This window comes from Flavobacterium cheongpyeongense (genome assembly GCF_003202435.1).
Classification (GTDB): Bacteria; Bacteroidota; Bacteroidia; order Flavobacteriales; family Flavobacteriaceae; genus Flavobacterium; species Flavobacterium cheongpyeongense.
Window position 1 is genome coordinate 1 of sequence record NZ_QJHK01000025.1, and the last position, 57,671, is coordinate 57,671.

Annotated in this window: 46 protein-coding genes (1 of these 46 running past the window's edge); 30 read left to right on the forward strand and 16 right to left on the reverse strand. The window is 33.3% G+C overall.

Annotation, left to right across the window (positions count from 1 at the left end; genetic code table 11):
* Positions 1–566 precede the first annotated feature (566 nt).
* From DMB65_RS19445 to DMB65_RS19495, 11 genes are all read right to left on the reverse strand, one after another.
* Positions 567–1,151, reverse strand: a complete 585-nt coding sequence (locus DMB65_RS19445; protein WP_110308300.1) for an NUDIX domain-containing protein — start codon at positions 1,149–1,151, stop codon at positions 567–569.
* Between the two features lie 53 nt (positions 1,152–1,204).
* Positions 1,205–2,476 carry an adenylosuccinate synthase gene (locus DMB65_RS19450; RefSeq protein WP_110308301.1) on the reverse strand — a complete coding sequence of 424 codons (1,272 nt, stop codon included), beginning with the start codon at positions 2,474–2,476 and terminating at the stop codon, positions 1,205–1,207.
* 97 nt (positions 2,477–2,573) lie between these two features.
* On the reverse strand, positions 2,574–3,032 hold the full coding sequence (locus DMB65_RS19455; RefSeq protein WP_031453777.1) for a Fur family transcriptional regulator: 459 nt from the start codon (positions 3,030–3,032) through the stop codon (positions 2,574–2,576).
* An 88-nt stretch (positions 3,033–3,120) separates the two neighbouring features.
* A complete protein-coding gene (locus DMB65_RS19460) occupies positions 3,121–5,340 on the reverse strand; it encodes a RelA/SpoT family protein (protein WP_110308302.1) in 2,220 nt (739 codons plus the stop codon).
* A gap of 312 nt (positions 5,341–5,652) precedes the next feature.
* On the reverse strand, positions 5,653–6,441 hold the full coding sequence (locus DMB65_RS19465; RefSeq protein WP_110308303.1) for a TrmH family RNA methyltransferase: 789 nt from the start codon (positions 6,439–6,441) through the stop codon (positions 5,653–5,655).
* Positions 6,442–6,520: 79 nt separating this feature from the next.
* Entirely contained in the window at positions 6,521–7,021 is a 501-nt protein-coding gene (locus tag DMB65_RS19470) for a hypothetical protein (protein WP_110308304.1), read from the reverse strand.
* 45 nt (positions 7,022–7,066) lie between these two features.
* Positions 7,067–8,398, reverse strand: coding sequence for a DUF58 domain-containing protein (locus tag DMB65_RS19475; protein WP_196239583.1), 1,332 nt, complete (start codon positions 8,396–8,398; stop codon positions 7,067–7,069).
* A 169-nt stretch (positions 8,399–8,567) separates the two neighbouring features.
* The gene (locus DMB65_RS19480) at positions 8,568–9,581 is read right to left on the reverse strand and encodes an AAA family ATPase (RefSeq protein ID WP_110308305.1); all 1,014 of its coding nucleotides are present in this window, start codon (positions 9,579–9,581) and stop codon (positions 8,568–8,570) included.
* Positions 9,582–9,625: 44 nt separating this feature from the next.
* Positions 9,626–10,834, reverse strand: a complete 1,209-nt coding sequence (locus tag DMB65_RS19485) for a DUF4350 domain-containing protein (RefSeq protein ID WP_110308306.1) — start codon at positions 10,832–10,834, stop codon at positions 9,626–9,628.
* Positions 10,827–11,585 carry a DUF4129 domain-containing protein gene (locus tag DMB65_RS19490; protein ID WP_110308307.1) on the reverse strand — a complete coding sequence of 253 codons (759 nt, stop codon included), beginning with the start codon at positions 11,583–11,585 and terminating at the stop codon, positions 10,827–10,829. The genes DMB65_RS19485 and DMB65_RS19490 overlap by 8 nt, the downstream gene beginning before the upstream one ends.
* 26 nt (positions 11,586–11,611) lie before the next feature.
* On the reverse strand, positions 11,612–12,577 hold the full coding sequence (locus DMB65_RS19495) for a stage II sporulation protein M (protein WP_110308308.1): 966 nt from the start codon (positions 12,575–12,577) through the stop codon (positions 11,612–11,614).
* Between the two features lie 20 nt (positions 12,578–12,597).
* Between DMB65_RS19495 and DMB65_RS19500 the strand changes: the two genes are divergently transcribed.
* The 12 genes from DMB65_RS19500 to DMB65_RS19555 all read left to right on the forward strand — a co-directional run bounded on the left by DMB65_RS19500 (position 12,598) and on the right by DMB65_RS19555 (position 29,246).
* Entirely contained in the window at positions 12,598–13,344 is a 747-nt protein-coding gene (locus DMB65_RS19500; protein ID WP_110308309.1) for an RDD family protein, read from the forward strand.
* Positions 13,345–13,434: 90 nt separating this feature from the next.
* Positions 13,435–14,037, forward strand: a complete 603-nt coding sequence (locus DMB65_RS19505) for a trimeric intracellular cation channel family protein (protein WP_110308310.1) — start codon at positions 13,435–13,437, stop codon at positions 14,035–14,037.
* An 8-nt stretch (positions 14,038–14,045) separates the two neighbouring features.
* On the forward strand, positions 14,046–15,023 hold the full coding sequence (locus DMB65_RS19510) for a GNAT family N-acetyltransferase (protein WP_110308311.1): 978 nt from the start codon (positions 14,046–14,048) through the stop codon (positions 15,021–15,023).
* Positions 15,020–16,141 carry a DegT/DnrJ/EryC1/StrS family aminotransferase gene (locus tag DMB65_RS19515; protein ID WP_110308312.1) on the forward strand — a complete coding sequence of 374 codons (1,122 nt, stop codon included), beginning with the start codon at positions 15,020–15,022 and terminating at the stop codon, positions 16,139–16,141. The genes DMB65_RS19510 and DMB65_RS19515 overlap by 4 nt, the downstream gene beginning before the upstream one ends.
* A 2-nt stretch (positions 16,142–16,143) precedes the next feature.
* Positions 16,144–17,421 (forward strand): O-antigen translocase, encoded by a 1,278-nt coding sequence (locus tag DMB65_RS19520; RefSeq protein WP_110308313.1) that lies wholly within the window; start codon positions 16,144–16,146, stop codon positions 17,419–17,421.
* Positions 17,422–17,652: 231 nt separating this feature from the next.
* Positions 17,653–18,687, forward strand: coding sequence for a hypothetical protein (locus tag DMB65_RS19525; protein WP_110308314.1), 1,035 nt, complete (start codon positions 17,653–17,655; stop codon positions 18,685–18,687).
* Between the two features lie 63 nt (positions 18,688–18,750).
* Positions 18,751–19,752, forward strand: coding sequence for a hypothetical protein (locus DMB65_RS19530; protein ID WP_110308315.1), 1,002 nt, complete (start codon positions 18,751–18,753; stop codon positions 19,750–19,752).
* 27 nt (positions 19,753–19,779) lie between these two features.
* Positions 19,780–20,232, forward strand: coding sequence for a T9SS type A sorting domain-containing protein (locus DMB65_RS19535; protein WP_110308316.1), 453 nt, complete (start codon positions 19,780–19,782; stop codon positions 20,230–20,232).
* Between the two features lie 9 nt (positions 20,233–20,241).
* Complete coding sequence (locus DMB65_RS19540) at positions 20,242–26,730, forward strand: RHS repeat-associated core domain-containing protein (RefSeq protein ID WP_110308317.1); 6,489 nt, start codon at positions 20,242–20,244, stop codon at positions 26,728–26,730.
* Positions 26,714–27,250, forward strand: a complete 537-nt coding sequence (locus DMB65_RS19545; RefSeq protein WP_123955366.1) for a hypothetical protein — start codon at positions 26,714–26,716, stop codon at positions 27,248–27,250. Before DMB65_RS19540 ends, DMB65_RS19545 begins: the two co-directional genes overlap by 17 nt.
* A 384-nt stretch (positions 27,251–27,634) precedes the next feature.
* Entirely contained in the window at positions 27,635–28,630 is a 996-nt protein-coding gene (locus DMB65_RS19550) for a hypothetical protein (RefSeq protein WP_110308319.1), read from the forward strand.
* A gap of 1 nt (position 28,631) precedes the next feature.
* Positions 28,632–29,246, forward strand: a complete 615-nt coding sequence (locus tag DMB65_RS19555; RefSeq protein ID WP_123955367.1) for a hypothetical protein — start codon at positions 28,632–28,634, stop codon at positions 29,244–29,246.
* A 254-nt stretch (positions 29,247–29,500) separates the two neighbouring features.
* On the opposite strand, the gene DMB65_RS19560 is transcribed toward DMB65_RS19555, so the two are convergent.
* Complete coding sequence (locus tag DMB65_RS19560; RefSeq protein WP_110308321.1) at positions 29,501–29,905, reverse strand: helix-turn-helix domain-containing protein; 405 nt, start codon at positions 29,903–29,905, stop codon at positions 29,501–29,503.
* Between the two features lie 397 nt (positions 29,906–30,302).
* Here DMB65_RS19560 and DMB65_RS19565 point away from each other — a divergent pair, with 397 nt between their 5' ends.
* From DMB65_RS19565 to DMB65_RS19575, 3 genes are read left to right on the forward strand one after another with little or no spacing between them, the layout of a single operon-like run.
* A complete protein-coding gene (locus tag DMB65_RS19565) occupies positions 30,303–30,488 on the forward strand; it encodes a hypothetical protein (RefSeq protein WP_110308322.1) in 186 nt (61 codons plus the stop codon).
* Positions 30,489–31,865, forward strand: a complete 1,377-nt coding sequence (locus DMB65_RS19570; protein ID WP_110308323.1) for a methyltransferase domain-containing protein — start codon at positions 30,489–30,491, stop codon at positions 31,863–31,865.
* Positions 31,866–31,867: 2 nt separating this feature from the next.
* Positions 31,868–33,313, forward strand: a complete 1,446-nt coding sequence (locus DMB65_RS19575) for a hypothetical protein (protein WP_110308324.1) — start codon at positions 31,868–31,870, stop codon at positions 33,311–33,313.
* 150 nt (positions 33,314–33,463) lie between these two features.
* On the opposite strand, the gene DMB65_RS19580 is transcribed toward DMB65_RS19575, so the two are convergent.
* Positions 33,464–34,600, reverse strand: coding sequence for a glycosyltransferase family protein (locus tag DMB65_RS19580; protein WP_110308325.1), 1,137 nt, complete (start codon positions 34,598–34,600; stop codon positions 33,464–33,466).
* A 33-nt stretch (positions 34,601–34,633) separates the two neighbouring features.
* On the opposite strand from DMB65_RS19580, the gene DMB65_RS19585 reads away from it, so the two are divergent.
* Genes DMB65_RS19585 through DMB65_RS19595 form a run of 3 tightly spaced genes read left to right on the forward strand, consistent with a single transcriptional unit; the run spans position 34,634 to position 37,247 of the window.
* Positions 34,634–35,761: a glycosyltransferase gene (locus DMB65_RS19585; RefSeq protein WP_110308326.1), complete on the forward strand. Its 1,128-nt coding sequence runs from the start codon at positions 34,634–34,636 to the stop codon at positions 35,759–35,761.
* On the forward strand, positions 35,761–36,153 hold the full coding sequence (locus tag DMB65_RS19590; protein ID WP_110308327.1) for a sugar 3,4-ketoisomerase: 393 nt from the start codon (positions 35,761–35,763) through the stop codon (positions 36,151–36,153). Before DMB65_RS19585 ends, DMB65_RS19590 begins: the two co-directional genes overlap by 1 nt.
* On the forward strand, positions 36,150–37,247 hold the full coding sequence (locus tag DMB65_RS19595; protein ID WP_110308328.1) for a glycosyltransferase family 4 protein: 1,098 nt from the start codon (positions 36,150–36,152) through the stop codon (positions 37,245–37,247). The genes DMB65_RS19590 and DMB65_RS19595 overlap by 4 nt, the downstream gene beginning before the upstream one ends.
* On the opposite strand, the gene DMB65_RS19600 is transcribed toward DMB65_RS19595, so the two are convergent.
* The gene (locus tag DMB65_RS19600; protein ID WP_110308329.1) at positions 37,230–38,132 is read right to left on the reverse strand and encodes a glycosyltransferase family 2 protein; all 903 of its coding nucleotides are present in this window, start codon (positions 38,130–38,132) and stop codon (positions 37,230–37,232) included. The genes DMB65_RS19595 and DMB65_RS19600 overlap by 18 nt on opposite strands.
* Before the next feature lie 50 nt (positions 38,133–38,182).
* Between DMB65_RS19600 and DMB65_RS19605 the strand changes: the two genes are divergently transcribed.
* Positions 38,183–39,004 (forward strand): 2OG-Fe(II) oxygenase, encoded by an 822-nt coding sequence (locus DMB65_RS19605; protein ID WP_110308330.1) that lies wholly within the window; start codon positions 38,183–38,185, stop codon positions 39,002–39,004.
* On the opposite strand, the gene DMB65_RS19610 is transcribed toward DMB65_RS19605, so the two are convergent.
* Positions 39,005–39,688, reverse strand: coding sequence for a cell division ATP-binding protein FtsE (locus DMB65_RS19610; protein WP_110308331.1), 684 nt, complete (start codon positions 39,686–39,688; stop codon positions 39,005–39,007).
* A 285-nt stretch (positions 39,689–39,973) separates the two neighbouring features.
* Between DMB65_RS19610 and DMB65_RS19615 the strand changes: the two genes are divergently transcribed.
* The 3 genes from DMB65_RS19615 (at position 39,974) to DMB65_RS19625 (ending at position 45,847) form a co-directional block, all read left to right on the forward strand.
* Positions 39,974–42,988, forward strand: coding sequence for a tetratricopeptide repeat protein (locus DMB65_RS19615; protein WP_110308332.1), 3,015 nt, complete (start codon positions 39,974–39,976; stop codon positions 42,986–42,988).
* 87 nt (positions 42,989–43,075) lie between these two features.
* Positions 43,076–43,939, forward strand: a complete 864-nt coding sequence (locus tag DMB65_RS19620) for a PhzF family phenazine biosynthesis protein (protein WP_110308333.1) — start codon at positions 43,076–43,078, stop codon at positions 43,937–43,939.
* Positions 43,940–44,083: 144 nt separating this feature from the next.
* Complete coding sequence (locus DMB65_RS19625) at positions 44,084–45,847, forward strand: TonB-dependent receptor (RefSeq protein WP_110308334.1); 1,764 nt, start codon at positions 44,084–44,086, stop codon at positions 45,845–45,847.
* Positions 45,848–46,008: 161 nt separating this feature from the next.
* Here DMB65_RS19625 and DMB65_RS19630 read toward each other — a convergent pair whose 3' ends face one another.
* Positions 46,009–46,554 (reverse strand): DUF2911 domain-containing protein, encoded by a 546-nt coding sequence (locus tag DMB65_RS19630; protein WP_110308335.1) that lies wholly within the window; start codon positions 46,552–46,554, stop codon positions 46,009–46,011.
* 146 nt (positions 46,555–46,700) lie between these two features.
* Here DMB65_RS19630 and DMB65_RS19635 point away from each other — a divergent pair, with 146 nt between their 5' ends.
* The 8 genes from DMB65_RS19635 to secDF all read left to right on the forward strand — a co-directional run.
* A complete protein-coding gene (locus DMB65_RS19635) occupies positions 46,701–47,150 on the forward strand; it encodes a hypothetical protein (RefSeq protein WP_110308336.1) in 450 nt (149 codons plus the stop codon).
* A gap of 19 nt (positions 47,151–47,169) precedes the next feature.
* Positions 47,170–47,505 (forward strand): hypothetical protein, encoded by a 336-nt coding sequence (locus DMB65_RS19640; protein WP_123955368.1) that lies wholly within the window; start codon positions 47,170–47,172, stop codon positions 47,503–47,505.
* 49 nt (positions 47,506–47,554) lie between these two features.
* Complete coding sequence (locus DMB65_RS19645; protein WP_110308338.1) at positions 47,555–48,739, forward strand: hypothetical protein; 1,185 nt, start codon at positions 47,555–47,557, stop codon at positions 48,737–48,739.
* A 170-nt stretch (positions 48,740–48,909) separates the two neighbouring features.
* Positions 48,910–50,586: an asparagine synthase B gene (gene asnB / locus DMB65_RS19650; protein WP_110308339.1), complete on the forward strand. Its 1,677-nt coding sequence runs from the start codon at positions 48,910–48,912 to the stop codon at positions 50,584–50,586.
* Between the two features lie 220 nt (positions 50,587–50,806).
* Positions 50,807–52,423 carry an asparagine synthase B gene (gene asnB, locus DMB65_RS19655; RefSeq protein ID WP_110308352.1) on the forward strand — a complete coding sequence of 539 codons (1,617 nt, stop codon included), beginning with the start codon at positions 50,807–50,809 and terminating at the stop codon, positions 52,421–52,423.
* Positions 52,424–52,680: 257 nt separating this feature from the next.
* On the forward strand, positions 52,681–54,621 hold the full coding sequence (gene gyrB, locus DMB65_RS19660) for a DNA topoisomerase (ATP-hydrolyzing) subunit B (protein WP_110308340.1): 1,941 nt from the start codon (positions 52,681–52,683) through the stop codon (positions 54,619–54,621).
* Positions 54,622–54,725: 104 nt separating this feature from the next.
* Positions 54,726–55,661: a malate dehydrogenase gene (gene mdh, locus DMB65_RS19665; protein ID WP_110308341.1), complete on the forward strand. Its 936-nt coding sequence runs from the start codon at positions 54,726–54,728 to the stop codon at positions 55,659–55,661.
* A 225-nt stretch (positions 55,662–55,886) separates the two neighbouring features.
* Positions 55,887–57,671, forward strand: the 5' portion of a protein-coding gene (gene secDF, locus DMB65_RS19670) for a protein translocase subunit SecDF (RefSeq protein ID WP_110308342.1). It continues 1,188 nt past the right edge of the window; only the first 1,785 of its 2,973 coding nucleotides appear in the window; its start codon is at positions 55,887–55,889; the stop codon falls past the right edge of the window.

A 57,671-nucleotide genomic window follows, 5' to 3' on the forward strand; every position in this document is an offset into this window, starting at 1 on the left:
TGTCCGAAAACAGATTTAGTCGAAAAATACTTATTTTTACCCATCGTTATTTGAATTTTGCAACTCTAAATTACGATGTTTTTTAAGAAGCCATTAATTTGGCTTCTTTTTTATCGGACAACAATGTATTGAAACCTAATTTTATAAATTCATTCGATTTTTGAATCATTGAAGACTTTTCGCTTCCATAATCATGAAATAAAATAATTGTTCCTTTTGAGTTTCTGGCTTTGATTAACCAACATTCAATTTCTTTATTACTTTTAAGTTTTACAGTGTGATATTGTTGAGGTGGGAATGCGACGTTTTTTGGTTTGGGATTATTAACACCAAAAAATAAAGCTTTTACCTTTTCAAACGAAGATAGTTTTCAGGACTTTTAGTTTTTTCAGATTTGTTTTCTGAAAAATGTGTGAATTTATAAGCGTGAAAAAAAGCAATACTATTCATTATTATAAAAATAACGAATAGTATTTTAAGAATTTTAGTTCCGTATTTAAGTAATTTCATTTAGAATATTATCTGAATTTTTGTATCTAAAATAATAATATTCTAAATCAAAAAGTTTAAATCAGCCCTTTTATTTTCGCATACTGCAACAACATAATTGTTTTGGCATCTGAAATCTCACCAGATTCAATCATCAAATAAGCTTCGTCAAAAGTATACTCAAGAACTTCAATGTGTTCTTGCTCAGCATCTAGTCCACCACCTTCGCTTACTTTTTTGCTCTCGTCATATTCGCCTGTAAACAAATATAAAATCTCTGTAACGGCTCCTGGTGACATATAAGTTTCCATCACTTTCTGTACTTTATCAAGTCGGTAGCCTGTTTCTTCTTCGGTTTCACGAATGATGGCCTGTTCAGGATTATCCTGATCTAAAAGACCTGCGCAAACTTCGATCATCATTCCGGTTTTATTTCCGTTAAGGAAAGTGGGTAAACGAAATTGTCGTGTTAGAATGATTGTTTTTTTGTTTGAATTATAGAGTAAAATAGCAGCACCATTTCCACGATCATAAATTTCACGGATATGAGTTTGTGGTGCTTCATTTTCTTTTTGATAGCTGTAGGTTATTTTATTCAAAATATACCAATTGTCAGATAGTAACTTGGTTTCGTTTATTTTAATTTCGGGATTTTTTCTCATTGTGAAATAGTTTTGTAAAAAAAACGCCCTGATTATCAGAGCGTTTAAATGTGTTATTTGGTTATTGTTTGTTTTCTGTCTGGTCCAACAGATACAATCTTGATTGGTACTCCAACTTCTTTTTCAATAAACTCAATATATTCTTTTAGCTCAATTGGCAATTCGTTATAAGTTGTCAAGCCCGTTAAGTCAGCTTTCCACCCTTTAAATTCCTTATAAATCGGCGTTACATTTTCCGGTTCGATATTGTAAGGAAAGTGAGAAATGTTTTGTCCTTTATAATTGTATTCTGTACAAACTTTTAAAGTTTCGAATCCTGAAAGAACATCACCTTTCATCATCATTAACTGGGTAACTCCGTTTACCTGTACCGCATATTTTAACGCTACAAGATCTAGCCAGCCACAACGTCTTTGTCTTCCTGTAACAGATCCAAATTCATTTCCAACTCTTGCCATTGTAGCACCAACTTCGTCAAAAAGTTCAGTTGGAAATGGTCCGCTACCAACACGTGTAACATAAGCTTTAAAAATTCCGTAAACTTCTTTGATTTTGTTAGGAGCAATTCCTAAACCAGTACAAGCCCCGGCAGCAGTAGTATTTGATGAAGTTACGAAAGGATAAGTTCCGAAATCAACATCTAACAATGAACCCTGCGCTCCTTCGCATAAAATAGATTTACCTGCTTTTTGAGCCTGGTACATATATTCTTCACTGTCAATAAAGTCTAATTTTTTTAATTCTTCAATAGCTTCAAAAAACTCTTTTTCAAGTTCAGCTAAATTATATTGAATAGCAACATCATAAAAAGCAATCATGGCTTCATGTTTGTCTGCTAATGCTCTGTATCTTTCTTTAAAATCTTCTAATTCGATATCTCCAACACGCAATCCGTTTCTACCGGTTTTGTCCATATAAGTTGGTCCAATTCCTTTTAATGTAGAACCAATTTTTGCTTTTCCTTTTGATGCTTCAGAAGCGGCGTCAAGCAAACGGTGTGTTGGTAAAATTAAATGTGCTTTTCTGGAGATAATTAATTTGCTTTTGATATCAAGGTTGAATTTCTCCAGACCTTCAATTTCTTTTTGAAAAACTACCGGATCGATCACAACTCCATTTCCGATGATGTTTACTGAATTTTTATGAAAAATTCCGGAAGGAATGGTTCTTAGTACGTGTTTTATTCCGTCAAATTCTAATGTATGTCCTGCATTTGGTCCTCCCTGAAAACGTGCAATAATATCATAATTTGAGGTAAGTACATCTACAATTTTTCCTTTACCTTCATCTCCCCATTGTAATCCTAGTAATAAATCTACGGTCATTCTGTTTTAATTTGCGTTGAGACAATTTAAGTTGTCCTACTGATTAATGTAGTTAATTTTCTTTTTTTTATTTTTTGAATAATGCCCTTTCCGGGAATTATTGATTTTGTTTTTTGTTTCCGTAGAAATAAAGTGAATGATTCGTAATTTCGATATCAAATATTTCTTCGATTGTTTTTTTGATTGTTTGAATTCTTGGATCACAAAATTCAATAACTTCTCCGGAATCAGTCATGATAATATGGTCATGCTGTTTGTCAAAATATGATTTTTCGTAGTAAGCCTGATTTTGCCCAAATTGATGTTTTCTAACCAATGCGCAGTCTAACAATAACTCGATCGTGTTGTATAAAGTAGCCCTGCTCACACGATAGTTTTTGTTTTTCATTTTGATATAAAGGTTTTCTATGTCAAAATGTTCTTCGCTGTCGTAAATTTCCTGAAGTATGGCATAACGCTCAGGAGTTTTGCGATGCCCTTTTTGTTCAAGATACATTGTAAAAACATTTTTTACAATTTCTTGATTCTTAGTGTTGTCAGTTGAAATGAGTGTCATATCCTGCAAAGATAATTTTTTATTTTTAATCAATAAAAGTTTCGGGTTTAAAGTTTAGTTACAAAACCCTTAGAGATAGGTTAAAAAGTTAGGTTCTGTATTCTCTTGTTACTTTGTCCACGCCATCAATTTTCTTAATTGCGCTGATCATTTTTTTCAAAATGGTATTGTTTTTTACAATTACGGCAATTTGCCCATGAAAAATTCCGGCATCTGTACTCAAGGAAATACTTTGAATATTGACGCTCATATTGTTCGAAATTACTTTTGTAAGCTGATTTGTAAGTCCTAAAACATCCATCCCGGTAATGTTGATAATCGCTTTAAACTCTTCCTGTGAAGAATCGATCCATTTGGCACTCATGATACGGTAAGCGTAGTTCGACTGCATCCCTATGGCATTCGGGCAATCTTTTTTATGCACTTTTATTCCTTCGTTTATGGTTACAAATCCAAAAACGTCATCTCCCGGAATTGGGTTACAGCATTGCGAAAGTTTATAATCGAGTTTATCATGCTCAGTCCCAAAAACCAGCATGTCATAATTACTGCTAATGACAGGCTTGTGAATATCCTCGGCAGCGGTATCCTTTGTTCTTTTAATTTTATTTTTGAAGAAATTGATAAAAGTATTGCTCTTTTGTGCCGCATAATCTTTTAATTGTTGATTTTCGATAGCGCCGATTCCAACACGATAAAATAAATCTAAACTTGTTTTTAGTTTAAAAAAATTGACTAATTCGTTTGTAACCTGTTCATTGAGCGTAACTTTTAAATGTCTTAATTTTCTGGTAAGTAATTCTTTTCCTTCTTCGGCAATTTTTTTGGTGTTCTCGTTAAGAACATTTTTGATCTTATTTTTAGCTCTTGAAGTTGTTACATAATCAAGCCAGTTTACGGTTGGTTTTTGATTGGCGGAGGTAATAACTTCGATTTGGTCACCGCTTTTGAGTTCGTGATTTAACGGAACCAAACGTCCATTGACGCGTGTTCCTCTGGTTTTTATTCCAATTTCTGAGTGAATACTAAAAGCAAAATCCAATGAAGTAGCACCTTTTGGCAATGATTTGATTTCACCTTTTGGTGTAAAAACGAAGATTTCTTTTGAATATAAATTCATTTTAAAATCTTCCACAAAATCAACTGCATTGGTTTCCTGATTTTCTAATGCTTCGCGCAAAAGGTTGAGCCATACATCCAGACCGCTTTCTTCTGAAGCGCCATTTTTGTATTTGTAATGTGCAGCATAACCTTTTTCGGCAATTTCATCCATACGCTCGCTTCGAACCTGAACTTCGACCCAACGCCCTTTTGGTCCCATAACGGTAATGTGTAGCGCTTCATAACCAGTTGATTTTGGAGATGAAATCCAATCGCGCAAACGGCTGGGACTAGGCCTGTAGTGATCTGTGACGATGGAGTATATTTTCCAGGCAATAAATTTTTCTTCGTGTGAATCACCTTTATAAACAATCCGAAGAGCAAATTTGTCGTAAACTTCATCAAAACTTACATTTTGGACACGCATTTTTCGGCGAATCGAATAAATTGATTTTGGTCTTCCTTTTATGATGTAATCAATATTTTCGGCATCTAAGGATTTTTTTAATACATCCGAAATGTCTTTAATGTAGGCATCCTGTTCTTCTTTGGTCTCTCTTATTTTACTTACGATATCTTCGTAGATAGCCGGTTCAGTATATTTTAAGCCTAAATCTTCTAATTTGGTTTTGATGTTATAAAGTCCCAAACGATGTGCAAGGGGAGCATAGATATATAAGGTTTCAGATGCAATTTTGGTCTGTTTATGCTCTACCATCGAGTCCATGGTCTGCATATTGTGAAGTCTGTCTGCCAGTTTAATTAAGATAACACGGACATCATCGTTCAGGGTCAGGATCATTTTTCGAAAATTCTCTGCCTGCATAGAAGCATTCAGATCCTTTTGAACCATTGAAATTTTAGTCAATCCTTCTACTAGTTGTGCTACTTTAGGATTAAAAATACGTTCAATATCTTCAACAGTAATAGGGGTGTCTTCTACAACATCGTGCAATAGAGCTGCAGCAATAGAAGTGGCTCCCAGACCAATTTCTGAGGCTACAATTTTTGCAACTGCAATAGGATGAAAGATATACGCTTCCCCGGATTTGCGTCTTTGCTCTTTATGGGCATCAACAGCTACATCAAAAGCTTTACGGATTAATTTTTTATCAGTGGGTGTTAAAGTTTGATAACTTATTCGGAGTAATTCTTTGTACTCTTGTGCAATTGCTTTGTTTTCTTTTTCTATATCTATTTCTGTCATAACGGCATGGTTCAAGTCCTAAAAATAAGGATTTGTTTGAATATACACAAGGAATGGAGTGTTGATTTTAGATCTTGGATTTTAGATTTTTTAGCTTGTCGAATCGAGTAAAGTCGAGATTGTTTTGTGTTTCAAAAGGACTTCGACTCCGCTCAGTCTGACAATATAAAAGTTGTCTTTTGTTAGAAAAATAAGTAAAAAAATATTTTAAAAAGGAGAAAGTAAAGTCGCAGACTTCTAATTTTCAATCTAAAATCTAAAATCTAAAATCTAAAATCTAAAATCTAAAATCTAAAATCTAAAATCTAAAATCTAAAACCCTCTTTGTCTTTTAGCTTCAAAAATCAAAATAGCGGCAGCCACGGAAACATTCATACTGTCAATTTCGCCCTGCATCGGAATAATGATGTTTTGTGTAGCGGCATCACGCCATTCCTGGGTTAATCCGGTGGCTTCTGTTCCTACCACCAAAGCAGTTGGAATGGTAAAGTTTTGTGTATGGTAGGAGGTTGAATTTTGTAATGTAGCGCAATAAAAATTAATTTTTTTATCTTTCAGAAAAGCAATAATTTCTGCCGTAGTTCCGGTTGCAATTTGATTGGTAAATAAACAGCCAACGCTCGAACGTACGATATTCGGATTGTATAGATCACTTTTTGGGTTTGCTATCAGAACAGCATCCAGGTTGGCTGCGTCGGCAGTTCGTAAAAGTGCGCCGATATTTCCCGGTTTTTCAGGTGCTTCAGCTACCAGAATCAATGGGTTTTCAGATAATTTTAAATCAGATAATTGTAGTGATTTAGTTTTAGCTACAGCCAAAATTCCTTCTGTAGTATCGCGATATGCCAGTTTTTGATACACCTCTTTATTGATTTCTATCATTTGAAGAGGCGAATTTACCAATTTATTGATTTCATTTTCTGAAACAAGTTCTGGTAAAAATAAAACAGATTCTATTTCATAACCGCCTTTTACAGCCAATGAAATTTCACGTAATCCTTCAATCAAAAAGGTTCCGGTTTGCTTACGGGCTTTTGATTTTTCCTGCAATAAAACAAGCGATTTTATAAACGGATTTTGGATTGATGTGATTTGTTTCATTGTTTGAGCAACTGAGTTTCTGAGGTGCTAAGGTACTGAGATTTTTATAAAGTTATAAAGATTTAAAAAGAATGATTTTTTATACTTTTCTTAATTTTTTGAAATTAAATATAGTTTTTGCAATCACAAGGATCAAAATGATAACTAAGGAAATCTGAATTCCTACACAGGTGTAGTAAATGTTTTTCACACCATTATCCTCATGTATTTGTAGATTGGCGGATAATGGCGGGTAAATTGTCCATCCTGCTTCAACAATAAGTAATTTTGTAACCGAAATTAAGTATGACATTACTATAATCATCAATGTGTTTGAAAATAGAAATATTACATTAATTATAGTGTTTTTTAATCTTGAAGTTAGTGCTCGTATTGAATAAACAATAAACAAAACGAGTGCGGTAGTTAAAAAAAGAATATTAACAGATCCGATAACAAAATAAGTATCATATCGTGGAATATTTACATCAATTGTAGAAGTGAAATCAGAGAAATTAAAAGGTAAAAAAGGATGCCAGATCACATAACTAATTACCAATAATAGGATTATCCAAAGTATTTCTTTTTTTAATATTTTCATGTCATTTTACATCTCACATTTTACAACCTTCATTTCACAATTTCGCTACAAAATCCCCCTCGACTTAATTTCCAAATACTTATTTATCGCATCCAAAGTCAGATTCTCTGGTTGTGTTAAAACCGAATGAATTCCGTATTTCTTCAGTTCATTCGCAATTAAACGTTTTTCGAACATAAATTTTTCGGCAATTACTTTGTCGTAAACTTCCTGAATCGTGTCGGTTTTTTTGTTGATGATTTCGTTCAGTTCTGTGTTACTGAAGAAAACGACAACCAATAAATGGCTTTTCGCAATTCCTTTTAAATATGGTAATTGACGGTTTAAGCCATCCATCGTTTCAAAATTGGTATATAGGATTATTAAACTTCGCTGGTTAATATTTTTCTTGACATCAACATATAAACGGCTGTAATCACTTTCAAAAAAATCGGTTTTGATATTGTATAAAGTTTCGAGGATTTTTTGCATTTGCGAACCTCTTTTTTCGGCAAAAACCCTGTTTTCAACCTTTTTAGAAAAAGCAAAAATTCCGGCTTTATCTTGCTTCTTTAAAATTACATTCGCCAAAACCAGCGTAGAATTAATAGCATAATCCAGTAAACTCAAACCGTTAAAAGGCATTTGCATGACACGCCCTTTGTCAATTGCAAGATAAACCGACTGCGATTTTTCATCCTGAAACTGATTGACCATCAATGAATTCTTCTTAGCAGTAGCTTTCCAGTTTAAAGTTCGAAGATCGTCTCCCTGAACGTATTCTTTGATTTGTTCAAATTCCATTGTATGCCCAATTCGGCGGATTTTTTTGATTCCGTATTGAAACAGATTATTTGAGAAAGCCAGTAAATCATATTTCCTTAACTGGATATAAGACGGATAAGTGGGTACCATCTTATCTTTATCGAAAGTAAAACGTCTTGAAATCAATTTTAAAGGCGAAGAAACGTAAATATTTAAATTTCCAAAGTAATATTCTCCACGTTCTGTTGGCCGTAAATCATATGTGGTTTTATCTTCGGCAGAAGCCTTAATTGTTTTTATGATTTTAAAATCACGAACCTGAAACTGAAATGGAATTTCATCAATTATTTTGACCGAAACAGGAAAAGTGTAATGATTTTTAATTGAAATTTTTAAGGGATTCAAATCGCCATTAGAAAGTTTTTCAGGCATTTCTCTCGAAGCTTCAATTCCGGTTCTGGCTGTATATAAAATCAAAATATCGAGTGCCATAAAAGTAATTAGTACCAAAATAACAAACCAGGCTCCGTTGTATAAAATCGAAAAAAAGAAAGCATAAACAAACAATCCGATGATGCCCAAAAGCACATAGAAAAAGAAGTTATTGAGATAAAGGCTTTTTATAAATTTCACGTTTTTATAATTTCAGTTTTTATTTCTTGATTTTACCCTGAGCGAAGTCGAAGGGTTTTTAAACTTGAAAGGGCTTCGACTACGCTCAGCCTGAAAATTTTAGTTTTCGGTTACAGTTTTCAGTCACAGTTTTTACTCATTCATTTTAGATGAGACTGAAACCTGAATGCTACCTTGGAATCTCTACTGCTTCAATAATCTGTTTAATGATTTCAGAGCTTGTAATTCCTTCCATTTCACGTTCAGGAGCAACAATCACACGGTGTTGTAAAACCGGTACAGCAGCTTCCTTAATATCCTCAGGAGTTACAAAATCACGACCATTAATGGCTGCAAAACCTTTCGAAGCATTCAAAATAGCAATAGAGGCACGAGGAGAGGCTCCTAAATATAAAAAGGCATTTTCTCTTGTGTTTACAACGATTCTTGCAATGTATTCCAGTAAATTTTGTTCCACTCTTATTTGTTTAATCAAAGCTTGGTACCCTTTTATTTCTTCCGCAGAAAGAATCGTTTTGATGGCTTCTAATTTTTCGTGATCCTGTAAAAGATGTTCTCTTTGGATTATCAGGATTTCTTCATCTAATTTTGGATAATCAATTGAGATTTTGAATAGAAAACGGTCCAATTGTGCTTCTGGCAAGCGATAAGTTCCTTCTTGTTCAATCGGGTTTTGTGTCGCAATTACCAAAAACGGAGTTTCCAACTTATAAGCTGAACCATCAATCGTAATCTGACGTTCTTCCATCACTTCAAAAAGAGCAGCCTGCGTTTTGGCCGGGGCACGGTTGATCTCATCAATCAAAATAAGATTTGAGAAAATAGGTCCCTGCTTAAATTCGAATTCGGAACTTTTTAAGTTAAAAATCGAGGTTCCCAAAATATCCGAAGGCATCAAATCTGGTGTAAACTGAATTCGGCTAAAGCCAATATTTAAGGTCTTCGACAATAATTTGGCTGTAATGGTTTTGGCAACTCCGGGAACACCTTCCAGTAAAACATGTCCGTTTGATAAGATAGCTACCAAAAGCTGGTCAATCATTTTATGTTGTCCTACAATTACTGTTTCAAGTTCTTTTTTAATACTGTTTACGTGATCTAAGAGCGGTGCCAGATTAAGTCTGGTTTCAAAATTCACATTTTCGTTAGTGATTTCAGTTTCTGTTGTATTGATATCGTCCATGTTTTGGTATGTTTTTCTTTTTGAATGAATTGCTGTTAAAAATATTAATGTAAAACTTTTTCTATGGCATTATTGATTCTGATTAGATCTTCTTCAAGACTGCCGTGGTAACTTTTTCGATGTTCGTTAATCAAAAATACAAGTTCCCTGATGTCGTTTTCATCTTTACCAGATTTTTGATGCAGTTTTTTAATAAAATCATCATCCAGTTTTGAAGTATCCATCAAATATTCATTTCGGATTCTTTCCAGAAGATAAATAATTTTTTTATCAATAATATTATCGTGATCGCCTTCCTGATAATATAGATTTCCGATTGTTTTGGTGAAATCAACAGTTAAATTAGGCAACGGCTTTAGTATCGGAACAATTCGTTGTTTTCGCTTGGCGTTAAAAAGAATAAAAATCACGATTGCAATTAAGGCCAGATAAAATGCTGATTTTAAAGCGGGCTGACTTAAAATATAGCGTAGTGGAGAATCCGATATTGATTCGCTGTTTTGTCCTTTTGTGTACCAGTAAACATCTCCTTTTGGGATATAAGAAAGAACGCCCTGAGCATATTGATAATGATCGTCTTTTAATAAGTGAAAATTAGAAAAAGCAGCGGGTTGGGTGTGTAAATAAAAATATCCGTTTACGTATGGAATCTTTATGAAATTGATGCGTTTTTGATCTCCTTTATTTCCCTGATAACCTAAAACGGTGGTGTTTAAAGTATCAATTTTCGAAAAATAATAATTCCCCATGCCTTCCGTCAGATGAAACTTTTTGGGATTTACTTTTTTATTAGCAAGCCAGACAGAGGTACTGTAGGAGTATTCAAAATCGGTACTGAAATCCACTTTTAAACTGTCTAATATGGGTTGAGGAAAGGTTTTCATACTCAGAAAAGCACTATTTCCATGCGAAACAAAATAAAACAGCTCTTTCATGGACTGGTCGTCAATCGAAGCAAATTCTGTGATATTAAGGAAAGTTCCTTTTATTTTATAAGTACCCACAACGGTATCAGGCACGTATTTGGAATCTAAAAACTCGTAAGGTGTCAGTGCTGAAACCCTTTCGAGTTTTTGCTGTTTTAAAAGTCCGTCAATTTCTTTATTGAAGATGTATAATCCAAACGGGATTTTATCGTTTACGGAATAGGTTGGGGTCCAGTCAATTCTTTTTTGGGAATTACTGCCTGCCAGTAAAATCAGGGCAAAAACCAAAACCAGTACAGCGATATAAATTTTCATCGATTTACCCATGGCTAAAGGTTTTTAGTGATTTTTTAAATTTGTTTTCGGCTTTTATGAAAGCGGTTTCATCAATTTCAAATTCGCCATACCAGATATAATTGTATAAATACGATAGGTAAGTAAATTCTTCTTTGTGGGTTGGGCTTTTGATTTCGTATAAATAATCGGAATTTGTTTTTTCGATGTCCCATTCGATATAATGATTTTTAGCCATTACTTTCAATAGCCAAAGATAGTAGTATCGAATTGCAATTCGTTTTTCTCCGGATTCAATGCTTTCTTTAATCAGTTTTTCAAAATCCAGAAGATGGATGTTTTTTTCCATATCAGAATAATGAATTACTTTTTGTTTTGCTTCTTTGCTGAAAATCCATTGTCCTTCTTTGTTAATTAAAGCTTTTACAATTAAATAAATTACAAAAATAATAATCAGTGCAGCTAATACTTTTAGCAAAATTGCGACAAAATTAAGTGAAGCCTGTGGGTTTTTAAATGAGAATATATTTCTGAAAATGCCAGCCAGCCATTCTTTAAAATGATCCCACCAATTTTTTTCAGGAGTTTTTTGTTCGTATATAAAGTCGTTTCCGGTATATTCTTTTTTAAAATTTTTCTCGAATGTTTTTTTCTCAATGGTATCTTCATCGACATAAATATCTGCTTCTGTATATTTTACAGAGCCGGATTTGACCAATGTATCCTGTGCATTTGAGCTGTTGCAGCAAAAAATAAAAAATAAAATAAGTAAAAATCTCTTCATTATTGGTTATGGTTAATTCAATTGACTTATAGTTGTTGTGTTTTTTTGTGAACAATAAAAGGATAAACCAAATAATAAAAAGAGATAATTCCCAAAGTAAAAAGAATGATAAAACTACTAAGCCAATTGGGCATATCAATAGAGTATCGGGTAATGAAACCTTCAAGAAATCCGGCACTAATTGTAAAAGGAAATGTACTGAGGAATATCTTGAAACTGTTTTTAAAGCCTATTTTAAAAGAATTTGCTCTTGAAAATGTTTTAGGAAATAAAATAGATGCTCCTAAAATAAATCCGGAAGCTGTTTCAATGACAATAGCAAAAATTTCCATTGAACCGTGAATCCAGATACCACGAACACTTTTCCAGAATACATTTTGTTCGTAAAAAAAATATTGAAACGCTCCTAGCATAATACAGTTTTGAAGTGAGATGTAAAGGGTGCCAATACCACCAAAAATCCCCCAGATATAACATCTTGCACCCACATAAAGGTTGTTTATGGTAATGCCTACGAAACTGCCCCAGTTACTTCCTGAAGCATAAACTGCTACAGGATTTCCTTTTTTAATATTGTCTAGAGTCATATTGACATATGCGTCGCCCAAAATCAACCTGACAAAATCCTGGTCATATCTCGCAGAAACTACCCCAATAGCGACGGTAACAAAAAATAAGGCAAACGCATACAGCAAATACCTTCTGTAGTCATAAACCAGTAAGGGGACTTCAGTCTTAAAAAATTCCAGAAACCTGTTTTTTTCTGCTCGTTTGGTTTTGTAAATCTTCTGATAAATCTGTGAGGCAAGATGATTTAAGTAAATAACGGTTTTACTTTTTGGATAATAGGTTTGCGCATACGACAGATCATTCATCATTTGAATGTACAAATTAGCTAACTCATCAGGATTTTTTTTAGCTTTACCAAAAATAGCCAGTTCAAATTCCAGCCATTTTTCTTTATTTTGTTTTATGAATGCAACTTCTCTCATCGAGGGCTAAAATATAAAATATGTCAGAATTATCTATTAATACAACGCAAAATGTTAAAATAAATTTTATTGCTGCTTCAGCAGGCGAACGAATAGGCTCTTATTTTATCGATTTGACTATTAAAATTGCCTATGGCATAGTGGTTTATCTTATTTTTTTCTATTGGCTGAATCTGGATCGTTTATTCCAAAAATTAGATCAATGGTCCGTTGGGACAATTTTTTTAGGGTTTTATTTTCCGGTTATGATTTATTCCCTCATTCTTGAAAGCATTTTTGAAGGACAAACGATAGGAAAAAAACTGATCAAAATTAAAGTAGTAAAAATTGACGGTTATCAGGCCGGTTTTGGTGATTATCTGATGCGTTGGTTTTTCAGGCTGATCGATATTTCTATTCTCAACGGAATTATAGCTCTGATTACGGTAGTTTCCAGTAAAAAAGGACAGCGATTAGGAGATATGGTAGCAGGAACATCAGTAATCACCTTAAAAAATAAAATTGATATCAGTCATACGATCTTAGAAGAAATAGGAGAGACTTATGTGCCTACTTATCCTATGGTGATAAAACTATCAGACAATGATATGCGTATTATAAAAGAAACATTTTTACGGGCAGAAGCAAAAAATGACTACGAGATCATTTATAAGCTGGTTCATAAAATAGAAAGTGTTGCGGGAATCAAAAATCAATCTATTGGTAATCCTACAGAATTCATCAGGACAGTTTTAAAAGATTATAATTTTTATACTCAGAATATGTAGGTTGTAAATGGCAGTATCAATGACAATATTAATATCAAATTCAATGAAAAAATGTTGATGTTAATCTCAGAAGCTTAGAATCTTAAGAAAATGTTTTATCTCTTAGATATTATCGGTACAATGGCTTTTGCCATGTCAGGTGCTTTAACGGCAATGCATAAAAGACTGGATCCGTTTGGTGTTTTTATCATTGCTTTTGTTACTGCAGTTGGTGGCGGAACGCTTCGTGATGTCCTCATAGGAAGAACTCCGGTGGGCTGGATGCTGGATCTAAAATACGTTTATGTGATTATTTTAGGCTTTGGATTGGCGGTTCTGTTTAGAAAAAAGTTTGATAAGCTTCGTACCTCCTTATTTTTGTTTGACACAATCGGGTTAGGCGTTTTTACCTTAATTGGTCTTGAAAAAGGAATCTCAATTGGTCTGCATCCTGTAATTTGTATCGCTCTAGGAACCATAACTGCCTGTTTTGGCGGTGTAATTCGTGATATTTTGTGTACAGAAATACCAACTATTTTCAGAAGGGAAATTTATGCTACGATTTGTATTTTCGGCGGAATTGTATTTTTTGCTCTGCAAAGTCTTGATTTGGATAAAGATATTCTATATTTAGCGACTTCTGTTGTCATAATTTCAGTACGTTTGATGGCTGTAAGATTCAAATGGTATTTGCCGGCACTCGATCATAAATAAAAAAGAAATTGAATAGATATTCTGTAAAAAAGTATACTGAAAACCATTATAAAACCTGGAATGACTTTATTGCTCAGGCCAAAAATGCTACATTTTTGTTTCATCGTGATTTTATGGAATATCATAAAGATCGGTTTGAAGATTATTCATTGATGGTTTTTGAAGGCGGGAAACTGGTTGCAGTTTTACCAGCAAATATAGATCAAGATACTGTCTACTCGCATCAGGGACTTACTTATGGAGGTCTGGTTTATAATGAGAAATTTAAACTGGCATCAGTAATTCAAATTTTTAAATGTATTTTGTTTTTTTTGAATTCCAGTGCTATTCAAAAATTACAAGTTAAATTGCTTCCTTCGGTTTACCATCAAAAGCCGTCTGAAGAACTGAATTATGCGCTTTTTTTGTCAGATGCACAATTAATTCGGAGGGATACTTTAACGGTTATTGATTTATCAACTTCTTATTCCTTGTCAAAAATTAGAAAAAGAGGTGTTAAAAACGGAATTTCTAATCGTTTGATTGTTAAAGAAGTGGATGGTTTTTATGATTTCTGGAATGAAATATTAATTCCTAATTTAGCCCAAAAACATCAGGCAAAACCCGTACATAGTTTAGAGGAAATAACGAAATTGAAAGCTTTGTTTCCTGAAAAAGTCCGTCAGTTTAATGTTTATCATAATGGGACTATTGTTGCAGGAACTACTGTTTTTGAAAGTTCAAATGTAGCTCACAGCCAATATATTTCAGGTATAGAAGATAAAAATGAATTGGGTGGAATTGATTTTTTGTTTTACATATTGATTACTGATGTTTTCAAGAACAAACGATTTTTCGATTTTGGAATCTCAAATGAAAGTCAGGGCAGAAAACTCAATGAAGGGCTGTCCTATTGGAAAGAAAGTTTTGGAGCTAGTACCATTGTGCATGATTTTTACGAAGTTCAAACATCAAATTATAGTTTATTAAATAACGTTTTGATATGATTTCCTTTTTAGATTTAAAAAAAATAAACGAACCTTACGAAACTGCTTTTCAGGAAAAACTGAAATCGGTTTTAGAGAATGGCTGGTATATTTTAGGAAAGGAAACAGCGGTATTCGAAAGCAATTTCTCCAGTTATTGCGGAACAAAATATGGTATAGGGGCCGGTAACGGTTTTGATGCCCTTGTTTTAATTTTTAAAGGGTATATCGAATTAGGAAAACTTAAAAAAGGGGACGAGGTAATTGTTCCGGCAAATACCTATATTGCAAGTATTCTTGCAATTTCACAAGCAGATTTAATTCCGGTTTTAGTTGAGCCAAGGCTCGAAACGTATAATATCAATCCTGATTTAATTGAAAGTAAAATCACTTCAAGAACCAAAGCTATTCTGGCCGTTCATCTTTATGGACAATTAGCCGAAATGAATGCTATCCATAAAATTGCAAATCAAAATAATTTATTAGTAATCGAAGATGCTGCTCAGGCACATGGTGCTGTTTTAGCCGAAAGCCGAAAGCCGAAAGCCGAAAGTAAAAAATCCGGAAACTTATCAAATGCTGCAGCTTTTAGCTTTTATCCCGGAAAAAATTTAGGTGCTTTGGGAGACGGGGGAGCTATTACCACCAATGATGCTGAACTGGCAAAAGTGCTTTTTTCGCTTCGAAATTATGGTTCTGAAAAAAAATATCATAATGAATTTATTGGTGTAAATTCAAGATTAGATGAGTTACAAGCTGCTTTTTTAAATTTAAAATTGCCCAATTTAGATAACGAGAACCAAAAACGCCGGGAAGCTGCCAAACGCTATCTTACTGAAATAAAGAATGATAAAATAATAGTACCTTTTTGGGATTTGTCTGAAAATCATGTGTTTCATTTGTTTGTGATCCGAACTGAAAATAGGGATCAATTACAGCAATATTTGTTAGAAAACGGAGTTCAGACGATGGTTCATTATCCTATTCCGCCACATCAGCAAAAAGCTTTTTCAGAATGGAATACTTTATCTTTTCCAATTACAGAAAAAATACACAATGAGGTTTTGAGTTTGCCGATGAGTCCGGTTTTGACAAATGATGAGGTAAGTTTTGTTGTTGAAATTTTAAATCAATATTAAAATTGAACCCTATAAAAAAAATAATAGAAACAGATCTGTTTAAAATTACCTCTTTAAACAGTCTGAGTGTATTATTGAAAATTGGGATAGGATTGATTACCTCAAAATTACTGGCTGTTTTTGTTGGTCCAAGCGGAATGGCTTTGGTCGGCAATCTTCGAAATTTTTCATCATCATTAGAAAGTATTACTACTCTTGGATTTCAAAATGGGGTTGTGAAATATGTAGCTGAACACAAAAATGATAAGTTGCAACTTCAAAAAATAATTGCTACGGCATTTATCAGCTTATTATTTTTTGCTGTTGTTTCAAGCTTTATTTTGTTCTTCTTAGCAGCGTTTTGGAACACACAAATTTTTGGAAATAATTTTGATTATCAAATAATTTTTAAAGCGATAGCTTTAGTATTACCCTGGTATGCAATTTCGGCTTTTTTGCTTTCGGTTATTAATGGCCTGGGAAAGTTTAAGGAAGTAATTTGGACAAATATCACAGGGAATGCAATAGGTTTGTTGGTTTCATTTTACATGATTTGGAATTATAAAACCTTGGGAGCTTTGCTTTCGATAGTAATTTCACCTTCATTATTGTTTTTTGTTACGTTTTATTTCATCAGTAAAGAGCTTAGTCTTTCATCAATAATTAAATTTCGAAATTTTGATTTTGAAACTATAAAAAAGTTATCATCTTATTCCCTTATGGCTTTGGTTTCCTCTGTGTTAGGGCCATTAGTTTATTTGGTCATTCGAAAAAATATAATTGAAGTGGTTGGATTGGAGCAAGCCGGTTTTTGGGAAACGATGACCAGGATTTCAACTTATTATATGATGTTTATTACCACAATTTTGAGTGTTTATTTTTTTCCAAAATTGTCAATAGCCGAAAATAACAAAGAGACACAAAATATTTTCCGTACTTTTTATAAAAATATTTTGCCACTATTTGTACTTGCGGTAACCGTTATTTATTTTGCTCGATTTTTTATTATAAAATTCCTCTTTACTCCTGATTTTTTGCCGGTTACAACCTTGTTTTTTTGGCAATTAACGGGCGATATTCTAAAATCTGCTGCATTGGTTTTGGGATTTCAGTTTTTTGCAAAAAAAATGACAAAGGCTTTTATTCTTTCAGAAATAGCTTCACTTACTGTTTTGTATTTTTTGAGTCATTATTTTGTTGTAATATTCGGTATCCAAGGGATCGTTATGGCTCAGGCTTTGGATAATTTTATTTATCTGCTGGGGTTAGCTGTTTATTTTAGGAAAAGTTTGTTTGGATAGTTTTTTAGATTTATCATTTGTGATAGATGTCTTTGTAGAGATAATTATATAAGTAATTGGTACATTTTGTAATGAAATAGTGTTTTTTTCTTGTGAAATTATATTTAAAATAATTATGAGTTTGTTTTTTTAATGAAAATTCATTTCTATATTTTAGATTTTTTTATTAAGAATAATTCCTTCTTTATTTATTAATATTGCACTGCATTACAATAAATAAATTCAGACAAAATGAAAAATAAAATTTCACTGCTTTTTTTTGGAGCTCTTTTTTTAAATACAACTCTACATGCACAAATTAGTACAGGTGCAGGAGGAGTGGCAAGTATATTGCCTAATAGTACACCTACAAATACGAATGTAGGTATAGGAACTACTGATCCGGCATATAAATTAGAGGTAGTAGGCAGTATAAAAGCTAACGAAGGAGAATTTTTTAAGTCTCTTCCGGATGGATCAACTTATACGGATTGGAAAGATAGAAATATTAGGGATAGGGTTTTGAATTTAGGTACTCTAAGAGACCCTTTAGACAATGGTAGATTATTACGTTTTGTTGATCATCCACAGTCAAATCTTGATGCAAAATCTAATTTTGGATTTGCTATTGATGACAGGAGTAATCATACAAGAATTTCTATAAATGCAGAAACAGGTGGTACCGGAACATTTACATTGCTCGATCGAAATCAAACAGAATACCTTAAAGTGTTTGAGGATGGTACAGGAAAGGTATATCAGCAAATGGGTAAGCCAGATTCTAAATTGTGTATTGGTGGCTATTCTAATTATGTCCCTGGCCTTCCTCATAAATTGGTAGTGCAAAATGGTAGTGCCTTAATAGAAGGCAATATTCTCACAGATGCCAGTATCGGCATCGGAACCTCGAATTTCACAGATGGTTCAGAAAGCTACAGACTTTCAGTAAAAGGAAAAGTAAGGGCAGAAGAAGTAAAAGTGTACAACACCTGGGCCGATTATGTTTTTGCCAAAAACTACGATTTGAAACCACTTGCAAAAGTAGAGGAGTACATCGCCCAAAACGGTCATTTGCCAAATGTGCCATCTGCAAAACAAATTACTGAAAAAGGCCTGGAATTGGGTGAAATGGCAAAAATTCAGCAGGAAAAAATTGAGGAGTTTACATTGTATTTGATTCAGCAGAATAAGCAACTTGAAGAGCAAAAGCTGTATTTAATACAACAGAACAAAGAAATGGAAGAATTAAAAGCTCAGGTTAAAGCTTTATTGGCTTCTAAAAAATAATCATAATATTTTTAATACTTATTTCTATCAGTAAAAACATTATAAGACTAATAAAATCATACAATGAAAAATAAAATTACAGTACTTTTTTTTGGAGTTCTTTTTTGTAACATAGCCGTAAATGCACAAATTAGCACTGGTGTAGGAGGAGCAGGAAGTATATTGCCTAATAGTACAACTACAAATACTAATGTGGGTATAGGAACTACTGAACCGACAGCGAAGCTTGAAGTTGTTGGTATTGTCAAAGCAAAAGAAGGAGAGTTTTTTAAATCTCTTCCCGATGGTGCAACTTATACCGATTGGAAGGATAGAAATATTTCGAATAGAGTTTTAAATTTAGGAACTATAAGGGATCCTTTAGAAAATGGCAGATTATTATGTTTTTATGATCATCCACAATCAAATATCATTAATTTAACTAAATCTGCTTTTGTTTTAACTATAGATGACAGAAGTAATCATACAAGATTTATTACTAAAGCAGATACTGGAGGAGAAGGTTATTTCTCGCTTATGGATAAAAATCAAACAGACTATTTTAAAGTTTATGATTATGGAAATGATATTTTTACTTTGACTATGCCTAAACCAAATACAAGAGTAATTATAGGAGGACTTGCTGATTATGCTAATAGTTTAGGCCATAAGTTGTTTGTACAGGGAGGTAGTGCTAAAGTAGAAGGAAATATTCTGACAGATGCCAATATTGGTATCGGAACCTCAAACTTCACAGATGGTTCAGAAACCTACAGACTTTCAGTAAAAGGAAAAGTAAGGGCAGAAGAAGTAAAAGTCTACAACACCTGGGCTGATTATGTTTTTGCAAAAAACTATTATTTGAAACCACTTACAAAAGTAGAGGAGTACATCGCTCAAAATGGTCATTTGCCTAATGTACCATCTGCAAAAGAAATTACTGAAAAAGGGCTGGAACTTGGAGAAATGGCAAAAATTCAGCAGGAAAAAATCGAAGAGCTTACACTTTATTTAATTCAGCAGAATAAAGAAATGGAAGAGTTGAAATCTCAGGTAAAGTTATTATTGGCTGCCCAAAAAAAATAAGTTTATCACTTTAAAAGAATCAGTTTAATGAAATATTATATTACCCTATTGGTATTGGTTTTTTCGCTATGGTCCAATGCCCAAAACCAAACGAAGATTAAGTTTAGTTATGATAATGCCGGGAATCAGATTAGTAGAACATTATGTGTTAACTGCCCGCCGGAAACAGGCAAACAAGTCAAGGAAATAGAAGCCATTGTTGAAGAAGACCTTGAAAAAATAGAAGGAGAGGAAATGATTTCCTATTACCCGAATCCAGTAAAAGAAGAGTTGTATCTCAAGTGGGAGCTTACGGATGACAATTATGTAACTTCAATTCAGTTGATTTCATTGGCGGGGCAGGTTTTAAATACATTTCGGGAAACTAAAAAGAATAACAGTCAAAACATATTGTTTCAGTCATATCCGTCGGGCGTGTATGTTGTTTTAGTTAACTACAAATCAGGTGATCCTAAAACAATTAAAATTATTAAGCAATAAGATTTAGACATGAAACAATTTTACTTTTTCATTATAGTTTTATTCTCCTCTTTTTCTTTTTCTCAAAATTTCACAGATACTAAAGGAGAATTACAAATAGCAGCTTCAGGTACTGCTACCTATACTTTGCCAATAGCGATGCCGCCCAGTATAAAAAATGTGGCACCTATTATCAATCTTACCTATAGCAGCGGTGCAAGAGGCGGAATTGCAGGTCAAGGCTGGAGCATTAATAGTATTTCGGCCATAAGCCGTATAGCTACGCGTCGTGATATTGACGGTTTTGTAGACGGAGTTGATTTTGATGATAATGATAAATTATCCTTAGATGGTCAACGATTGTTAATAAAAACAGGTACGTATTGGGCACACGGTTCTACCTACGAAACCGAGTATAAAAGCAATACCAAAATCGAATTAAAAATCGAAGGATCTGTAACGTATTTTATAGTCACGGCACCAGATGGCTCACGAAGCTGGTACGGCTCAAAAGGAGATGGGACGCTGCAAAATTCGGTATCGGTTAATTCCTGGTATATTGTGCGTTTTGAAGATACGTATGGAAATTTTATCGATTATACCTATCAAACGGTTACCTATAACAGTACAAACCAGTTGTATATTGATTCCATTATATTTAGCGGCAACACAACAGCAGGAATTGCGGCTCAGGATAAAATTGCTTTTAAATACGATAATGCAAAAAGGGTAGAAAGAGATTATATGAAAGGGGGTGCAGTCTATGCCACTAAAATCTTAAAATTCATAGAGGTATATGCAAACAATGCTATTTTCAGAAAGTACCAATTAACGCATGCGACTGATGATTCAGGATATGAACGAGTAACAAATATAAAGGAAATCAATGCTCAAAGCGAAGAATCAAATCCTGTAGTTTTTGCATATCATGGTGATGGTATACCCACTACAACTACAAAAACAGAGAAACAATATACAAATAATCTGAATTTCTCTCAAGCTTCCTTAGCAGGAGATTTTGATGGGGATGGCAGGTTGGATTTTGTAGCTGATAATAAACTGTTTACTAATTTATTTAATGGTGATACGGGCAATGCTCCAATTGATTTACCTGTATGGATTCGTTACAAATTTGCTGCCACTACACTCACTGATAATAAACTAAACCAATTCCAATCGATTGTTTATATTAATGAAACTTTGACCACAATAGAGTTTAAAACGTATAATTTATCTGGGAATGGAGTCGTCTTGAGCCACAATAAGATAATAGATTTTAATAATACGATGATTATTGATCCAGATTCAGATTCATATTGTAGTAGTATTGCAAATCTTTTAAAATTTAATGATTATTTTGAAGGAGATTTTAATGGAGATGGTATAAGTGAATTTTTAATACAAAGTCAGAGAAACCACAAAACTTTAATTTATCCTTATGCAGTATATGACGGTAACGGTTATCTAATAGATGAGTATTGTACTGAAAGTCAGTCGTCTGAAGGATACGATTTTCATTTAATGAATCTTGATCCCAATGCATCTACAGTCCTGGGTCAGAAAGAATTTGTTAAGTTGGAAAACAGTTCTGTTTTATTAGGTGATAAAAAAATTACGGCAGATTTCAACGGTGATGGAAAATCAGATATATTAGTAATTAATTACGATAAAACGTATAAAATAGTTAATTTTAAACAACTAACTGTAAGCCCTTGGATAGAATTAGAAGTAATTGGAATGGGCGTTCTGGATAAATATTCAACTACAAAGCAATTGTTATTAGGCGATTACAACGGAGATGGAAAAACCGATATCATGCTTCCTGATGGAGAAGGTGGAGAAGGACAGGTGAAATGGCATATTTATTACAGTAATCCAAAACCGACCGGAGGAGAATTTTTCGTAAAAGAAACTCACGACAATATCGTAGAATACTGGCCTAATACAGGTACACATTTTGATTCTCAAACCCATTTTAGCAATTATTATGCTATTGATATCAACAAAGATGGTAAATCCGATATTGTGCGGGTATGGAGAAGGTATTACAAGCCAAAATGGACTATTAATAACCATAATACAGAATGGTGGGTTAAAGGCTATACGAATAATATAGGAAATACAGCAAGTACTAATAAGTTTCCTATGACTTATGATTCTGGTGTTTCCTTTTCAGGTTCTCCTGATATCCCAATTCCTTTAGTTTCCAATTACAGATACGATGGTGCCAATACCGATTTGGTTATTGTTCGTGGACATTCTAACAAAATCGAATATTACCAATTCAATAAAGATTTTGATAAGGACAATCGATTAAAGACAGTCACAGAAGCCAATGGGAAAATCATTCAGACTATTGATTATAAAGCAATGGAAGCCACAGACGGCAAATTTGGAAATAGCAGCACTGATTTTTATTCCTCCGCAGATGCTGTAAACTATCCCAATATTGAGATTGTCAGAAACTCAGGAAGTTATTTGGTTTCTAAATTAACCGCTACCATCAATGGAGTTTCGAAATATCAGGATTTCAGGTATCGCGGTTATGTATCCAATTTCAACTACGGAACTGTTGGTTTTACCAGAACCACAAGAAGCAGCTGGTATTTATCTCCGTCTGATACCAAAATATGGACAACACAGCACAATGATGTGAATCTTAGAGGAGCCAATACCATAACCTGGTCAAGCACCAACGGGGCTACGGTTTTTGATGCAGTACCTTCTAATTTGTTAAGCACTAAAACGAATGTCTTTTCAACTTACACCAATCCAGCATCAAAAGTATATAATGTTTTGCTGGATTCACAAACGACTCTTGATGCATTGTCGGGCGTAAAATCAGAGACTGCTTTTACCTATGATGGCACCGTGACCTCTGTAGATTATTATGGTTTGGAAAGAAAAGCGGTTACCAAAAAGTACACTGGCTCAACCGAGCAAGGAAGCACAACAGTGGATACAGAATATGACAGTAACCCATCAGGAGGAGGAAGTTCGTATTACATCGGAAGGCCTAAAAAAGTAAATACTTCAACCAACAATGTTGCTTCCGGTGATACCCGAACATCTGAAGAAATACATACTTACACAGGAACAAACCTGACCCGCACAGAGAAAAAAGGACACAATACCTATGCCATTGTCGAAGACATGACTTATGATGCAGTAGGGAATCTGCTGACCAAAACGGTTTCTGCCCCTAATGCATTGCCGGCACCGACAGCCCGAAAAATAACAGATGAGTACGATGCCACCAAACGTTTCGTGGTCAAAAAAACAGATCATCAGAACTTTGTAACTAATTTTGTTTACAACAGACTAGGGCAGGTAACACAATCAACAAGTCCTTTTGGAGTAGTAAGCGATTATACATTTGATAATTGGGGAAAACTGACCAAAACCAAAACGACCGGTGTATCTGCCGTACCATTGGAAACCACCATTACTTATGCTAAATTATCAGATGGAGGCTACACTGTTACCAGCCAGAATACAGTAGGCGATAATGCCAAAAGCATCACGCAGTACGATGTATTGGGAAGAGCGGTTATCACAACAACAAAAGGATTGGCAGTCAATTCGACTATCTCAAAACAGGTGGTTTATGACGGTCTGGGAAGAAAAACAAAAGAAAGCGAGCCTTATTTTTCATCTCCAAGCCGATGGGTAGAATATGAATATGACTATCTGATGCGTCCGACCAAAATAACACAGCCAACGGGCAGGATACAAACGCTGTCCTATTCAGGTCTGACTACCACAAGCGTTGATGACGGAAAAACAACAACAGCAACAGTGGATGCCCTGGGCAATAAAACACAGACGACAGATCCGGGAGGTACTATCACTTTTACTTATTATGCCAATGGGCAGTTGAAAGAATCAAATTATGGCGGGCACAAAGTAAACATTACCATCGACGGCTGGGGCAATAAAACCGCCATGACCGACCCTAATGCGGGAACCTATACCTACAGTTATGATGCCTTTGGACAATTAATCACAGAAACGACGCCAAAAGGGCAAACAGATACTTTTTATGATGAATTTGGTAAAGTAACCAAAAGAAAAGTGTCAGGCGATGGGGCAGATATCGAGACAGAATATACCTACAACTCTTTTGCTCAGCTTACAGGTGAAACCAGTAAAAATAGCTTGGGAGCAAACATAGATAGTTTTGGGTATACCTATGATGAATACCACAGAGCTGTAACCAATACAGAAACCAATGCCGCTTTTACGCAAACTAAAAACATAACCTACGATAGCTACGGAAGACCAGTTACAGCGACCAATGCAACACAGGATCTGACATCGGGGGTAAGCGAATCTGTTACCACAAAAAACGTGTACAATGCCTACAACGGTATGATGGATAAATTGACAGATGGCAATGATGCCGTTTTATGGCAGCTCAATACAGCCAACGAGAAGATGCAGCCGTTAACCCAAACCTTGGGGAACGGAGTGGCCATAACCAATGCGTATGATGTGCATGGGTATTATACTTCTCAGACACATACCAAAAACAGTATTAATATTGTAAACAATACCTATAGTTTTAATGCCATAAAAGGAACATTGAGCAACCGTCAGAATGTGGCTTTAGGAACATCAGAAACGTTTACCTATGATGCTTTAGACCGACTGACCAACTGGACCAACCCGTTGACAGGTATTGTCGATTCGAATACCTATGATGACAGGGGAAGGATCACCAATAACAACAAACTGGGGGCAGTTACCTACAACGGTAATTTCAATACCGGGATTTACCAGAAGAAAGAAATAGAACTGACGACAGAGGGTGAGGCTTATTACAACAATCTGCCAAAACAATTGGTAACCTATAATATGTTTAAAAGCCCTATATCGATAAACGAAAGCGATAAAGGCAGTACAACATTTACGTATAACTCCCATCTGTCAAGGCAGGCGATGAAATTTGGCTTTCAGATCCCCACACCGGGAGCAGATGGTGTGTATACCAAAACCAAGAACTATACAGATGACGGTACGGTAGAGATTATAAGGACTCCTACAGAAGTTACCATAAGAACTTATATCGGAGGTGATGCGTACGGAGCACCTCTGTATACAGAAAAAACAAAAACGGTCGCGACAGGCGCCATTACAGACAAAAAATATTATCTTCACAGGGATTATCTGGGAAGCATTATCGCTATTTCAGACAACACAGGTACAGCGGTAGAAAGACGCCAGTTTGATGCCTGGGGGAATCTGGCCAAACTGCAGAAAAACGGTGTTGCGATCACCCTGCCGACAAACGGCACAGGAGCAGCCCTGATGATGCTCGACCGTGGTTATACCAGCCACGAACATCTGGCAGAGGTTGGTCTGATACACATGAACGGCCGTTTGTACGATCCTGTTTTACGTTCTTTTTTAATGCCGGATAATTTTATACAGCAGCCTGAGAATACCCAGAATTACAACAGGTATTCCTATGTGCTGAATAATCCGTTGATGTATACGGATCCTAGTGGGGAAGTAGTTATTGGTTTTGCTGGTGCTGTGATAATTGGTGCAACTATAGCAGCATTGACCTATACAGTAACCGCTTTGTTAGCCGATGTGCCGTTTAGTGTTGGTGGTTTGGCAAAAGCTACTTTTATTGGAGCAGCAAGTGCAGCGGTAACATATGGTATTGGTAGTGCTGCTGGTACAATTACCAATTTCTATGCTAGTGCAGCGTTTAGTGCTGTGGCACATGGAGCGTTTCAGGGTAGTATGACAGCTATTTCAGGAGGTAAATTCTGGAGTGGTTTTGCAGCTGGTGCTTTGAGCAGTATTGCGGCGAGTGCCTGGAGCGGAGGAGGACCAAATAGTAATTATCATGGAGCAGGAAACTTCGCAAGTTCAGGAGCTGGTATGATTGCATTTGGTACAGTTTCCGGTGGAGCTGGAGCTGCTCTTACTGGAGGTAATTTCTGGCAGGGAGCTGTTACTGGGCTTGTGGTTTCTGGCTTGAATCATTATGCACATATGATACAGATCAAGAATGAGATTGAAGAAAAATATCCGGGGCTATATAAAGTCCTTTCAAAATTAAAAACCTATGTAAAAGATCATCCATCTGTTTTAGAGTCTATGTCTTTGTATAGTGGTTATTCAAACAAAGAAATATTAAGTTTATTATCTGTAGGAAATCTTGTCAATATGGTAAAAGTTGGAGGAACAGATGAATGGGGACAATTTTTTGGTTCAAAAGACAACACGAATATTCATATTAGCGAAAGTTTAGTATCAAGTTTAGATAAAGGCGGATTTGATTATACAAGGTTTAAAATATTTGACAATTTGAATGGAAGATCTTTTTTGGCAGGAATCACAGTTTTGCACGAACTGGTTCATTATGGTAGGTACTGGAATGGATTACCTTCATTAGTTGGAAAGTATGAAGCAGGTCAAATGTTTGAAAAAAGAGTTTTTGGATTAGTTAACGGAATTATTGGTTCAACAAAAAATGCAACAATATATGATTGGAAATTTTAAAGTATTAAGAATAGTAATTATTTTGCTATTGTTAGGTTGTAAAAAACAGAATGAAACAGAAGATAGTAGAAAACTGATAACACAAAATATAAATGTTTTAATAGACTCTGTTGAGAGTTTTGATATCAGCAAAATGCCTGTTTCATCAGTTTCCCATAAGGATTTTAAAAATTATAAACCTTTGAAGGTGAAACAAATGACAATTGGCTTGCTAGATTCAATTTTAGTAAAAGAAAACAAATTAAATAAAAATAATGAGACAAATTATTTGAGATTTAATTTGCAAAAAGAAGATTTGGTTAATTTTAAATCACATTACAAAATAGAGATTGTTAAAGTCAATAATTATGATACTAATGTTTTGTTTGTGAGTTTTTTTAATTTTAGTATGAAAGGAAACAAATCAAGCATTGAAGTGAAAAAAAGAATAGGGATAAGTATGATTCATCATAAATATTATTTTGAAAAAGAAAATGATACTTGGGTCTTTAAAAAGAAAGAGTTTTTTGGAATGGGGTAAATCTGGCCAAACTCCAGAAAAACGGCGTTGCCATCAACCCGTTTGCGCAGATTCTCATAGGCAACGATAGCGCGGAAATTCTTTCCGTGCCCGCTAAAGAGAATATACAAAGAATAGAAGTACAAAACTTCGCAGCAATGTGAGGTTTTGTGTTTTTAATAAAATGGTCAACAGTTGTAGTAAACTAAGCCACTGGAGCTAGTCTGTGATTAGTAACTTAAATTAGGGATTACTAACAATTGAAAAAATAAGATAATCTTATAAGCTGATTTTAAGTGGCCGAAGCCGTTATTGCACATTATAAATCCCCCGCTCCGCAAAGTCTCATGACTTTGCGTATTTTAAAAGTTCTTGAAAGCCATAAAATAGTATAAAAGTCCCGCTTTGCTAGCCGATGTGCCGTTTAGTGTTGGCGGTTTGGCTAAAGCTACGTTTATAGGTGCAGCGAGTTCAGCTGTGACATATGGTATTGGTAGTGCGTCAACTAGTTTATTTACCAATTTCTATTCGCAGGCGGCATTTAGTGCAGTGGCTCATGGAACTTTTCAGGGTAGTATGACGGCGATACAAGGAGGTAAGTTTTGGAGTGGTTTTGCGGCCGGCGCTTTGAGTAGTATTGCTGCTAGTGCCTGGAGTGGAGGTAGTACAACTGAAACAAATTTTGAAACCAATAGTAGTTTGACCGAAGGACATTTTGTAACCTCTACTTATGCACATCAGGGAATAAGTGGAGCTTTAGGAGCTAATAATGTTGCAGGTATGATTGCTTTTGGTACAGTTTCTGCTGGTGCTGGTGCGGCACTAACTGGTGGTAATTTTTGGCAGGGGGCTGTTACGGGATTAGTTGTTAGTGGATTGAATCATGCAATGCATAAAATGGATGAAGCATTTGCAAAACATAAGTTTGATAAAGAGATAGATAATGCTTATGGAAGTAGCGCTGATAGTCCTGCTCCAGCAAATGAGACTACTTTAAATACTATGGCTGAAAATGTTCCAACATTAAAAAATTGGCATAATAAGTCTGGTAATCCTAAAATGTATGCTCAACCAAAATATGCTTATGCGCCAAGTGATGGAATTTCTGAAGCAAAGACTTTTGCATATGATACTGATAACTATAAATCTTCAACTATTACTTTCTTTAAATCTTCTTTCGCTTCTTATAGAACCTTAGCTCATAATATGCTTCACGAATTTGGTCACGCATATTTCAATTATACGGGACAATTAGCTCCATTAATAGCTAAATATGGGGATTATAGTAAAAAGCCTCAAGCTTATTCAGAAGTTTATGCTTTTAAGTTTGCTTTTCAATATGGTGGCATTCCTTACTCAAATAATGGTTGGTATCAAGTTAATAACGCTAGAATACATTAATATGCAAAATATTTTTTCAATTTTAATTAGTTTATTCATAATGAGTTCTTGTTCAAAAAAAGAAGAACCTAAATTTCAAAAAATAAAATATGATTTAAGTTCTAACTATAAAGACAGTTTAGGAACTAAAATTATTCCTAACAAAAAATATCAATACTGGGCTTATATGTCTTATTATCAAAATTCAGGTAAAGAAAAACATACAGTTTTAAAACAAGGTGGAGATACTTTAGAAAAAAAACATATAAATATAAATCACAATATATTAGGCTTTTTTGAAGGTTGTCATCCAAATTATTGTTGTAATTATGCTGTAACTGTCGAAAGTGATAAACTAGAATATTTGAAAACTAAAGAGCAGTTTAGAAAATTTTTAGGAACAATAGACAATTTAGAAGAAGCAATGCTTTTAGCAAGAACCTATGATTATATTTTAGATGCAGATATTAAGGGAAGTGCTTATAGGATAATTAATGAATATTATGAACTTCATTTGATGAAATTCCACGAATATCCACCACAAAAAGAATCTATAGAAATCAAAATTGATAAAAAAGGTAATATAAAAACCAAAAGTTTAGGTTTCTATTGTAAAGGACAAAAGTGTTACGAATAAAATCATAAAAAAAACAAACTCCCCCAGCTGGCGCGAGCAGAAATAAGTTCAACGGCTAGCGCGATGCCTCTGGCTCGTGCCCGCAGAGACACTATAAAGTATATAAAAGCAAACCCTCGCAAATTGCGAGGGTTTACTTTTATATCAAACTTATTTTAGTATACTTTATAAAATGGTTAACTTGTTGTAAGTAAAAATTCAGCAGTTCACATACATGAACAACGTTAGTAAAGAATACTTCGAAAAACAAGGTGTTATTTACTGATTAGCTTTTCAAGCCTTGCCATCATTTCATCTTTCTCTTTCAGCATACGCTCATATAGTGCGATCTTTTCTTCATGAAGTGAAATCAATTTGTCGATTGGATTATTATTGAAAGTTGGGCTGTAATTTATTAAGCCTTGAGTATCATGAAATGTATTAGAAATAATATTTATTGCCTGCTCCTCATCAAAATTTTGAAATGCCTCAACAGGGATTCTTAACGAATTTGATATTTGTTTAAGCAGACTATCTTCAATAACATCTTTCTGCTCCAGCATAGAAATTTTCTTCTGGTTCCAGTCATCTCCCAGATCATAAGCCAAAGCCTCCTGTTTGATGCCGAGCATTTCTCTAAAACGTTTTACGTTTCTTCCCTGATGTATTTTCTGTTCCATAATGAGTGTTAGTTTTCTTAAGGCTCAAAGATAAAGCCATTTAGTTTCAAATATAAAAAAATGTCAGGTAAAACGTGTTTTTTATCAGATATTATAGATCATAATTTTAAAATTATAATTTGTATAGTTATTTTAGGACGACACAAGGACGACACAAAAGCATAGATAAAGCATAGATAGTGCATGAAAATTACATTTTCTTTTTTAGCAGATTAACTTTTTAATAATTCTGATACTAAGAAGATTTATCAGGTAGTGGCAGGAAAAATAAGAGATGCCAATAATAATTAGCTTTAATTAAGTATAAAAAATAAAAAGAATAGTATAAGTTAATTTGTAGGCATATACATTATGAATTTACTTAAATTTAGGTATTTTTGAAAAAAAATACGTAAATATGATTCCATTATATTTTGATCCGGGAACGGGCGCTTTGATTGTTCAGTTTTTAGCGGCTGCAGTAGCAGGAGTATTATTGTTTTACAGAACAGTTATACATAAAATAAAATCTGTTTTTGGAATCAAAAACAAAGCAGAAGATGATTTAATGGATGATACCGATACTAAGGAAGATCAGCAATAAATGAAAAACACAAGAACGACTTCTTCATTTAGGGATCCGTCCGGATATGTGTTTATAGAAGACGGAAGCATTAAAAGAGTAATAAAACCGGTTTATTTCAGTCAATACAAATCTTTAACAGAAAGTGGTTTCTATGATACTCTTTTTGAAAAAAAATATTTAATTCCGCACAAAACAGTTCAGGAAAATCAAAATCAGATCATTATAGAAGCACAAAAAATTCCCTTTGTAACTTATCCTTACGAATGGAGTTTTTTACAATACAAACATGCGGCTTTGCTGACTTTGAAAATCCAAAAGCTGTCTCTGCAAAATAATTTTACGTTAAAAGATGCTTCAGCGTTTAACATTACTTTTCATGAAGGAAAACCTGTTTTTATAGACACCCTGTCTTTTGATTTTTATAAAGAAAATAATCCATGGCTGGCCTACAAGCAGTTTATAATGCAATTTTTAGGTCCTTTAGTCCTGGCAAAATATTTTGGACAGGAGCATTTAAAAATGCTGTCTCAAAACCTTGACGGTCTTTCGTTACAAAAACTGTCACTCTTACTGCCTGTCAAAAGCTATTTTAGTCCTACATTATTGACCAACATTCATTTATTGGCTAAATATGATAAGAAATACGAGTCAGATAAAAAAACAGTAAACAATAATTTATCGAAAGCTTCTCAAATTAAACTAATTGACGGTTTGTATGATTACATTCTAAATTTATCGGTTAACGAAAAAACAGAATGGGATCATTATTACAATCAGATCAATTATAATGATGTTGCGTATCAATTTAAGAAAGAGTTTGTTAAGGATTGGTTTTTATCCATAAAAGGAAAATCTTTAATTGATATTGGAGGCAATGATGGTACCTTTTCGCGCGAGTTAAAAGAGCAGGCAGAGTTATTAATTGTAGCAGACGTTGACGCTAATGCAGTAGAACAAAATTACAGGCAGGTACTAAAAAATAAAGAAAAAAACATATTACCGCTCGTTGCAGATGTATTAAATCCGGTAGCAAATTATGGTTTTAATAACGCAGAGCGTTTTTCTTTTGTTGATAGAGTGAAAGCGCAAAATCTTGATGCTTGCCTCGCTTTGGCCGTAATCCATCATATTACTTTATCCGGAAATATTCCATTTTCATTTTCGGCTCAGTTTTTCTCAAAAATGGCTTCGAACCTTTTGATTGAATTCCCTGCAAGAACAGATTCGTGGGTTCAGTTTTTATTGGACAGTAAAAGAGAATTTGCAGGTCATTTTGACTTTTATAACGAAGAAAATTTCGAAAAAGAATATACAGTTTATTTTGAAATCATAAAGAAAGAGAAAATTGAGTCTTCTGAAAGAATTTTATATAGTTTGAAACGTCTTAATCCATAAAAATGAATTCTGGTATCAAAACACAATTTGACAATTTTATCAAAGGAGAAAAGGATTATCCTTTGCTGGTGGGTTTTTTTTCCGGTTTTTATCCAATAGTTTTTTATTATTCAAATAACTTTGAAGATATTAATTCATTAAGACATGTGGTTTACTTTTCTTTTTTGTTTTTGATATTGCCATCAATCAGTATATTTTTATTGTATCATTTATTCATCCGCTTCAAAAAGTTACAGCCTTACAGAAAACACTTTTTATTTGTTGTAGTTGTTGAATTAACGGCTGCTTATTTTTCACAAGTATATTTTTTAACAATCAAGAAAAAGCTTTTATTAGGATTATTAGTTTTTGTTTGCTTTATTTCTTTAAAACTTTATATGCATTACAAAAAAATAATAGTTTTTATTTTATTACTTTCAGTAATTCCAGTTTTAAAAGTTTCTGAAATAATTTGGGGCAATCTTAGAAAATCTGCTTCATGGCAGCAACAGCCTGATCATATTCTTAATACCAGTTTTAAAAAGAAGCCTAATGTATATTACATTGAGACAGATGGATATGCAAGTAACGAAAACCTTAAAGGTATTTTATATCGTTTTGATAATTCAGAGTTTGATGAATGGTTAAAAGAAAAAAAATTTACATTATATAATGATTTTAGAAGTAATTATGAATCGACTTTAACGTCAAACAGTTCTTGCTTTTTCATGAAGCATCATTTTTATAATATAAATTCGAATTTTAAATATTCCAGAGATTTAATTACAGGAAAAAATCCGGTTTTAAAAATATTTAAAAAGAATACTTATAAAACATTTTTTTTAACAGAAAGCCCTTATTTACTTGCTAATAGCCCGAATGTTGAGTATGACTATTGTAATTTTAATTCAGACGAAGTTCCTTATTTTAATGTTTTTGAGTCAAAACGAAATCTTTCAAGTGATTTAAAATATCAAATATTAAAAAATAGAGGTACTAATAATTTTTTCTTTATTGAAAAATTTGCACCTAATCATATAGCAGTTTATAAACAACAATCTTTGGGGATTGAAAAAGAAAGAATATCTTATATAAAAAGATTGCGAGAAGCAAATAAGTGGTTAAAAGAAACAGTCTCTTTTATTGAAAAAAACGATTCAAATGCTATTATAATCATAGGGGCAGATCATGGTGGTTTTGTTGGGTTTTCACATACTTTGGAAGCTTCAAAAAAAATTTCGGATAAAGTTCTTTTAAAATCAGTTTTTGGCGCTAAACTCGCGATAAAATGGAATACTCCCCAATATACAGAATATGATTCAAAATTAAAATCATCCGTAAATTTATTCAGGGTCTTATTTTCTTTTTTGAGTGAGGACAAAGAATTGCTTAAAAATCTTCAGTCAGATAAAAGTTATAATTTATATCAGCCTAATGACTTTTCTAAAATTTATATGGCAATAGAATGATTTTAGATTTCTTTAATTTATTGTGAACTCCGTATGATTTTCTTAAAATAATAATTACCTTTTTTATTGTTTTTTTCAAAAAACAGGTAATTCTGGAGTAAGAAATATTTATCAAGTTCGTCTCTTTAAGAGAAGTAAAGTTGTTAAAATTTAATTATTTTCCCAGATTTTTAAATATTTCCGGGCAATTTTTATATAATCATGTTCTTTTTCGACAAAAGATCGGGCACGTATCCCCATAGCTACTATTTCTTGTGGATTTTCTATTAAAAAAGACAATTCATTGACCAGATAGTCAACATTAGGAATAGCATTGACACAAACTCTTTCTGATAAATTATAATATTTCGTAAATTCTGTTTCAGCTCCTGTAAAAACTACCTTTCCCTTAGCCATTGCTTCGAGTGCATTATATCCCTGATCGCGAGACGTGCATTGATCTAAAAGAATATGTGATTTGTTATAAAGATTTATATATTCTGGATACGGAATAGTATTTACGATAATTATCTCGACTCTTTCAGCATATTTTTTTTTAATCAATTCCAAAGCCTTTTCAAAGTAAATTATTCCTTTCTGGTGGTAACTATACCGGCCTATTCCAAGAAAAATCACAATTTTATTTTCAATGAATAATTTTTCGAATTTCAGTTTCTTTATATTAACAGGATAGGGTATAAAACCTTTATAAATAGGACTATTTCTGTTTGCTTCGACATAGTCAAAATCAGTTGGTATCAACCCGTTAAAATTAGTTGTGATAAAATTGTGGATCTTAATATGACCTTTGCTGAAATAATCAAAAAACTGAAGATGTTCTTTTAGTTTTGGATTCTGAAAAAAAGGAGTCATTAGTGATTTGTAATTTTTATTTTCCATGTAAAATTTTAAAGTCAAATAATCAATGCCTGCAGATAATACAAAACATTTTTTATTCGAATTAAAAATCTTTCTGATAAAAAAATATTCTAAAGATTTAGAAGTTTTAATTGGGGCTTCATTAACAAATTGAACAACATCAAAATTTTTCAATTTTGATAAATGAAGATAAAAGCGAATTCCATATTCGATACCTAATAATTCAAACTTAAACAAACGGAAAAATATTTTCCTCGGAATTATAAAGATTTTTTTTGTTAGAAATTTAGCTTCGTGATCATAATCAACAGGATATGATCTGTAGCCGTTGCTATTTCCGATTAAAGTTACATTATGTCCTAATTCAGTTAATCCACTTTTTAAGGAATTATGTAATAAGCTATATTCTCCAACAAGTAAAATATTCATTATCATTATATTTGTTGCTAAAATAGTAATAAAATGAACAAATTAAATATGCAAAGAAGTATTTGCATTGTTTCTGACCAGCTAGCAGGTGGAGGGGCTGAGCGTTGTTCGGCATTGCTTTCTGTTTTCTTTGAAAGAAATAATATAGATGTTTACCATATTATTGTTGTAGATAAGGTCGAATATGAATTTTCAGGTAAACTTATCAATCTTGGAAAGCTAAAGAATAAAAGAAATGATTTTTTTAATAAAATTAAAAGATTTTATATATTGAGAAAGTTCTTTAAAGAGAATAAATTTGATTTTATAATTGATACCAGAGTCAAAAATCATAATTTACAAGAGGTTTTTATTTCTAAATGTATATATTCTTCACCTCTGATACAGATCATTCATAGTTACATGGTTAATTTATATTTTCCAAATATTAAATTTCTGGCAAAATACATTTACAAGCATTGTTATAAAATAGTAACCGTATCTGAAAAAATTAAAAATAAAGTAGAATTTGACTATAAATATCATAATGTCAAAACAATATATAATCCTGTTGATTTTGATTATATTAACAAGAAATTGATTGATGGTAAAATGTTTTCTTCAGATCAATACATTTTGGCTGTTGGGAATATGCAAAATATGGTTAAGCAGTTTGATAAATTAATATATTGTTATTCTAAATCAGATTTGGTAAATAAAAATATAAAATTAATTATTTTAGGAGAAGGGGCTTTCAGATGTGAATTAGAAAAGTATGTCAGGGAAATTAAATTAGAACATTTAATTATATTTAAAGGTAAAATTGATAATCCATTTCCATATTACAAGAATGCTTATTTTACTGTTTTGTCAAGTAAAAACGAAGGATTTCCAAATGTGTTATTAGAATCATTAGCATGTTCTACACCAGTTATAGCATTTGATTGTTTATCTGGTCCTAAAGAAATTATTTTAAATAAAGAGAACGGATTACTGGTAGAAAATCAAAATCTTGAAAAATTAACAGAAGCCATGAATTTGTTTGTAGAAGATAAAGAATTATACAGCTATTGTAAAAAGAATGCTTTCGACAGTATTCAGCAATTTTCTTTAGAGAATATTGGAAAACAATGGTTAGATTTGATGAAAATAGATCTTTATAATAAAACGAATACCCAATAATGAAAATAGAAATTATAGATATTCCAAAAATAGAAAACCGATTGGGTAATATAGCTGTTGTTGAAAATGAAGTTATTCCGTTTGATATAAAAAGAGTTTATTATCTGTATGATATTCCAAGTTCATCCATACGCGGCGGTCATTCGCATAAAAAACTGCAACAAGTACTCATTGCTATTTCCGGAAGCTTTGATGTGGTACTTAAAGATGGAAATGATATAAAAACGGTTACTTTAAATAAACCGGATAAAGGACTTCTCATAAAAGATAATATATGGAGAGAGTTAGAAAATTTTTCTTCGGGTGCAGTATGTTTGGTTTTAGCATCTGCGGTTTATAAAGAAGATGATTATATAAGGGATTTTGATGAATTCCGAATGTCTAAAAAATGAAAATTCTATATATAACACCAGACATCAAAAACTCTGGTGGAATTGCGAGGGTTGTTGCTTTAAAAGCGAATTATTTAGTCTCAGTTTTGAATTATAAGGTTGATATTCTAACTGTAAATGACTGTGATGGGGATTTTTTTTATCCATTTGACTCTAAAATACAATGGTTTACGATTGATAAATGTAAAAATAAAGCCTTGTTTTTGTGGAGATATTTACAATTAATCAAAAAAACAATTTATGATCAAAAACCCGATATCGTGATTGTTTGTGATGCTGTTTTGTGGATTTTTATACCTTGGCTAATAAAGTCTAAAACACCATTAGTTTTCGAAACACACGTTTCTGTTAATCTGAAAAAAATACAGAAAAAAGGATTCTTAAATAAGATAAGATCTGAAATTATTTTATTCCTAAAAAGAATTACCTCCAGAAAGTTTGATAAATTTATTGTTCTAACAGAAAGGGCTGCTAAGGAATGGAAGATTAACAATTCTAAAGTGATTCCAAATCCAGTCAGTTTTATTTCTGAAAATCAGGCAAGGCTACAAAACAAAAAGGCAATAGCTGTTTGCAGACATAGTTATGAAAAGGGCTTAGACAGGTTATTGTTAATCTGGAAAGAGATATTGAAAAAATACCCTGATTGGATTCTTGATGTATATGGGCAGTGGGATGCGGATTTAAAGTATCAAAAAATTGCTGAGAAGATGAAAATTGCTAAAAAGATAAATTTCATTTCTCCTGTTGCAGATATTGAAGATTGCTACAATCAGTCCTCCGTTTTTTTAATGACTTCCCGTTCAGAAGCCTTTCCTATGGTCCTTTTAGAAGCCATGAATTGCGGTTTACCCAGTATAGCTTATGATTGTAGTTCTGGTCCTGGAGAAATTATCCAAAATAACCAAAACGGATTTCTAATTGAAGATGACAATATTGATTTATTTGTAGAGAAATTAGAACTTTTAATCAAAGATGAAGACCTGCGTTTAGAACTTGGTAAAAACGCAAAAAAAACTACAGAACAATATGAAATTCAGTTAATAATGAATACCTGGATTGCCCTTTTTGAAGATTTAAAGAAGCCCTCGTGATTCTTTTTCAAGTTTCGCAATATACCCTAAACGGTATAAATCAAAAACATATAACATTGGGTATTTACCGGCCAGGTTTTTTAGAAAAAGGTATTTGGTCAATTTATGGAATAATACAAGAAGAGAAATTAGTTTTAATTTCGTAATCGTCGAAAATAATTTAGAAATCCGAACGTAATCTTTTGATATCAGTTTATTATCGATTAAATATTTTAAAGCAGTTAAGGATTCATTTTCCTTTCTGATGGCAATTTCAAAATCATCCATTCCATAATGGTAAACAGGATTGTCAATATGTTCAATTGTAATGTTTTTTCGCATCAGGTTATACGAAAACAAAGTGTCTTCATGTCTAAGATTGGGTATTGTTTCATTAAACGAAACCTTTTCAAAAACAGATTTATTTATTAAAAAATTGAGTGTTAAGAAACTTAAATAAGGATTTTTTTTTCTTTTTTCGAAGGGTAATGCTTCTCTTCTCTTTCCATAGATCCAACGAAAAAGTTTGTTTTTTTCAGGTTTATTTTCAGGATATAATAAACCTCCATTAACTGTTTTCTCTTCGTTATTTATACATTGAATGTAAGCTGAGATAAAGTTTTTGTTTTTAGGAAATACATCTGCATCGAGAAAAAGTAACCATTGATAATTTCCTTTTTGAGCCAATAAATTTCGGATTTTACTCCTCCCAATATTAGACTTTAATTTTTCGTAGCTGGAATATGATAAAGTATTTATTTTTTCATTTTCTAAAATTCTTGTATTCGACCCATCATCAATTACAATAATTTCAAAAATTATTCCTGATTCCAAACATTGTATATGTAATTCCAAAACAAGATTGTAAACATTATAATTATAAGTCGGAATAAGTATAGAAAGCATTAACAAAACTTTTTAGTAATATATTTGCAAAGCAATAATACGCCAAAAATATGGAATTTATAAATAGAATTGAGTTTGCTGAAATTATTTACAAAAAGGTCAGTGATAATAAAGTTCTTCTTTCAAAACAGTTTGAAGAATCGAATAAAGTAATAGGCTATTTTTTTTTAGATGATCTGCTCCCTCAGGAAATAGCAATCGAATTGAACAAAGTTTTTCCTGAGCAGAGTCAAATGGTTCTCAAAAAAAGTATTAAGGAAGATAAATATATTGCTGTTCAGATGAATTTATATAATCCTGTACTTGAAGAAATTATTTATGCTTTTCAGGATAGAAGAATTGTAGAGCTAATTGGTGAAATTTGTCAAATTAAAGATCCAATTCCAGATGAATTTCTGTATGCCGGAGGACTTTCTATGATGGGCAATAAACAGTTCCTGAATCCGCATCTGGATAACTCACATGATAAAGACCGGGAACGCTGGCGTGTACTGAATTTGTTATATTACGTAACTCCCAATTGGAAAGAGGAATATGGAGGTAATCTGGAGTTATGGCCGGATGGTTTAAAAAACAATCAAATTACAATTCATAGTAAATTCAACAGGCTGATCGTTATGGCAACACATAACAAATCATTGCACTCTGTATCGCCAGTTGTGTATGAAGGATTTAGATGCTGCATTTCGAATTATTATTTTTCAAAAAACCCTGTTCTTGCCACGGATAAATTTCATGTAACTTCTTTTAGAGGAAGACCTGAACATAAATTTACCGACATAGTTTTGAAAATGGATACTTTCCTAAGAATGAATATTAGAAAAATATTCAAAAAAGGAATTAAAGAAAATCCACACATTTATAAGAAATAATTACACGGACCGCTGCACCACTTCAAAAATTCGCTCATCCTCACATTTCAGTGTTTTAGATGGGAATTTCATCAACAAAGCATAATCGTGAGTGGCCATGATAATGGTTTTACCGTTGGCATTGATTTTTTTCAATACTTCCAGAACTTCAGAACTCGTTTGTGGATCAAGGTTTCCGGTAGGTTCATCGGCAAGTATAAATTCAGGATCGTTTAACAGAGCTCTTGCAATCGCAACACGCTGTTGTTCACCTCCAGAAAGCTGATGCGGCATTTTATTCATAAAATCTTTCATGCCCACTTTATCCAGAACTTCATCGATTTTGTGCTGCATGGCTTCTTTTTCTACCCAGCCAGTTGCTTTAAGAACAAATAACATATTGTCTTTTACCGTTCTGTCAGGAAGCAATTTGAAGTCCTGAAATACAATTCCGATTTTACGTCTCAGATACGGAATCTGACTTTCTTTTAACTCAGCCAAATCAAATTCAACTATATGTCCTTCACCTTCAGAAAGAGGCAAATCACCATACAAAGTTTTCATGAAACTGCTTTTTCCGGAACCTGTTTTTCCAATAATATAGATAAACTCTCCATGCTCAACTTCTAAATTGATGTGTGATAAAATTTTTCTTCCTTCCTGAAATATAGTGACATCTTTAAGAGATAGTACGGTTTCTGACATAATAAAATTGATTTGAATGTAAAAGTAATAAGTTAACGGTTGGATTCAAAATAAATTTTAATCATTTGGACAGAAAAAAAATATTCATAAACAGTATGTGTAATATTCTTTATCGATAAACTATCTTACTATAAACGAATCGGTTTGAAATAATTCTAATCAGGATTTTAAAGCTCCTGAAGGCTCAAAAAATAAAACGGTATAACTTTTGTTCATAATAAAAGCTTAAAACGTTTCGTTATAAACGGTATAAAATGATACATTTGAATACTAAATACAATTAAAATGCGTAAAATTTTCTGGTTCTTTTTAATACCATTTGTCTTTTTTTCAGCTATGGTTTCGGCACAAAAATCAGCTATATATACATACGACTTAAAGGATTTTGACAAAGCAGTGGCTTTGTATAATGATAAACAATACGTTTCGGCCCAGCATATTTTTGAAAATGTGAAAAATCAGGCTACTACAGAAGAAGTAAAATCAGATTGTGCCTACTATATTGCCAATTGTGCCATTAGAACCAATCAGGCAAATGCTGATGAGCTGATGGAAAAGTTTGTGGATGATTATCCAACAAGTACCAAGCAAAATCAAGCTTATATTGAGGCAGCACATTACTTCTTCGAACAGGGAAATTACCCAAAAGCATTACAATGGTTTGATAAAGTAGAAGAAAGTTATATGAGTAAATCTGAGCGGGATAAATTTAATTTTCAAAAAGGTTATAGTTATTTTAATGCTAAAAACAAAAAACAGGCAACTGCCTATTTTAACAAAGTACTAAATTCTCCTGAATTTGGTTCTCAAGCCAAATACTACCTTGGGTTTATGGCTTATGAAGGCGATGATTATAAAGAAGCTACCAAATATTTTGATGAGGTTTCTGGCGAAGAAAAATACAAAGAAAAACTTTCCTATTTTCAGGCGGATATGAATTTTAAACTGGGAAATTTTCAAAAAGCAATCGAATTGGGACAGGCAGCAATGGCTAAATCGAATGCTGTTGAAAAATCTGAACTAAATAAAATTATCGGAGAAAGTTATTTTAATTTAAAACAATATGGTAAAGCTATTCCGTATTTAGAACAATACGCAGGAAAAAAAGGAAAATGGAATAATACCGATTTTTATCAGCTAGGTTACGCTTATTATGAGCAGAAAGACTATGAAAAAGCGATTTCACAATTTAATAAAATCATTGAAGGAAAAGATTTCGTGGCGCAAAATGCGTATTATCATTTAGGTTTGGCTTATCTCAACACAGCAAAAAAACAAGAGGCTTTAAATGCCTTTAAGAATGCTTCCGAAATGGATTTTAATACGCAGATTCAGGAAGATGCGGCTTTAAATTATGCCAAACTGAGTTATGAAATTGGAAACGCCTACCAAACAGTACCAGGTATTTTACTTGATTTCCTGAAAAAATATCCAAATAATTCAAACAGACCGGAAATTGAAAAATTATTGGTAGATTCTTATATCTCAACCAAAAATTACAAGGAAGCATTGGTTTTATTAGAGAAAAACAGGACACCCGAAAATAAATCAGCGTATCAAAAAGTGCTTTTTTACAGAGGAGTTGAATTATACAATGAATCTAATTATACAGAAGCACTAAAAATGTTTAATGGTGCTGTAAAAGAACAGAAAACTCCTGATTTTACAGCTCGTGCTGCTTTCTGGAAAGCAGAATCGGAATATGTAACAGGCGATTTTAAAAATGCATTATTGAGCTACAAGCAATTTGCAGGTTTATCGGAAGCAAAAGCAACCGACGAATATAAAAATATCAATTACAACATCGGGTACACCTATTTTAAACTGAAAGAATATGATCAGGCACGAAATTCTTTTCAGGAGCAGATTGATAAAGCACCGGCAGACAAAGTGCGCCTGAATGATTCGTATTTGCGTTTGGGAGATTCCCGGTTCGTAACATCTAAATATGCTGAGGCAATGGAAGCATATGGCAAAGCAATCACTGCGAAAAGTACTGATGCTGATTATGCACAGTTTCAAAAAGCAATTTCATACGGATTTATGTCCAGAAACGATAAAAAAATTGATGAGCTGAATAATTTCCTCCTGATGTATAAAAAATCAGAATATCGTGATGATGCTTTGTTTGAATTGGCCAATACGTATGTTGCCGGAAACAAGGATGATCAGGCTGTTAAAACGTATGATCAGTTGATTTCAGAATACAAAAACGGCTCGTTCACCGCGAAATCTATTTTAAGGCAAGGATTGATTTATTACAATTCAGACCAATATGAACTGGCCTTGCTAAAATTTAAGAAAGTCACTGCAGAATTTCCTAGAACTCCTGAAGCTCTTGAGGCGGTATCCACAGCCAGACTGATCTATGTTGATTCAGGAAAAGTAGACGAATATGCAACCTGGGTACGAACATTGGATTTTGTTTCGGTTACAGATGCAGAACTGGATAATGATACGTATGACGCTGCTTTTAAACAATACAGCCAGAATAACAGCAAGCAGGCAATTACAGGTTTTGCAGGTTATGTAAGTAAATTTCCGTCAGGATTACATTCATTGGAGGCTAATTTTTACCTGGCACAGTTACTTTATGCCGAAGGGTCAGAAACGAAATCAGTTGCGAATTACCAATACGTAACCGATCAACCCAGAAACGAATTTACAGAACAATCACTAAACAGACTGGCTCAGATTTATCTAAAAGCAAAAGATTGTGATAAGGCAATTCCAGTTTTAATTCGCTTAAGTGAGGAATCTGATGCTGCTCAAAATCAAAATTATGCACAGGCAAATTTGATGAAATGTTATTACGATAAAAAAGACTACAGTAATTCCGTAAGATATGCTGACAAGGTGCTTCAAAATCCTAAAGCAGATGCAAATGTAAAAGCAGATGCACAAATCATTGTAGCGCGTGCCGCAATGCAAACAGGTGACGAAGAGAAGGCAAAAGCTGCTTACGCAAAATTATCGACAACATCAAAAGGTGAACTGGCTGCCGAAGCACTGTATTATGATGCTTACTTTAAAACCAAAGAAGGCAAATTTGATGCATCGAATGCTTCAGTTCAGAAATTAGCTAAAAATTACTCAGGTTATAAATACTACGGTGCGAAAGGTCTTGTTTTAATGGCTAAAAACTTCTACGGACTAAAAGACAGCTATCAGGCGACTTATATTTTGGATAACGTAATCAACAATTTTACTGATTATACGGATGTAGTTGAAGAAGCTAAAAGGGAGTTAAACGTAATCAAATTGGAAGAGTCTAAAACCAATTCGTCAATTACAAAATAGTTTTATAAGTAAAAAGTAAGATGTTATCTGTAAAAGGAACATAAAGGAAATTACATTTTACATCTCACAAATCACATTTTACAAGTTATGAGTTTACCTTTTTATATAGTTGATGTTTTTACAGATAAAAAATATGCCGGAAATCAATTGGCAGTTTTTTTAGATGCTGGAAATTTGAGTTCAGATGAAATGCAAAAGATTGCACGCGAAATTAATTTTGCAGAAAGCACTTTTGTGACCAAGCTGGATAAAGAAAATAATAAGGCAGAAATTAAAATATTTACACCCTCCCAGGAAATGCAGTTTGCGGGTCATCCGATAATTGGAACCTCATGGGTTTTGATCAATAAAATATTCGATAATTCGCCTGAAAATATAAAATTAAATGTTCCAATTGGGCCAATTGCTATTCATCAATCTGAGGATTTGATCTGGTTAAAAGCTGCACAGCCAAAATTTTGGGATATTTTCTCGAAAGAAGATTTTACATTATTCAGTAATCTGAAAAACAGTGATTTTGAAAATCAATTTCCAATTCAGGAAGTGACAACCGGAAGTGCCTTTGTTATGGTTGGGTTAAGCAGTAAACGAGCATTGGAAAATTTGGTTTTGGATAAAGATAAAACGCATAAGTGGTTGAAAAACAATTGTAAAACAGCTCACCAAGGTTTGTATTTTTATTATTTGGAAGGCTCAAAACTATTTAGCAGAATGTTGTGTATTGAACATAATCAGTTAGTGGAAGATGCGGCTACAGGAAGTGCAAGTACCTGTTTGCAGGCTTATCTGTTAAAAAATCATAAACCAGAATTAGAATTAATCAATTATCAGGGAGATTATATAAACCGTCCCTCGCAAATTCATTTTAAAGGGAAATTAACCGGAAATGATTTTGACATAAAAATAGGAGGAAAAGCTCAGTTTATTGCCAAAGGCGAGTGGGAAGTTTAGTTAAATTAGAAAATAGAATAAAGAGTCAAGAATAAAGATTTAAGTTAAGAATAAAAAAACAAGGAGGTATTGCAAAAAGAGTTAAGATATAGAGATAAGTCTATCTTCTTTCTTCTTTAATCTTTGTTCTTAAAAAAATAAAATATGAAAATTAATTTCCAGAATAAAACTATCGTTTTGATTTTGCTGTTTGTTTTTCAGCTTTCATTTTCGCAAAAGAAAAATGAAAATATCGGAACCGAAACCGTAAACGTAGTAAAGCCGTATTCACCAACACTATCAGATGCAGATAAAGTAAAAGAAAACCCTTCGCTGGATGACAGTGGCAATCAGCCCAAAGAAATTATTAAATACAGTATTCTGTCTGTTCCCGTGGCTTCTACTTTTACACCCTCAAAAGGAAATGCCCAAGGAGTAGAAAGATCGAAACAGGAACGTTTGTATAATAATTATGCTACTATTGGAGCAGGAAATTATAGTACACTTAATGCTGAATTGTTTGTTAATCAGGATTTAGGGAATGATGATTTTGTGTCAGGAATGTTTCGCCACCATTCATCGCAGGGCGGAATTAAAGATGTGCTTCTAAATGATGAATTTTATGATACAGCATTAAACATTGGTTATGGTCAAAATAATCGGGAAATGTCCTGGAATATTGAATTAGGATACCAAAATCAGATATACAACTGGTATGGTTTGCCAGTTGATTTTGGTTCGGCTTTACTTCCTGAAGAACGTTTTGATTTAATCAATAAAATTAATCCAAATCATTCGTATAATACGATTTCTTTGGGAGGAAATATCGAGTTTGATGAAAGTGTTTTTAGCAAAATAGCAGCAAAATTCACACACTTTTCGGATAGCTTTTCTTCTTCAGAAAATCGTTTTTACTTAAAACCGACTTTTAAAGTGGATGTAATGGATCAGTCCATCAATACCAATGTCATTATCGACCACGTAAGCGGAAGTTTCGAAAATAATTACTTAAAAACCAATACAGATCCTGTAAAATACAGCCTGACCAATTTTGGAATTGAACCAAGTTTTGTAGTCAATGAAAACGACTGGACTTTAGAATTAGGAGCAGGATTATTTTATGCATTGGATGCTGAAAATAGTGGGAACAAGTTTTATATCTATCCAAAAGTAAATGCTTCGTATAGATTGGTTGGAGATTTAATGATTTTCTATACAGGAGTAAATGGAAGTTTAAATCAGAATTCATACGCTGATTTTGTGACCGAAAATCCGTTTTTATCACCAACATTAAACTTGACACCATCAAGTACTCAATATAATGTTTTTGCTGGTTTGAAAGGAAAATTAGCGAATAATGTAAACTATAATTTGTCAGGTTCTTATTTAAATGAAAAAAACAAAGCCTTGTTTAAAAGCAATGATTATACAGAAGATGTTGCAAATGAGAGTTACGCTTACGGAAATTCTTTTGGAGTTGTTTATGAAGATATCAGGACATTTCGTTTTTATGCAGAATTAAAAGCTGATTTTTCTGAAAACGTTACTTTTGGAATCAACGGAACTTTTAATAGTTACAAAACTGATGAACCTGTAGAAGCGTGGAATTTACCCACAATCAGATTAAGCTCTAATCTGGATGTAAACATAACCAAACAATGGTATGCAGGTTTGAATGTTTTTTATGTGGGAGAACGTAAGGATATGCAGACTAAACAAACTGATTTTACTGTTCCGATATCAGGAGTTCCAGTTACCTTAAAAAGCTATTTTGATGCCAATGCACATTTGGGATACAAATTCAGCGAACGTTTGACATTCTTCTTAAAACTAAATAATATTGGAAATCAGGCTTATGAAAAATGGCTGAATTATCCTGTTCAGGGATTCCAGGTTTTAGGAGGAGCAAATTATAAATTTGATTTTTAGAAAGATTAAACCGCAAAAGTCAGCAAAGTTTTTATTGTATAAAGAGAAAACACAAAGTCCGCAAAGCTTTTTTATATAGCTTTGCGGACTTTAACTTTCAATTGGATTAAGCGAAGTTTTAAATCTCTTTGCAGTTAAATTTTCAAACTACATTTGCTTTTTTATTCCATAAAAGGAATAGCTATTCTTGTTTTATCCCAGCCCATATTCAAAACAACTCCTTTGTCAGCTTTAGTGAAAACCATTGAAAAAGCTTCAAGTGAATCTGTTCCTTCAGTAACAGGAATGCTTAATCTGGCAACGTCATTCGCATCTTTATAAGTATAAGAACCCCATACATTCAAATCTTTACTAATGATTACTGTACATGCATTTTTTTCAGGTAAAAGAAATAAAGTGTAAGCTCCGGCTTTTATTTTTGTATCACCTAATTTCATATCTTTATAAAATGTAATTTCAGCAGCTTCATTAGCTCCCGTTCTCCAGACTTTACCTTCAGGAATTAAAGTGCTTAATTCTCTGCCTTTCAATTGTGGACGGCTATAGATAATTCGAACAAGTTTAGCAGAATCTTTATAGTCATTAGGATAAGAAGCCATATCCATTGGACTTTTATCTAAATCAGGAAATTTTTGAGCATTGGCGTTAGATGATAAAAGCATAGTAATTCCAAATGCAACTGATGTAATAAATGTAGATGTTTTCATAGAATTGATTAAATTAATTAATTTGTTAAAATTATAGATTGTTTATCAAAAAATAAAAAACATCGTGTTAATTTTTTATGACTTTGAAATATTAATCTATTTTTACAGAATTACTTTAGATTAGAATTTGAATAGCAAAAAAAAAAATGACTTTCAAACAAAAAATACATACTCATTATTTAAAAATGGTTCAGGACCGAATAGATGTTTTTAAAGACATGATTTTGGCTTTGACCGAAGATTCTAAAAACGATGCCAAAGGATCTGCCGGTGACAAACACGAAACGGCTTTGTCGATGATGCACATCGAACAGGAGAAGCTAACCAACAAATTAAAAGAATCGATTGCTCAAAAAGCAATTTTAGATAAAATTGATTCTACGAAAACAACAGAAAATATTATTTCAGGAAGCCTGGTAAAAGCAAACGGAATTTATTTGTATTTGAGTGTGGCGCTTCCTAAAATAGCTATTGATGGAATAAATGTTATTGCACTTTCTCCGCAATCTCCTCTTGGTTCTCATCTGATGGGAAATAAGGCGGGTTTTCAATTCGAAATTAATAAGACGCATTATATAATCGAGAGCGTTGAATAAGTAATTAAAAAAGAATATTATGAAAAAGTTTTTTGGGCTTGTATTTTTGATTTGCATGAATTTGAATGCTCAGGATAATGAATTTAAAGTTTATGATAATGGTTTGATTTATTCGGAAAACGCTGTGGTAAAACTCAAACATATTGTTGATTCATTAAATTTAAAGTTTAAGGTATGTGAATTCAATAAAACATTTCTTTCTTGTGCTCAGACAAAAGCAAATTTTGTAAGATTAGAAAAAAATGACGTTTTAAAAGCTAAAAAGGATTTAGAAAACAATATTTCATATTTAGAATTTAAAGCTAAGTATCCTAAAGCAGCTTTTGAAGAAAATGTAGTTGTTTTAAAGTCTTAATTATACGAATTATAATAATGTAAAAAGTGTAGAATTTTCAAATTTACAATTGGGAAAAACTCAAAATGAAGTAATTACTTTTAATCAGAAAAACATAGATTCATATAAAAATAATTTTAAAGGGAGATGGGTTTTTGAATTTCAGGAAAAAACAGAATATTCAAAAGAATCATTAAATGCTTTTTATTTTATTGAAGAATTTAAAACTAAACCAATTTCAGATAAATATGCAAAATTAATTCAATATTCGGATTGTTTGGTCGATACAACAGCACAAATTTTTTATGATGAGGCAAAGGATTCAGGTGTTAGATATTATGATACTTTGCCAAATAAGGCTAAGAAATTTCAAGAATACATAAATAAAGTTTTGAAAAAACCAAGTTTTAGCGAAGAAAAACTTTCGCTTCTTTATCGTTTTGATCAAATAGATTTTGAAGATAATCCGAAGAAAAAAAAGAAAGGAGATGTTGTTACCAGAGAGGGTATTGAAAAGGAATATGAAGCTTTTCATAAAAAAACAAAAAAATGGGAATTATCAAAGCTGGTTCGAATGGATTCTTTAAAAAAAGCTGACATGAATTTTGATGTGATGCTCAAGGATGCATTAGTAGAGTCTAAAATAAATAAATCCTCAGATGATGAATTTGAAGAATATGTAGGGCGTTATATTGGTAGGAATGAGGAACTTGAATTAAAAAGAAACAGACGGGTAATTGGCGGTTGTAGCATGGATAGTAGTCCCAGAATACACGCCTTGAACATAGCAATGTTATCTGCGGAAACAATAAAATGGGAAATTTTTCTACGTTCTCATCTTAATATAATGAACGATCGTTTTGAGAGGGTAAGCGATGGAAGTTATGCCCAAAAAGAAAGAAATACATACATAAAAGAAATAGAAGTTTTAGATATAAATGTCCTTGATTTGATACTGGGAATATCTTTAAGAATAGAAAATCCATCTAAAAATCATTATTTTTCCAGTATTAACAGGGTTGGTCGTGCACTTTCTGAAAGCACTAATTCACAATTAGTTGAAACAAGTATTTTGGATATGATTTCTGATAATGAGTTAGATGATTACAATAGAATATTAATGTATTATTTGTTTGATAATTATAATTACAATTTAACAAATGAAAATACAAAAAAACTGAATAAATCTAAATTACAAAAGGCAGTCGCTACGATGCCTGATTATATTTCTTCCAGAATTATTTTTGAAAATTAAAATTTTTAAGTTTGAGCCTTTTTTTGATGTTAAAATTTTACATTTAATAAGTAAATTGATTGTTTTGATTGATATTTGTAATTGATAGTGTTGTTTGTGTTTTTCAATTGTAACTAATAAGCCATCTTTGCCCTGTCAAAACAAAATTAAAAGAAAAAAAATATAAAATTATGTGTGGAATTGTATGTGCCTTTGATTTAAAGCAAAAAGCCGAGACCTTAAGACCTCAAGTATTAGAAATGTCTAAAATCATTCGTCATCGCGGACCGGACTGGAGCGGGATATATAGCAATGATAAAGCCATTCTTTCGCATGAGCGTTTGGCAATTGTTGATCCGGCTTCAGGAAAACAGCCTTTGTTTACAGAAGATAAAAAATTGGTTTTGGCTGCAAATGGCGAAATCTACAACCACAGAGAATTGCGTAAACAATTTGAAGGAAAATATAACTTTCAGACTGAAAGTGACTGCGAAGTTATTCTGGCTCTTTACAAAGAAAAAGGACCTCATTTTGTGGATGAAATGAATGGTATCTTCGGATTTGCAATTTATGATGTTGAGAAAGACGAATACTTCATTGCTCGTGATCACATGGGAATTATTCCATTGTACATCGGTTGGGATCAGGACGGAACTTTCTATGTAGCATCAGAATTGAAAGCTTTAGAAGGATATTGTACAAAAATCGAATTATTTCCTCCGGGACATTATATGACAGGCAAAGACGGTGAATTTGTACAATGGTACAAAAGAGACTGGACAGAATATGATGCAGTAAAAGATAATGAAACAAGTATTCCTGCAATTAAAGAAGCTTTAGAAGCAGCGGTTCACAGACAATTAATGAGTGATGTTCCTTATGGAGTTTTACTTTCTGGTGGTTTGGATTCTTCTATTACTTCGGCTGTAGCTAAAAAATACGCACAAAAACGTATTGAGTCTGATGATACTACTGATGCATGGTATCCACAATTACACTCTTTCTCAGTTGGTCTGGAGGGTTCTCCTGATTTAGCTGCAGCAAGAAAAGTAGCAGATCATATTGGAACCATTCACCACGAAATTAAATTTACTATTCAGGAGGGTTTAGATGCGGTTCGTGATGTAATTTATAATTTAGAAACGTATGATGTAACTACTGTAAGAGCATCAACTCCAATGTGGTTAATGGCAAGAGTGATTAAATCGATGGGTATCAAAATGGTACTTTCAGGAGAAGGAGCTGATGAGTTGTTTGGAGGATATTTGTACTTCCATAAAGCGCCAAATGCGAGAGAATTTCACGAAGAAAACGTTCGCAAATTAGGTAAACTTCACATGTACGACTGTTTGCGTGCCAACAAAAGTTTAGCAGCATGGGGAATTGAAGGTCGTGTACCGTTCTTAGATAAAGAATTTATGGATGTTGCAATGCGTATCAATCCACAGGATAAAATGATTAACAAAGAACACCCGATGGAAAAATGGGTTGTTCGTAAAGCTTTTGAAGACATGCTCCCGGAAAGTGTGGCATGGAGACAAAAAGAGCAATTTAGTGATGGAGTAGGGTATAGCTGGATAGACACTTTGAAAGAAGTAGTTGCAGAAGCAGTTTCTGATGAACAATTGGCAAATGCGAAATATAAATTTCCATTACAGACTCCAACTTCAAAAGAAGAGTATTACTACCGTTCTATTTTTACAGAACATTTTCCAAGTGATGCTGCAGCATTATGCGTGCCTCAGGAAGCAAGTGTGGCTTGTAGTACAAAAATTGCTCTGGAGTGGGATGAAGCTTTCAAAAACATGAACGATCCTTCAGGAAGAGCAGTGACTAGTGTGCATGATGATGCCTACCAAAAAGCATAAAAAAGTTTAATTTTAGAACTTAATATTTATAGAAAAACGTTCTCTTTGAGGGCGTTTTTCTTGGTTTATAAAACTATTTAAATCATTTTATTTTGTGAGTTTAATCGTTTGTAAGTTCAATGTTTAGTTGAATTTTTTATATTTGGCTTTTTGCTGAAAAATGAAAATTTTTAGTAATTTAAGAAGGAAAGAAATAAAATATATAATAAAACAGAATAATATGGGTGGGATATTGTCCGTTATTGGTAAAGGAAAAGACCCGCAACTCGTAAAAGAACTTTCTAAAAGAATGTCGCATCGGGGAGCAGATGATAGTGATTTACATATTATGCAAAATGGCAGCATTTTAGCCAGTGAACGTATGTCTATTATAGATTTAGATTCAGGCAAGCAGCCAATTCAGGGTTCTAAAAACGCCTGGATGATTCACAATGGAGAAATTTACAACCATAAGGAATTAAGAGAAGGGATTTTAAAAAACCACACTTTCAGAACAAAATCAGATTCGGAAGTAATTGTACATTTATACGAAGAATTTGGTTATGATTTTTGTAATTTACTAGATGGGGATTTTGCCTTTGTAGTTGTTGATGGTGATGATTATATTGCTGGTAGGGACCCAATTGGAGTGAAGCCGTTATATTACGGGTTAGACGAAAGAGGAAGAATTTATTTCTCTTCAGAAATGAAATCAATTGCTGATCAGTGTAAGTCGTTTTCGACTTTTCCTCCGGGACATTATTATACTGCAAAAACAGGTTTTGTGAAATATTATGAGCCTGAATATGAGGAATATGAGAATGCTAATCAGCCACTTGACTTAGATTTGATAAGAGAATCTTTGATTGAAGCAACCCGTAAACGATTAATAAGCGATGTGCCGGTTGGAGTATTGCTTTCAGGTGGTCTGGATTCATCATTAACTTCGGCGATAGCTTCCCGATTATTAGCCGGAAGTAACGATAAACTAAAATCGTTTTCTATTGGTTTAGATGCTAATTCTCCGGATAATATCGCAGCAAGAAAAGCAGCAGGTTTTTTAGGAACCGAGCATCATGAGATTTATTTTTCTGTTGAAGAAGGATTTGAAATTTTAGAAAAATTGATTTACCACATTGAAACTTATGACGTAATCTCAGTGCGTTCCGGTGTACCAATGTACTTGCTGGCTAAAGTTGTGAAAGAAAAAGGGATAAAAGTAATTCTTTCGGGAGAAGGAGCTGATGAAGTTTTTGGTGGACATTTGTATTTTAGAAATGCACCATCATCAGAAGAGTTTCAGAAAGAAACTATTGAAAGAGTTCAAAAGCTCTTTACAGCAGATATATTACGTGCTGATAAATCGACAATGGCACATAGTTTAGAGGCTAGGGTCCCATTCTTGGATAAAGATTTTCTGAATGTCGCAATTCGGATAAAAACAGAAGAAAAACAGCCAAAAACATATGAAGCGGTTGAAAAATATATTCTAAGAAAAGCGTTTGATACACCTGGAGATCCTTATTTACCATCAGAAATTTTATGGAGACAAAAAGAGCAGTTTTCAGATGGAGTGGGGTATGAATGGGTAGATCGGTTAATTGAATATTGTACTTCTCAGGTTTCAGATGAGCAATTAGCTGGTGCAAGCATAGAATTTCCTTATAATTCACCAACAACCAAAGAAGCTTATTTATACAGGTCCATTTTTCATAAACATTATCCACAAGTCAGTGCCGCACAAACAGTAAGAAAATGGATTCCAAAATGGCAGAATAATCCTGATCCAAGCGGAAGAGCAAATGCTGCACATGTAAATGCAGATACCGAAATTGCAAAACCCGGAGTAACTGTTTAAATTGGAATTGAAAATTTTGTAATTTGAAAAGCTGAAATCACTTTTAAATGATTTCAGCTTTTTTATGCTATTCCTATTTTTAGAATTTATAATTTGATAAAATTGGAATTTAAAGTTGGCTTTAGGAATATTTTTTTATTTTTCAGACAATTGTGTTAATAACTTAGGTCTTTAAATAGTATTTTTAGGAGGTATATAAATTGCGTTTTTATATATTTGCGTGTTAGACAATTATTACATTTTTTAGAATAAATTATATGAGCGAAGAAATCAAGAAGAACAATTATTCAGCAGATAGTATTCAGGCACTAGAAGGAATGGAGCACGTGAGAATGCGTCCATCGATGTATATTGGAGATGTAGGGGTTCGAGGGCTGCACCATTTGGTATATGAAGTTGTGGATAACTCTATTGATGAGGCGATGGGAGGACATTGTGATACTATTGGTGTTGCAATTAACGAAGACGGTTCGGTTACAGTTGAAGACAACGGTCGTGGTATTCCGGTTGATTTACATAAAAAAGAAGGGGTTTCTGCACTTGAGGTTGTAATGACAAAAATTGGTGCCGGTGGTAAATTCGATAAAGATTCTTATAAAGTTTCGGGAGGTTTGCACGGAGTTGGGGTTTCGGTCGTAAATGCCCTTTCTGTTCACATGAAATCTACTGTTTTTAGAGACGGAAAAATATACGAACAAGAGTATGAAAGAGGTAAATCTTTATATCCGGTTAAACAAATTGGAGAAACTGATAAAAGAGGTACACGTCAGACTTTTTACCCAGACAATACTATTTTTACCCAGACAACAGAATTTTCTTATGATACCCTGTCTGCTCGTATGCGGGAGCTTTCTTTTTTGAATAAAGGAATCACAATAACTTTTACAGATAAAAGAGAAGTTGATGAAAAAGGAGAGTTTAAAAGCGAAGTTTTTCATTCTACAGAAGGACTTAAAGAATATATCAGATATTTAGATGGCAATCGGGAACCGATTATTTCTCACGTAATCAGTATGGATCATGATAAGGGTGAAATTCCGGTTGAGGTAGCCTTGATTTACAATACAAGTTATACAGAGAATATTTTCTCTTACGTGAATAATATCAATACACACGAAGGAGGTACGCATTTACAGGGTTTTAGAAGTGGTTTGACAAGAACACTTAAAAAATATGCAGATTCATCCGGAATGCTCGATAAATTGAAATTCGAAATTGCAGGTGATGACTTCCGTGAAGGATTAACAGCTATTATTTCAGTAAAAGTTGCAGAGCCTCAATTTGAAGGACAGACAAAAACAAAATTGGGAAACAGAGAAGTAGTTTCACCAGTTTCTCAGGCTGTAGGTGAGATGCTGGAAAATTATCTGGAAGAAAATCCAAATGATGCAAGGGTAATTATCCAGAAAGTAATTTTGGCTGCCCAAGCTCGTCATGCTGCGAAAAAAGCACGTGAAATGGTGCAGCGTAAAACCGTTATGGGTGGTGGTGGATTGCCAGGAAAACTATCAGATTGTTCTGAACAGGACCCGGCAAGATGTGAGGTTTACCTTGTCGAGGGAGATTCGGCGGGTGGGACTGCGAAGCAAGGCCGTGACCGTGCATTTCAGGCGATTTTGCCCTTACGAGGTAAAATTTTGAATGTTGAAAAAGCAATGCATCATAAAGTATTCGAAAACGAAGAAATTCGAAATATTTTTACGGCACTTGGCGTTACAGTCGGGACAGAAGAAGATAGTAAAGCATTGAATCTTTCAAAACTCCGTTACCATAAAGTAATCATAATGTGTGATGCGGATGTCGATGGTAGTCATATTTCTACCTTAATATTAACATTCTTCTTCCGTTTCATGAAAGAATTGATTGAGGAAGGTCACGTTTATATTGCAGCACCACCTTTATATTTAGTTAAAAAAGGAAACAAAAAAGAATATGCGTGGAATGATGTTCAGCGCGATCAGGCGAACGAAAGAATGGGAGGAAGTGCAGCAATTCAGCGTTACAAAGGTCTTGGGGAAATGAACGCAGAGCAACTGTGGGAAACTACAATGGATCCGAATTTTAGAACTCTGCGTCAGGTAAATATTGATAGTCTGGCTGAAGCAGATCAGGTTTTTTCAATGTTAATGGGAGATGAAGTACCACCGCGTAGAGAGTTTATCGAGAAAAATGCTGTTTATGCAAATATCGACGCCTAATAAAATTTAACCGTCAATTCGTTTAATTGTTTAAATTTACCCAAACGATTAAACGAATTGTTGATATATCAATAAATTAACTAATAACCAATAAAGTATAAAATATGAAAGTTACCATTGTAGGAGCAGGAAATGTTGGAGCCACTTGTGCGGATGTTATTTCTTATAGAGGAATAGCCAGCGAAGTAGTATTGTTGGATATTAAAGAAGGTTTTGCTGAAGGTAAGGCGTTGGATATTATGCAATGTGCGACAAACACAGGTTTTAATACTCATGTGTCAGGTGTTACAAACGATTACTCCAAAACCGCAGGAAGTGATGTAGTAGTAATTACATCAGGAATTCCAAGAAAACCGGGAATGACTCGTGAAGAATTAATTGGTATCAATGCAGGGATTGTAAAAACAGTTACTGAGAATGTATTGAAATATTCGCCTGATACCATTATTGTTATGGTTTCTAATCCAATGGATACTATGACATATCTGGCTTTAAAATCTACAGGATTGCCTAAAAACCGAATAATAGGTATGGGAGGAGCATTAGACAGTTCCAGATTTAGAACCTACCTTTCCTTAGCTTTAGATAAACCTGCAAATGATATTTCAGCAATGGTAATTGGCGGTCATGGTGATACAACGATGATTCCGTTAACACGTTTGGCCTCTTACAATGGTATACCTGTAACGGAATTCCTTTCAGAAGAAGTATTGCAAAAAGTAGCAGCCGATACAATGGTTGGAGGAGCCACTCTTACAGGTCTTTTGGGAACATCAGCCTGGTATGCTCCCGGAGCTTCTGTTGCATTTCTGGTAGATAGTATTTTGAATGATCAGAAAAAAATGATAGCCTGTTCTGTTTATGTGGATGGAGAATACGGACAAAAAGATATATGTATAGGTGTGCCATGCATAATTGGAAAAAACGGAGTTGAACAAATTTTAGAGATTCATTTAAATGAAGAAGAAAAAGCGTTGTTTGCTAAAAGTGCAGATGCTGTTAGAGGGATGAATGATGCTCTGAAATCGATTTTAGTATAGAAAATATCGTAAAAAAAGAAAAAGGCTGCACTTTTGCAGTCTTTTTTTTGAGATTAATTAATAAATAAATTGGTTAATCTTTTCGAGAATTATATATTTGCTCGGTTTAAAAAAAATCTGGTAATTCGTGATTTCGTTTTTTCGTTTTTAAAAATCATGTCAGGGCTTATTTTATGGGACTTTAAAACAAAATGAACAATAAAACATAATTAATTTTTAGTAATAATGCAGAATAAAGGACTTATTAAATTTTTCGCAATTCTATTTGCATTGGTAAGTATTTACCAACTTTCGTTCACTTATGTGGCAAATAATGTCAAAAGTGAGGCTAAAGCTTTTGCAGGAGGTAATCCTGATAAAGAATTAAAATATTTGGATTCTATTGGTAAACTAAAAGTTTTTGATCTTGGCTTTACGGATTTTACCTACAATGAGGTGAAAAATAAACAATTGAATAAAGGTCTTGACTTAGAAGGAGGAATAAACGTTATCCTTCAAATTTCTATTAAAGATGTTTTGAAAGGATTGGCTAACAATTCTAAAAATCCTGTATTTAATAAATCATTAGCTGATGCAAGTGCAAATTTAGAAGGAAACAAAACTTATTTAAATAAGTTTTTCGAAGCTTTTGATGCGAATTCTAATGGAACTGTAAGATTGGCTTCTCCGGATATTTTTGCAAACAGAAGTTTACAAGGAGAGGGTGGGATCGATTTTCAAATGTCTGATCCACAAGCTCAAAAAGTAATTAAAAGAAAAGTTGATGAGTCTGTTGAAAGTGCTTTTAAAGTATTAAGAGAGCGTATTGACAAATTTGGTGTTACTCAGCCAAATGTTCAAAAATTAGGTGAAACAGGAAGAATCTTAGTAGAACTTCCGGGTGCTAAAGATGTAGACAGAATCAAAAAATTATTAGGCGGAAAAGCTCAGTTAGAGTTTTGGGAAACTTATAAAATGGATGAAATTGGAAACTTTTTAGTTGCAAGTAACGAAGCTTTAAAAAAGACTGAAATCAAAAAAACAGAAACAAAAGCTGTTGCGAAGGATTCATTGAATGCTTTATTAACTGATGCTAAAGATTCAGTTGATACTAAAAAAGGAAATAATCCATTATTCGACAAAATGATTGTTCAGGGTGGCGGACCTGTTTTAGGTTATTTTGCACCAAAAGATACTGCAGTTGTTAACGAGTATTTTAAAAGACCTGAAATCAGAATTTTATTGGCTGCAGACCAGCATAATGCAAAATTTGTATGGAGCAAGCCAACTACTACAAAAGATGCGAAAGGAAAAGATATTGAAGCTGTTGAATTATATGCTTTAAAAGGAAACAGAGATAATGCTCCTGCTATGAGCGGTGGTGTTGTTACAGATGCAAAAGATACTTTTGACCAATTAGGAAAACCAGCTGTTTCTATGCAAATGAACAGTCAGGGTGCCAAAATTTGGGAAGAATTGACAGGTAGGGCTTTTTCTCAAAAAAGTTATATCGCTATTGTTTTGGATAATGTAGTTTATTCTGCTCCAGGGGTGACAAGCGGTCCTATTGCCGGAGGAAGATCAGAGATTACTGGATCTTTCGATGTAGCTGAAACCAAAGATTTAGCAAATGTATTAAATGCAGGTAAATTACCGGCTTCTGCAGATATTATTCAGTCTACTGTTGTAGGTCCCTCTTTAGGTCAGGCTGCAATTGATGCGGGAACAATTTCTTCTATATTAGGCTTTTTATTAGTTTGCGGATGGATGGTATTTTATTATGGTAAAGCAGGTTGGTATGCTAACCTTGCGTTATTATTAAACTTACTTTTCCTTTTCGGAATTATGGCAAGTTTTGGTTTTGTATTAACATTGCCAGGTATTGCAGGTATTGTACTTACATTAGGTACTGCGGTAGATGCGAACATCATTATATTTGAAAGAGCAAAAGAAGAATTGCGTGAAGGTAAGTCATTATCCGAAGCCGTAGCAGCATCTTACGGATGGCATGGTGCAATGCGTTCTATTATT

Coding starts and splice junctions, on each gene's coding strand:
- DMB65_RS19445 (WP_110308300.1), bottom strand. CDS start 1,151: ATGAGAAAAAATCCCGAAATTAAAATAAACGAAACCAAGTTACTATCT.
- DMB65_RS19450 (WP_110308301.1), bottom strand. CDS start 2,476: ATGACCGTAGATTTATTACTAGGATTACAATGGGGAGATGAAGGTAAA.
- DMB65_RS19455 (WP_031453777.1), bottom strand. CDS start 3,032: ATGACACTCATTTCAACTGACAACACTAAGAATCAAGAAATTGTAAAA.
- DMB65_RS19460 (WP_110308302.1), bottom strand. CDS start 5,340: ATGACAGAAATAGATATAGAAAAAGAAAACAAAGCAATTGCACAAGAG.
- DMB65_RS19465 (WP_110308303.1), bottom strand. CDS start 6,441: ATGAAACAAATCACATCAATCCAAAATCCGTTTATAAAATCGCTTGTT.
- DMB65_RS19470 (WP_110308304.1), bottom strand. CDS start 7,021: ATGAAAATATTAAAAAAAGAAATACTTTGGATAATCCTATTATTGGTA.
- DMB65_RS19480 (WP_110308305.1), bottom strand. CDS start 9,581: ATGGACGATATCAATACAACAGAAACTGAAATCACTAACGAAAATGTG.
- DMB65_RS19485 (WP_110308306.1), bottom strand. CDS start 10,834: ATGGGTAAATCGATGAAAATTTATATCGCTGTACTGGTTTTGGTTTTT.
- DMB65_RS19490 (WP_110308307.1), bottom strand. CDS start 11,585: ATGAAGAGATTTTTACTTATTTTATTTTTTATTTTTTGCTGCAACAGC.
- DMB65_RS19495 (WP_110308308.1), bottom strand. CDS start 12,577: ATGAGAGAAGTTGCATTCATAAAACAAAATAAAGAAAAATGGCTGGAA.
- DMB65_RS19500 (WP_110308309.1), top strand. CDS start 12,598: ATGTCAGAATTATCTATTAATACAACGCAAAATGTTAAAATAAATTTT.
- DMB65_RS19505 (WP_110308310.1), top strand. CDS start 13,435: ATGTTTTATCTCTTAGATATTATCGGTACAATGGCTTTTGCCATGTCA.
- DMB65_RS19515 (WP_110308312.1), top strand. CDS start 15,020: ATGATTTCCTTTTTAGATTTAAAAAAAATAAACGAACCTTACGAAACT.
- DMB65_RS19525 (WP_110308314.1), top strand. CDS start 17,653: ATGAAAAATAAAATTTCACTGCTTTTTTTTGGAGCTCTTTTTTTAAAT.
- DMB65_RS19530 (WP_110308315.1), top strand. CDS start 18,751: ATGAAAAATAAAATTACAGTACTTTTTTTTGGAGTTCTTTTTTGTAAC.
- DMB65_RS19535 (WP_110308316.1), top strand. CDS start 19,780: ATGAAATATTATATTACCCTATTGGTATTGGTTTTTTCGCTATGGTCC.
- DMB65_RS19540 (WP_110308317.1), top strand. CDS start 20,242: ATGAAACAATTTTACTTTTTCATTATAGTTTTATTCTCCTCTTTTTCT.
- DMB65_RS19545 (WP_123955366.1), top strand. CDS start 26,714: ATGATTGGAAATTTTAAAGTATTAAGAATAGTAATTATTTTGCTATTG.
- DMB65_RS19555 (WP_123955367.1), top strand. CDS start 28,632: ATGCAAAATATTTTTTCAATTTTAATTAGTTTATTCATAATGAGTTCT.
- DMB65_RS19560 (WP_110308321.1), bottom strand. CDS start 29,905: ATGGAACAGAAAATACATCAGGGAAGAAACGTAAAACGTTTTAGAGAA.
- DMB65_RS19565 (WP_110308322.1), top strand. CDS start 30,303: ATGATTCCATTATATTTTGATCCGGGAACGGGCGCTTTGATTGTTCAG.
- DMB65_RS19570 (WP_110308323.1), top strand. CDS start 30,489: ATGAAAAACACAAGAACGACTTCTTCATTTAGGGATCCGTCCGGATAT.
- DMB65_RS19575 (WP_110308324.1), top strand. CDS start 31,868: ATGAATTCTGGTATCAAAACACAATTTGACAATTTTATCAAAGGAGAA.
- DMB65_RS19580 (WP_110308325.1), bottom strand. CDS start 34,600: ATGAATATTTTACTTGTTGGAGAATATAGCTTATTACATAATTCCTTA.
- DMB65_RS19585 (WP_110308326.1), top strand. CDS start 34,634: ATGAACAAATTAAATATGCAAAGAAGTATTTGCATTGTTTCTGACCAG.
- DMB65_RS19590 (WP_110308327.1), top strand. CDS start 35,761: ATGAAAATAGAAATTATAGATATTCCAAAAATAGAAAACCGATTGGGT.
- DMB65_RS19595 (WP_110308328.1), top strand. CDS start 36,150: ATGAAAATTCTATATATAACACCAGACATCAAAAACTCTGGTGGAATT.
- DMB65_RS19600 (WP_110308329.1), bottom strand. CDS start 38,132: ATGCTTTCTATACTTATTCCGACTTATAATTATAATGTTTACAATCTT.
- DMB65_RS19605 (WP_110308330.1), top strand. CDS start 38,183: ATGGAATTTATAAATAGAATTGAGTTTGCTGAAATTATTTACAAAAAG.
- DMB65_RS19610 (WP_110308331.1), bottom strand. CDS start 39,688: ATGTCAGAAACCGTACTATCTCTTAAAGATGTCACTATATTTCAGGAA.
- DMB65_RS19615 (WP_110308332.1), top strand. CDS start 39,974: ATGCGTAAAATTTTCTGGTTCTTTTTAATACCATTTGTCTTTTTTTCA.
- DMB65_RS19620 (WP_110308333.1), top strand. CDS start 43,076: ATGAGTTTACCTTTTTATATAGTTGATGTTTTTACAGATAAAAAATAT.
- DMB65_RS19625 (WP_110308334.1), top strand. CDS start 44,084: ATGAAAATTAATTTCCAGAATAAAACTATCGTTTTGATTTTGCTGTTT.
- DMB65_RS19630 (WP_110308335.1), bottom strand. CDS start 46,554: ATGAAAACATCTACATTTATTACATCAGTTGCATTTGGAATTACTATG.
- DMB65_RS19635 (WP_110308336.1), top strand. CDS start 46,701: ATGACTTTCAAACAAAAAATACATACTCATTATTTAAAAATGGTTCAG.
- DMB65_RS19640 (WP_123955368.1), top strand. CDS start 47,170: ATGAAAAAGTTTTTTGGGCTTGTATTTTTGATTTGCATGAATTTGAAT.
- asnB (WP_110308339.1), top strand. CDS start 48,910: ATGTGTGGAATTGTATGTGCCTTTGATTTAAAGCAAAAAGCCGAGACC.
- asnB (WP_110308352.1), top strand. CDS start 50,807: ATGGGTGGGATATTGTCCGTTATTGGTAAAGGAAAAGACCCGCAACTC.
- gyrB (WP_110308340.1), top strand. CDS start 52,681: ATGAGCGAAGAAATCAAGAAGAACAATTATTCAGCAGATAGTATTCAG.
- mdh (WP_110308341.1), top strand. CDS start 54,726: ATGAAAGTTACCATTGTAGGAGCAGGAAATGTTGGAGCCACTTGTGCG.